Source organism: Serratia sp. M24T3 (assembly GCF_000257645.1).
Taxonomy (GTDB): Bacteria; Pseudomonadota; Gammaproteobacteria; order Enterobacterales; family Enterobacteriaceae; genus Rouxiella.
Map to the genome: position 1 here is coordinate 57,672 of NZ_AJHJ01000007.1, position 57,671 is coordinate 115,342.

Genomic DNA, 57,671 nt, shown 5'->3' on the forward strand with positions numbered 1-57,671 from the left:
CCCGGCGCAGGACCCCAACCTGCTCACGCTTATCTGTCTTGGCCTGCTGCTGTTCGTGATATTTCGCACCGGCATCAGTATTCTGAAATCCTGGACTCAGCTGGTAATGACGACTCTGATAGACGTGCAATGGAAAGCGCGCCTGTTTGATCACCTGCTTGCCCTGCCGCTGGCCTATTTTGAGAAACGTAAACTCGGCGACATTCAATCGCGCTTTGTTTCACTCGACACTTTGCGCACCACGCTGACCTCCAACGTCGTCAATAGCCTGATGGACGGCATTATGTCGGTCGGGCTGTTGGTGATGATGATTCTGTACGGCGGCTGGCTGGTGTGGGTTATCCTTGGTTTCACTACCCTTTACTGTTTATTCCGCCTGGCAACCTATCCAACTTATCGCCAGATAGCCGAGGAGCAGTTGGTGAAAAATGCCCGTGCCAGCTCGCACTTTATGGAAACGCTGTACGGCATGGGCACCTTAAAAGCGCTGGGGCTTTCCTCAAACCGCGCACAGCGTTGGCTGAATATGAATATTGATACCGCCAACGCCACTGTGCGAAAAACGCGTTACGAGATGCTGTTTCAGGGCGGCAATACCTTGATTGCGACTCTCGACCAGATTGCTCTGCTGTGGCTCGGCGCGAGTCAGGTGATTGACGGCCATATGACGCTGGGTATGTTTGTGGCGTTTAACACCTATCGCGGGCAGTTTTCAGACCGCGCCGCCAACCTGCTGGATATGGTGCTACAGCTGCGCATGCTGTCGCTGCATTCCGAGCGTATTGCAGACATTGCTCTCACCGAGGAAGAGCATTATATCCCTGAGCGCCCGCTGCTGCGCGTGGGTGAAGCCGCGGGTCTGGAGGTGCAAAATGTATCCTTCCAGTACGATGTGCTGTCCGCCCCGCTGATTAACAATCTCAACCTTAGCGTGACGGCAGGCGAAAGCGTGGCGATAACCGGCCCGTCGGGGACGGGGAAAACCACCTTGATGAAGCTGTTGTCGGGTCTGTTGTTGCCCACCGCCGGAGAAGTCAAACTCAACGGAATGGATATCAGCAAAGTTGGCGTAAACAATTACCGCGCCTGTATTGCCTGTGTGTTGCAGGAAGATACGCTGTTTGCCGGTTCAATTGCCGAAAACATTGCCAGCTTTGAGGAACAGAACGAGCCTGAGCACCTGCTGGAATGCGCCCGCCGCGCGAATATTCATGACGATATTTTAGCCATGCCAATGGGCTATGAAACGTTGATAAGCGAGCTGGGCGGCAGCCTGTCCGGTGGGCAAAAACAGCGTTTGCTTATTGCCCGGGCACTGTATCGCCGTCCGAGCATTTTGTTCCTCGATGAAGCTACCAGCCATCTTGATGTCGAAAACTAGGCTCATATCAATGCTTCGATTGCGGCGCTAAAAGTGACTCGCATAATCATTGCTCACCGCCCTTCAACGATTGCCTCAGCCGATCGCGTGATTGTGCTGGGGAGCTGATTCAGCCAGCATTTCATCTACCACATCGCCGACGATAGCTATGCCGTCGGCGATGTCTTCCACTTTGATTGATGAAAAACCAATACGCATGTAGTGAGTTGGCCGCGAGGTTAATTTATTGGCAGACTGTAAGAAATAGCTTTCACCGGGCTGGATATAAACGTCTCTCTGGTAAGCTCGTTGCGAAAGCTCACGAGTATTGATCTCCTCGGGAAAGCGCAGCCACACCGAACTGCCACCTTCAGAACTTGCCACCTCGGCCAGCGGAATATACTGCCTGAGTGCCTGTTGCAGGGTATGCCAGCGCAGTTCGTATTCTTCGTGAAAGCGCTTGAGAAGCGACTCGTAATAGCCCCCTTTCAGAAACAGCGCGACGGTGCGCTGGTTATTTGCCGCCGGGTGACGAATGCTCATCCTGCGCAGCGCGCGGGCCTGTCGAATAAACGGCAGCGGACCGACTAAAAATCCAACTCGCAGGCCGGGCGACAGCAGCTTTGACAGGCTAGTGACATACACCACGCGGCCATCTGTATCGATCGATTTCAACGCGCTGGAAGGAAAACGGCCAAATCGCGATTCCGTGTCGTAATCATCCTCAATGATAATAAAGTCGTGATCTTTAGCCATTTGCAGCAGCTCACGACGTCGTGAATGTGACAACGTCACGGTTGTCGGTGACTGGTGACTTGGGGTGACGTAAAGAATATCGCAACCCACCAGCGCATCGCCGATAATCAGCCCGTCTTCATCGACTGGCAGCGGTTTAAGCACCGCACCGTGGAAAATCATCAGGTTACGTACATCGGGGTACGACGGGTCCTCAATGCCAACCACCATTCCCGGGCGGATTAAACACTGGATTGCCAAAAATAGTGCATGCTGGGCGCCCACGGTAACCAGCACTTCCTGGGTATGGGCCGTAAATCCGCGCCTTGGCAAAACGCGACGGCGAAACGCATCCAACAATACAGGGTCATCTTCGTCGACATAATCCACGGTCCAGTCATACATATCATGCAGTGACAGCGAATCGCGGCTGCATTTTCGCCAGCTGGAGATTGGAAAGATCCAGCGGTCATGCTGGCCGTACATAAAGGTATATTTTTTGCTCCGCCAATCCTGTGGATGAGTAATGTGCTCCATCGCGGCAGGATTGATAACCAGCTTGCTGTCCCAGTCAACCGACGGCGAAACCTGCTCCACTGGCCGACTTTGCGGCAACCTCGCGATGGCATCTGGCGCAACGTAAAAACCGCGCCGGTGTTCGGAAATCAAGACGCCTTCCGCCGCCAGCTCTTCGTAGACCAGCGTCACGGTATTGCGAGATATCTTCAGCTGCTCGGCCATAATGCGAGTGGATGGCAGAGTTTGCCCCTGCTCGTAATCCCCTTTAGCTATCGCCTCAGAAATTTTTTCGCGCAGTTTTGACTGTAATGAACCCTGCGACTTGCGATCTATTGCGTTGGCAACCGATAAGTTAAGCATCCGCGCCCGTCCTCACTTGAATAACTTGCAGCGACTATTACGCGGGTCGTTGGCCGCCAATAGCCGGAAATTTATTCACTAATCCATGCAATATTTCGGCCATCTGTTGAGTCATCGCCTGTTCATCGGCAGGTTTGTCCTGCGCGGCAACGGCTGCGAACACCTGATGCTTAAGGAAGTGTCGCCACACCACGGGCATTGCGGCTAAAAACTCGGTCAGCAAACTGTAGCGCTGGCGAGTCCAGACCTGTTCAAATTCGCGCCGCGCCGTGCCGTAATCGAAATGCTCACTGCCGGCTACGGCCATGGTGCTGCGGGTGATTTCAGTTTCAAAGGCATCGATTGCGCCATTGTGGATAACCACGCCGTAATCACGGCGCGCGCCTTCCAGACTCACGAAACCGCATTGCACGTCGCGCAGTACGCTTTGTGGTGAACGCTCGCGCGCCGGGCCGTACCCGCCGGCACCGGGGCCAATCAGCCTAACGATGTCACCCGGCCCGCATTTAATGACGTCAATATTGCCGTGCTCCACTTCCCCAGCGCTGCCGGGATTGGTCTGGAAGCTCGAGTTTTTACCGGCATTACCGCCCGCCGCGCCAGCCGAGGCAAACACTGAGCGATTACGGTTCCGCGCGGTGACGACGGTATTTGGCGCGGTGATTTCAAACTCCATCACGGTCGCCATGCCGCCGCGATAGCGCCCTGCGCCGCCGCTGTCAGGCTGCAAGCCGTAACGGCGCACCAGAATCGGCACCTCGGCTTCGTTGATTTCGACTGGAGTATTTTTGAGGAAGGCGGAGAGCCCGCCCGAGCCGTCCGGGCCGTCGTGACGCGGGGTGCCACCTGCGCCACCGCCGACGGGGCCAATCGAGGCCACCACGGTCCGGCTTTGGGCGTCCACGGTTCTAATATTCACAATCGAGTTACCGCCAGGAGAGTTGGCCGGTAATCGATCAGGTACTGCCAGTGAAAACGCCCCCAGCGTGGCAATTTGCGACACCGCGCAGGTCAGCGAACGCATGCCAACCGCCGCCGGTTCTTCACAGTTCATCACCGTGCCGCTGGGTAGAATAGCTCGCGTCGGGCGCAGCGTTCCGGCATTGAGCAGCAGGCGACTGTCCAGCGTCGACAGCACGTAAGTCACGCCCACCAGCGCCAGCGGATGCCTTTCACGCCCGCCGGTTGGCATATTCAGTGAGGACGTGAGCTGCGGATCGCTGCCAGTGTAGTCCAGTTCAAGGGTTTCGCCCGTAACGCGCAGCGTAACCGCAATGCGGCAGGGATAACCGCCATCAGTATCTTCGTCAGCGTAATCGGCATAGAAATATTCTCCGTCGGGAATAGTCGCGATGATATTGCGCGCCTGCTGCTCGGCATAGTCGAGAATACCCTCGACCCCCTGCAAGAAATCTTCAATGCCAAAGCGGGCAATAATCTCCTGAACCTTGCGTTCGCCGATATTAACCGAGGCGATCTGGGCATTAAAATCCCCCCAGTTTTGATCCGGCGCGCGAACGTTAAGGCGCATAATCCGTGCCACATCTTCATTCAACTTGCCGCCAGAGATAATTTTTAACGGCGGTATGCGCAATCCTTCCTGCACTATCTCGGTCAGCGATCGCGACAAAGAAGCAGGCACCGCACCACCAACGTCGGTGTTATGGATATGTCCGACCACAAAACAGGCAATCTGCCCCTGATAAAATACCGGCTTCCAGATATGAATATCAGGCGAATGCGTGGCCACATTGCCAGCATAAGAGTCATTGGTAATGCAAATATCGCCCTCTTGATAATCGTCGATCAGTTCTAAAACCGGCGCATAATCAATACCGCTGTACCAAGGTGCACCAAAACTGCGCGGAGAAGCGAAAGCCAGCCCCTCGCGACTGACAATTTGGCAGGAAAAATCCTCGGTTTCTTTAACGAATGTTGAATGCGCGGTGCGCATCAGCGTAAAGGCCATGGCATCGGCGGCAGCAGCGCAGTAGTTGGCCAATATTTGCAGATTGCGTCCATCAATTGCCATGCTGGAAGTCCTCAAATGGGGTAATAATCAAATTGCCAAAACTATCGACGTTGACCTGCATCGCGGTTGGCACACAGGTAGTACAGTCGTCCTGAGCAATAATCGCCGGTCCGTTAAACTGTTGACCCGCCCGTAATTGGTCACGGCGCACGACCATGACGTCGCGTCGAGCCCCGTCCACCCAGGCACTGACCACCGATTGCGCAACCACCGGAGCGTCACTGTGAGCCAGTTTTTGCAGGTCAGGTCGCGCGGTGGGTGAAGTGATAACCAGACGCAGGTTGATTATTTGCATCGCGGCCTGCGCGTCGCTGTGGCCAAAGATTTTCAGATGCTGCTGGTTAAACGCCTCGCCGATGGCGGCAAGGCTCTCGGCCTGGCATAATCCCGCCGCCAGCCAGCCGTTTTCCAGCGCCACTTCAATTTCAAATGATTGACCGCGATAGCGCATATCGGCCGAAAATTGCAGGCGATAAGGTAAATCGGCACCGTGTTCGCGCCGCAACCAGCCCTCGGCATCCTGCTGCAGCGCCGTTGCAGCGAGCGCGATTTCCTGTAGGCAGTCGAGAGTTAAATCGCGGTACAGAGTGCGGATAAAATCATTTTTCAGGTCCGCCACCAGCCCGCCCAGTGCCGAGAGCACGCCCGGCGTCGGTGGCACCACCACGCCTTTCATATTCAGTTCGCGGGCCAGATAGCAGCCCATCATCGGACCCGCACCGCCAAATGCCAGGAAGTAGAATTCGCGCGGATCAATGCCAAAGCGCGACACTAAACCGCTGGTATCGGTATACATACTGGATATCGCCAGCTGAATAATGGTTTCGGCGGTCTCTTCAATGGAAATTCCCAACGGCCGAGCCAGTAAACTCACTGCGTCACGCGCGGCTGCAACGTCAACACTCACCGCACTGTAGCCCAACGCGCCGTGGCCTAATAATCCGCAGGCGGCAAAGGCATCAGTCACCGTGGCCTGCTTGCCGCCGCGCCCGTAACACACCGGGCCAGGCAACGATCCGGCGCTGTCAGGCCCGACCTGCAATACGCCAAGCCGGTCTATCCACGCCAGCGAACCGCCGCCCTGTCCCACTGAGGTGACTGAAACGGAAGGAATAAAAATTTGAAACTCGCCGATCACTTCACCGCTGCCGTATTCCGGCCTGCCGTCAACGATCACTGCCACGTCGGCGCTGGTGCCGCCGATATCTAAACTCAGCAGCTTGCCGAAACCGCATTGGTCGGCGATATATCCGGCACCAATCACTCCAGAGGCAGTGCCAGAGAGGATCATCTGCACACATTCGGCCTTGGCTTGAGTCACGCTCATCACGCCGCCGTTGGATTTGGTGATCCTTGGTGGCACCGGCACGCCCATCTCCGCCAGCGCCTTTTCAAAAGCGCCAAGGTAATTAATCACCTTTGGCTGGACGTAGGCGTTGATGGTGGCAGTGATGGTGCGTTCGTATTCGCGAATAATCGGCCAGATTTCAGCAGAGCAGGAGGTCAACATTTCCGGCGCCAGCTCGGCAACCATCTCACGAACGCGCGCCTCGTTGCTGCCATTGCGATAAGAGTGCAGAAACGCGACCACAATGCCTTCACAGCCCAGCGCTCGCGCCTGTTCGACGGCGGCAATCACTGAATCGGCATCTACGGCTTGCAGAATACGCCCCTGACTGTCGGTACGTTCTTTAATGGCAAACACCCGATCGCGGCTAATCAACGGGTCGGGACGACGAGAAAACAGGTCATGAATGTGCGGAATTTTTAAACGTGCCAGTTCAAGCACGTCCTCAAAGGCCTGCGTGGTAAACAGCGCCAGCTTGACCCCTTTGCGCTGAATCACCGCATTGACCCCGACAGTGGTGCCGTGAGTAAAATAATGAACTTCCTGCGGCGCAATGCCGAAGCTGTCACGCAGCTGGCTCAGTCCGGTAGTAATTTCACTGCCGGGGCTATCGGGCCGAGACAGCACTTTCAGGGTTCGAATACTGTTATCGCGCTCGTCCAGCACGGCGAAATCGGTGAACGACCCGCCGATGTCTACGCCAATTCGGTAAGTCATTGCGTGCGTTCCTTTACCGTCAGGGGATTAACGGTGATAAGCGTTTCGTTAAGAGATATTGAGATTGGGCCTGCCGGGTTGGCGCGAGTAATCTCCATGATGCTTTCAGGTTGTTTAACCAGATTCCAGCCAGCGCGCTGATATACCGGCTGAGCATCACGGGTGGTCAGCATCCATTTCGACACATTGACAAGGTCCGGATGGCTACGCACCACCGCCGATAACCAGGTGCCGAGACCGCGCCCGCGAAAATCGGCATCAATGAAAATATCCATCACATAGGCCAGGCGGCAAAAATCGGTGACAACGCGAGCAAAGCCAATCTGCTGCCCTTGATAATAAAGTCCCAACGCCATTGAATTGGCTATCGACCGCTCGATAATTTCTCGCGGCAGGCCTCTGGCCCAGTCGGATTGAACGGAAATAAAATCGAAAACTTTATCGAAATCTAGCCGCTGGCGGTCGGTGCTGAGTTCATAACCCTCACGCGACCACTGCACAATTTTATTGTCATTGACCCAAGCCATGCCGTTACCTGTCTGGTTACTGTGAAGTTTCTGCTATCAGTTAAACCACACAACGACACGCGGTGTTAGCGCCAGCGGGCAAAATCTATGGTGCCAGAGAGAGGTTTATGGCAGCGATTTACTTTTGCAATGACGATTTACTTTTGCAATGAATAGGCATAGAGCCGGTCACGGGCGAGATTCTTCATTTTGACTTCGCACATAATGTCAAAATCGACAAACGACAGCGCCCAGTCATTTAAAGTGTCGTTAAAATAATAATCGGCATGCGCCCTGAGTTTTGACTTGGAAACGCCTAAGGTTTGCTGATCCGGATAGCCTTGTTCAGGGATCAATCCTTCCTGAGAGATTGAGTAATGCATTACCGGCCGCACGCCGCGCCATGACGTTTTGATCGCCGCCATGCGCGGATCGTCGGGCTGGATAAAGGCGTTCTCTTTAACCCAGTGATGATGAATATCCAGCACTATCGGGCACAGCTCACGCGCTTGCAGCACGTCGTCAAGTGAACAGGAAATCTCGTCGTTTTCCACCGTCAGCATTTGCTTTGATTCGTTACTGAGCTGCATAAAAGCGTCTTTAAATCCGCTGAACCCGGCTCTGCCATTCATATGAATGTTGATTTTAAAATCTTGAAAGGTCTTGCCGTAGCCCATCAGCCTGGCGCACAGAGTATGATATTCCACGTCTTCAATGGCCCGCTCGACCACCGCCGGGTTATCCGAGGCCAGTACGGTATATTGCCCGGGATGAAACGACAGCCGAATGTCGTTTTCACGCGCCACTTCACCACAGCGGGCAAATAACGGGTAAAGATCAGCCAGGAAAGACTGATATAAAGGCTTGGCCTCGGGCACGGTATATAAAGGAAGCAAATCGCTGCCGATTCTCATCATCCTCAACGCCGGTAATTCTGTCGCCAGATGTTTGAGATTCAGATACAGGTTATTTAAATTGGTTGCCGAAATTTCAAAAATCAGCTTTATTCTTTGCTCATTATCCAGACTCAAAAATCTTTTACGCGTGGTCGCCCGAAACGGGAAAGGTTGATGCTGCTGCGCATCAAAATATTTACAGGCAAATCCTAACTTCATGCTGCCTCCGGCATAGTTTTTTGCTGATTACTGCCAGCGAACGCTAATGGCGCGCCATTTATCAGGCGATTATTAATCCAGCTTGACGAGTTTAGTCATCAGCAGGCGGAAAAGTTTTAATCGTAAGCGCATAAAACGCGCCTCGACCTTGAGCTCAGCCTGGCCTTCATTACCAAAGCGCAACGTTTTATCTTTACGCGGACGCCAGACCGGCCAGTGTATATCGCCCTCGATATGGGTGCTTTTGCCTGCAACGTGACGGGCAAAATTCAGCCAGTATTCACTGACCTTTTCGGCAAAGGCTTGATCACCCGAGGTAAACCCGCCCCCGATAACCTGTGATTTCTCGATTAAATGCATATTGTTCATCACGTAAGGAATTTCACTGCCGTGCCAGGTGCCATTCGGGCACTGCACGCGCGCGTTTTCCGAAACATAGTCAAAATAGTAGCGCCAGCCCGGCGCTCCGGCTTTGTGCTGGCCCAGCATCGCCACATATCCCATGGTGGTAAACGCCATGTCGCGGCTAATCTGTCGCCCCAGTTCCTTGTCATTTTTGACTCCCGGATAAAGGCATTTAATCAGCCTTAATCCCAGCGGGTGCTGCTGTTTAACCCTTCTCACGACCCCCGCCACATTAATATCAAAGTAACTCAACACGCTGGCCTCATCGCTGTTGCTACCGATAATCAATGGCAAAGGATGCTGTTTGCCGGCGGTGAACACCGCGATCATCGGCTCTGGCAGCACGCTGTCACCGGCAATAGGAACTGGCGCGACGCCAAGTTTGCCGCTGAGCGGCCAAAAGCTGTCCTGTGGCAGTGCGCGAAGTTGCTCCGCCGTGGCCTGTTGCAGGCCAAAATGCTCGGCCAGCGCTTTACCGCGACGTAACGCCTTCGAGCGACTGGTGTCAGGTAAGGTATAGGCGCTTTGTACGATGCCTTTATGAAAAAAACCTTTGGCGCGTGGTGATGAAAACAGTGACAACACACTACGAGCCCCGGAGGATTCGCCAAAAATAGTGACATTTTCGGCGTCACCGCCAAAGGCCGAAATATTATTTTGCACCCATTGCAGCGCCGCTATCTGATCCAGCAAGGCAAAATTATTTACCGCCTCACCAGGCGGGTACTCTTCATCCAGTGCAGGATGGGCGAAGAATCCCAGATGTCCAAGGCGGTAATTCAATGTCACCAATACCACGCCGCGTGACGCCAGCGGACCGCCAATATAAGGAGAAAGTCCACCAGAACCAATGGTATAGCCACCGCCATGAATCCACACCATAACGGGCCGTTTTTCCCCCACGAAAGGCGAAGCAGTCCAGACATTGAGATAAAGACAGTCTTCGCTGAACACGCCGGGATCGCCACCGCCTACCGCCATGCAGTAATCTCGGTTTTGCCAGCTAGATTGCCCCCAGCGATTAGTTTGTTTGATACCGTGCCATTTTTCCGGCGGTTGGGGTGGCCGCCAGCGCAGTTTACCTATCGGCGGTGCTGCAAAAGGGATCCCTCTGAAAGATGCAATTCCGTTTTCCCAATCTCCCGCTACGGTACCGGCGTCCGTTACTACATGGGGAGCGTGCTGATTCGGCATGCTGGATCCTTTTAATTAAGGCTTTATTTGGGATGCCACTTGTCATCATCCCCTTTTTTATAAGAGTGCTTTACTGCAGCCCAGGCAACTTTATGCGCCGTTTCTTCGCGGCTTTCTTCACCCCGACGATCGCTGGAATCCTTATATTCATCCCATGCGCTGTTATACACCTCCTTGTAAATATCCTGCGCGTGAGCAGGAAGCACATGTTTGACCGAGTCTGGCAGGGATGAGCGATTTTGATAAGGCATCAGAGTTTCTCCATGTTCTGGTTTTGCAGTTTACCCTCAACTCTAAGTCTAGCTGCTACGCTTGAAGATAGCCGGATTTAGGAAGATTCAGGCTTTTGCAGTTAATGTGGTTTTTGACATTTAATAAGTAGATTAACAAGCAAGTAAATTTACTTACTTTTTAAAACCAGTAAACTTCACCCTGACAACAGGTAATTTACTGTAAATAAATGACATTAATTTTACTGCCACTAAACCACTTATGTTATTAAACCTGAGAAATCCCTGATTAAGTTATAAAAACACGCGCTATGCTGTAAAAACCCCACCAATACCATTTTTCCTATACTCTGTATGTTTTATCTGCTATAATGTAACCAGAAATTACCGTTATATTTTATAGAGGTATTGCGCACTCTACAGGATCCACACCCTGCTTTTGTGAGGGCCATTTTCACTTTTTGCCTCCACGCCGAGCATCTTTTATAAGGAAAATCCGCATCATGGTGTCAGCCCAGGAACAACAAAAGCAAAAATCCCGTCATAAAGAGTATTCATTGGTCTTTCCCATTATTGCCCTGATTGTTTTGATGCTATGGGGCAACAGCAGCAATTTCGGCTTTGTGGTCGGCATTAATCTGATTGCGCTACTGGGTATTCTCGCCAGTGCATTCAGCGTTGTGCGCCATGCAGACGTACTGGCGCATCGACTGGGCGAACCTTACGGCTCACTGATTTTAAGTCTGTCGGTGGTTATTCTCGAAGTCAGTCTTATTTCCGCGCTGATGGCAACCGGTGATGCTGCCCCCGCGCTGATGCGCGATACGCTGTTTTCAATCATTATGATTGTGACATCCGGTTTGGTAGGCTTTGCCCTGTTGCTCGGCGGTCAGAAATTCGCGACTCAGTATGTCAATCTTGGTGGTATCAAGCAGTATCTGATGGCGATTTTCCCGCTGGCAATCATTGTACTGGTGCTCCCTGCCGCGCTGCCTGGCGGTAACTTTACGACTTTGCAGGCACTGTTTGTGGCCGCAATTTCAGCCGCCATGTACGGGGTTTTCCTGCTGATTCAGACCAAAACGCACCAGAGCCTGTTTGTCTACGAACATGAAGATGAAGACGAAAACACGCCGCACGGCAAGCCGTCATCCCATAAAAGCCTGACCCATGCGCTGTGGTTGGTGGTGCATCTGGTGCTGGTCATTGCAGTGACCAAATTCAACGCCAACCCGCTGGAAACCTTGCTGACCGAGCTTAATGCTCCGGCACAGTTTACCGGCTTCCTGGTGGCGCTGTTAATCCTGTCACCCGAGGGCCTTGGTGCGCTGAAAGCCGTGCTGAAAAATCAGGTGCAGCGTGCCATGAACCTGTTTTTTGGTTCGGTACTGGCAACGATTTCTCTTACCGTCCCTGCGGTGACAATTATTGCAACATTAACAGGCCAGCAGCTGATGTTTAGCCTGGATCCGGCCAACATTGTCGTCATGTTGGCGGTGCTTATCCTGTGCCAGATTTCTTTCTCGACTGGCCGCACCAATGTGCTTAATGGTACTGCTCACCTGGCACTGTTCTGCGCTTATATGATGATTATCATGCTTTAATTTAACGGCTATGGGGAAAACACCCGCCTGCAGAAACAACAAAGGCCGCCATAATTGGCGGCCTTGCTTATTTACCGAGACCAGTTAGGTACTCGATGGGTTAAGTTACGGTTCAGGAATAGGCATTCAGCGCATGTTGGCACAAATCTGAACGCACACAGTCCTCTTTGTTAAAGCGAATGATGCCGACCATCTCGTCTTCTTCGAAGCGAGATAATGCATCGCTAAGCCCTGATACCACACCGCGCGGTAAGTCACACTGGGTGATATCCCCGTTAACAATGACCGTCACGTTTTCACCAAGACGGGTCAAAAACATTTTCATCTGAGAGGCGGTGACGTTCTGGGCTTCATCCAGAATAACCACTGCATTTTCAAAAGTACGCCCTCGCATGTAGGCGAATGGCGCAATTTCTACTTTACCTATTTCCGGTCGCAGACAGTACTGCATGAACGATGAACCCAGGCGACGAACAAGAATGTCGTAAACTGGCCGGAAGTAAGGGGCAAACTTCTCAGAGATATCACCAGGCAGGAAACCGAGATCTTCATCGGCCTGCAATACCGGGCGAGTAACAATAATCCTATCTATTTCTTTGTGAATTAACGCCTCTGCCGCTTTCGCAGCGCTGATAAACGTCTTGCCGCAGCCAGCTTCACCTGTGGCAAAAATCAACTGCTTATTCTCTATGGCTAATAAGTAATGACCTTGAGCTTCCGTACGCGCTTCGATAGCGGAAGTATCGCGAGAATCGCGAGCCATTCCGATAGATTCCAAACCGCCCATTTGTACTAATGAGGTCACAGATTCTTCCTCACGTTGGCGGTGACTGCGTGAGTCACGTCTAATAACACGTTTAGCTTCACGACGAGCCTGGATCACTGCTTTTTGTCTTCCCATAGTGGCACCTTACAGTTTGTTTCACTTAACGCTATAGGCCCGAGGCCCGCACGATTATGTTTCACATACAGATTAGGTTTGGTCTCCTTTTAGACCAAGTTGAGCCAATGAATAACGTGAAGAGGTAAATAAAGTCCCAGGGTTATCAAATAACCTGTTTCTCCATTTATTTTCACGAGGAGGCATTGTCGATATCGACAAACCACTGACCATGACAGTCAATAAGCCAGTAAAAAAACCAATGGAGGAGTTGGGTTCATTCAGTGAGAGTTTTAGGTCAGTTAAAGAACGTGGTCGCTGAGAAGTCTTGGAAAGTGAGAAAAATTTAAAACTAACATCGGTAGATAAAAGAGAGTCGGAGGTCTGACCCTCGCCTGCTGATAAATCAGGACAACGAGTGGAGAATGATGAAGCGTTATTTTTACAGCCTAGCCCAAACATGGACTTTACCATTCGCTATCCCCGCAGTTGCTGCTAGTTAATTTCAGTATAACGATATCTGGAAACTTCGCTAGCGGTCTATCTCGAATGTAAAAAAAATATTTGCGGGAGTCAATAGGATCAAGGATCCTTTTTTTGATCGAACTATCCGGCAATTTTCCGGATAGTTTTCAGAAAGCTATTGAACGCTTTTTATACAAGCAACTTTCGACGATCGCCAGGATCGATCTAGGCGATCAAATTCTCTTTACGTTCTTCGATTAAATAACCATGGATACCGCTCGCTAATGCTTTAGCCATTTTTAGCTGAAAGCCAGGGGTTTGCAGCAGTTTTTCTTCCTGATGATTAGTAATAAACGAGGTCTCGACCAGCACTGAAGGAATACGCGGCGATTTAAGCACCACAAAGCCCGCCTGCTCGATATGCTGGTTGTGCATGTGATGAACGGTTGCAATATTAGTGGCTAAATGTTTGCCAAAATCCAGGCTGCGATTGATGGTTTCAGTCTGATCGAGGTCAAACAGCGTTTGTTTCAGATAAGCATCATTAGTTTGTACATCATTGTCATAGATGGCGTCGACACTGTTTTCGCTTTGCGAAAGATAGCGCGCCATTGCACTGCCAGCGCCGTGTTCAGAAAGCGCAAACACCGAGGCTCCCGACACCTGATCGTTGGTAAAACCATCGGCGTGAATAGAAACAAATAGATCGGCCTCATGCTGATGAGCCAAATTAACCCGATGGTAAAGCGGAATAAATACATCATCCTGGCGCGTTAACACCGCATGTATTTTATATTCCCTATGTAGCTGCCGCTGCAAATTCTTGGCAATATCTAATACTACGTGTTTTTCATAGGTGCCTTTGCCGCCAATTGCGCCTGGGTCTTTACCTCCGTGGCCAGGATCAATCATCACCAGCAACGGTTTTTCAGCTAATTTTTTTACCACTAATGGCGTTTCTTGGTGTGAATCCGCCTCAGTCACCGCAGGAGCAGCCACTGCCCCATGAGCCACGGTAATATTAAATTGTTTTAAGCCATTAGTGTTTTGGTGGCTTATTTGCGCAGCCTGGTTCAGCTCAAAAACTACACGAGCGGTTTGTGGCGTGAAATGCGCAATTTTAGCACTGGCGATCCACTGAAACTTTTGTTTAACCACTACCAGTGCATGGGTCAGCGAACTGGGAAAAGCCGTCATCGATACATCAATAACCACTCGATCGGGATGTTGCAGAGTAAATACTCGCGCGTGGGGATCATTGGCAGGCAGCGTAATATGTAAGCTGTCGCTGTTAGATTTAAAATCCAGCAGCGACATTTTTTGTGCAGCAAATATCTTTGGCGATGCTAATGTCATGCCCATTCCAAAGATCAGCAATTTTCTGCGTGATTGATTAACGGTCATAAGTTACTCACTCTCCACCGAGCACATTTACGAGACAAGTTTGTACAGCGATTTTGGCGCAAGTGATTTTTTCAGACCAGTAACAATCTAATAATATTCAGTTTATTTAATCTCTGTTTATGTCAATTCTTGCGTATTTTCATTGATTCTGCCCATTGGTATTATCTTCTTGCAACTTGAAGCAATTAATAACAACTATTCTACGGCCAGGGCTACATCAGAATGCAGAAGATGTTGTTGATAAAGTGCTGAAAATAGCAGCGACATAAAATGAATGCCCTCATTTTTCAATTCACTTCCTGTTGTATCCCGACGCCTGCGAATTGCAATCTCATCCCCTGGCAGTGCTTGAGTACTTTCAAAAATTGAATTAAATAGCCCGCAAAAGAGATCGGGGTTATAGTAAGCAATATTGAGTTGAATGTTGGGTTGGGAAAATAAGTAATCAACCAGTGGCACCATTTCTCTTTTTCTTAAAACCAGATCGTTTTGATAAATTGACCCCATACTTTTGCGATCAAGAAACAGTGAATAATAGTTACGCAAAGCGCTTTTGTGTTTACTGTTTCGTGAATGGGCATAGAAATGATAATAGAAGGCGGTCGCAAAATTAGTGTGTTTGGCAATATATTCGAGGAAAAACATTTTATCTGACATTAAATGCTTTGCAAATTTGGCAGCGCCTGAAAGATTAAAATTCTTGAGAATAGTATCAGACTTAAGATAAATCTCTTCCTGGAATGCGAAATCGATGTCATTAAAGGCTAAATGACCAAGCTCGTGAGCCAAAGAGTATTCGATAAATTCTTGATTAGATAAATAATCAAGCAAATAGATTCTCTTATCTTTGCCGCTATTATAAACAAAGCTGTAAGCTCCATCCCCATAAATCAGTTTCTCAATCGGAGTTTCGAAACAGCCTGAACCTAATTTCCCCTCGGCCAACCTATCAGCGACAACTACCACGTCATCAATACTAAAATCACTGATCTTATCCAGGAAAATTGCCAGATTTGAACTGAAATCCTTGACCTGCAAAGGAGTAAAGGTGGCGTTAAAGAATTGCTTCAAATTATCGGCCAGGAACTGTGTTGAGGCAGGATCGGCAAGCCGCGCAGAAATTTCACTGCTCATTGCTTGAAGCCTTGTTATTGCGCCTGTTATCCCTTCAAATAAAAAACCATAGTTTTTCCTTATTTTCTCTGGCGTCTCGGCTTTTATTATGTAATCTCCTGTCACTTTCCCCAATCCTTGGGCGCGAGTAAACAGTCTGTTAAGCCAATTATTAGCCTTTAGGTTTCTCACGATATAAGTTTTGTAGTAATCTGTTTTAGTGACGCGAAATTCCTCTTTAAGCCTTTTACTTTCAATAACCTTTTCTTTGAGCTCTCGATAAGATTGAATTAAACTTAAAACCCTGCGTATAAATCTATTTCTGAGTAGTTTATCAGCTTCAGGTAATATGTGAGAGCTATTCAATGCGAAGGAATAATCAGACAGTTTGTTAGTCACTGTTTCTAAATCGTTGAACTCCCTTACATCAATGTTCCAATCACGAAGATGGGTTATAAAATTGCGTACCGATTGGGGAACTGTCTCTAAAACAACCGAAAATTCATCAATTACTTTGCGGGCTAAATCTGCACAATCAATTTTTTCCAGCATCACCGGATTGCCTAAGCTATTAAATTTTACTATCAGGGCATTTAATGCAGCCGCCTTTTCTGGGCTGGTAATTCTTGGAACGTTGAGGTACCCGCAATGTTCTGGTGAGAAAAATTCGGTGCTTAAGGATTGGTTGGGAATATCATTCCTTTTGGGCCGCGTCAGGTGTTGGCAAAAAATTCCACGGTTCCTGCTGCTCCAGGGTAACCATTTGCCCTGTTTGTCTGGGTGACGGTAGTGCCAGTTTCCCTCAGTATCTCGCCATGAAGCAACCAAACGATTGCCCGAGCCTTGTTCAATCCAAAGGTTATCCAGCGTCCATCCTGCCGGAATATTAGTCAGTGAATTCAGTAAATTATTATAAGCATCCTCTGTTCCTGCAAGAGGGTCTATCTTAAAACCTGGCTTGAAACAGATTACGTTATCGCGCCAATAATGCATTCTGCCATTTCTTAGGTCGATAACCAGTTGCTGATCATCCGCGAGATTTTCCGGCACCAGCAAATACAGGCTATCCGACCCTTCTTGTTTTATTCCAGGATAGTAACGTGTTTCTCCTTCACTGCTGTCCGCAATAACCGAATAATGTTGAGGAATTTCATTTCTGTTTTTTACCGCATAATTTTCAAGCTGTTGCATTCTTCCATGTTGATAAATTTCCATTCTCAACTGTTGCGTATTACCCGTGTTCAGAGTTTCTTTAAGTAATTTGGGATCAACAATAGGGTGCTGATGCTCAGTAAACATCATTAATGAAGGGGCCGTATTTGGCAGTAATAATTGATTGTGTTCATCAAATCGATAGGCGACCTTTTCACCGGTATGCAAGGTAAAGGTAAAATACAGCACATCATGCAGCGGATCTCGCCAGGCGCTAGCAGGTTGATAGTCATGAGGTAATTGCTTGACAGGGATTGCCTGAAAGCAAGCCGGCAAGGTTAATAATGAAGTCAATTTGGCATTGGCCGTGCGATGATAGCTCACTGGATGTAAAGCATAGGAATTGGGTTCAATAAGTGCTTCAACCTCTTTAATGCTATGATCCAAATTTGCAAGCACCGGCTTACCTTCATCGGCAATAATATCTTCTTTAAGCGATTTTTTGAGTGTGTTTTTTATTATATTGGCGACACTTTTAATCCCCTGCTCCTCTTCACTCCCCGCAGGCGCAAAAGCGTAAAGGCAAAAAGCGCCATCCAGAAGCAGCGGTGCAATATGCGCCTGTACAATATCATCAACTGCATCTTTGCAGCTGCCTAACGGTGTCAGATAAATAATCTGTTTAATCAGATGCCTAAACCACGTATATACACGCCCGCTGCTTGCTTCGCTATGTGAAACCGTGGTGCTTTTTATCCCCAATCGCGGGGCCGTTATGGTGGAAAATTGTCTGCTGATAATAACCCCTGCCAGCGTATTGGCAACCTGTGGCCAATTAGTCGATGGTAACGCTACATGCAACTGGCCCTCGCTTTTCACATGTAGATAATAACGGGAAGAGTCCTGCAGCATACTTTCGCTTAATCGAGCGATAAAAGCCTCTTTACCCTCAGTATTTATATAGTCCTCTCGAGCGGTAATTTCATCAGGCAAGAGATCTTCAAGTTTAAAGAACAAAGGCTTTGTAGTATCACTTTGTACCGGCATGAGTGAAAAAAAGTAATTCCTCTTATATAAATCAGGTGAAGCATTGTAGGCATTTCCTGCCGAAGATAATATAAAACCAATATAGGGGCGGGCATCCGCAGCACTGCGATAAGTATCTGACAAGCGAATAAACTGCAGGTCGACACCCTTCATTCTTTGTAAATTCAGTAGAAATAAGCCTTTATCTTCTTCGGGTATACTTTCCAGCGCCAATGCGTAAAGCTGCTGTTTTAAATGCCGAAAGTTTTGAAAAGCCAGAGCACTGCCTTCATCATGACCCGCTGCATCTGCCAAGGCAGTAGCAAGGTTTCTTTTTGCTTCGCTAAACTGGATAAGCAACACGCCCAGCCGTTTGAATTGATTTGCCGCATAGATAATGCCGCGAGGTTCTTTAACTGATAACTGAGTAAATAATGCATCTAATGGTGAAAAATCTATAACCAATGTTTCGGGTGAGTTATTTAATAACAGATCCTGCCCTAAAGCGATAAAATCCCTACGGCTGATTGTCGCAATTTTTTCTCTATCAATCACTCTCCTGACACCCATATTCAGCAGTAACCCCTGGTCTGAAAGACAAATATCCTCCTCAAGGTCCTGCCGATGTCGCAATAACATAAAAGGGTAATCAAATTCAATTTGGCATTTATGCCAATAGGCAATTCTAAGAATTTTTTGCGCCGTCAATAAATCTGGTAAAATGCCAATCGGCCCTTTAAACGACGCGGCCAGTCTGGATATAAATGAATCCTGCAAGGTCTTGAAATATCCCTCTAAACGACCATAAGTCACAGGCTGAGTTTGATTCATCAACATCCTTAAATGCTGATTACTGGTGGCTATCAGCTGAGCGCTAGCCGGAAGAAAGTGGTCTAACTGTTTCATTAATAACTTAGCTAATATGGCCTCACCGGTAGAAGAGGCGATTAGGGCAATCTTTAGCTCTTCGTTATGATCAAAAGGCGAATCGGCGAACAATCCAGTAAGGAAAGTTTCAGCCTCTCGGGTCGAAATACTCAAAGTTTGGTTGAGCGGGTGTTGGCTTGAGAGCCATTCACAGGCGGCTATAATATTGCCTAAACTTGAGGACTTCCCTGAAGTTAACACGCTGAATAAATAACGTTTTCCCGCCATATAGCGGTCAATTACCTGTTGCGTATCCTGAAATGACAGGCTTTCTGCCCACCTGAATGCCTTTTCGAACATTTCAGTCATACTGCCAGCCTTTACCGGTGCCGCGGGGGTTGGCAAACAGCTTAAACAGTCTACCGTGCTGCCTGACGGGGCAAAGAGTGGCTGCAGTAACCCATCAATATCAAGAATATTCATCCTGTGTAACTGCTCCTCCACCGTGACTGAAGACGGAATTGTCAGCCTGCTTTTTAACCTTGGAAGAGGGTTTTCTGCCAAGGGTGTGTTTTTATCCTTATACATCAAGGCGAGGGCCCCATCCTGCACCACGCCTCTGCTTTGTCGGCTTTGAGCCGTAGACCAAGGAGCCGTTTTGACAGCTAATACCGTCGATGCAGCCATCGGAAATATCAGAGGGTCTTTAAAACTAATATTGGGCAAAGCCAATGCAGGCGGCGCGTCGCGATGGGTGCTGACGTTAAGTGCAGTTTTATGTGTACTCAGCGCGTAAGTAGTTTGACCTGGAATAACATCAACATGCACATCTAAGGCCTGAACAGGCCGAATAGAGACATCCTGCGTGGCGTTATTAACTGTTTGCGGTAGACAAAAAGCCATTGGCGTATGGATGTCATCGCCAATAAATATTGCAGAGGAATCCGCTGCAATATGATAAAGAGAGTCATGGCTGGCGGTACTATATAAAGGTCGCGTTCCGGGCAGTCCAAAAGGAATCGGATTATTAAACTCTGCCAGCTGTCCGGCGTCATTTTCCAGAATGACGTCCGCATCTATTGGCTGGCTCTGCCAGGCTAATGAACTCCTCTCGAAATGAGGCTCAAGCTGTTCAAATGAAACCTCACAGGCACCTGCTAAATAGGTAGCCAAACTTTGCGTTAGCGGCTTTAAATCAGCTTCGGGGATTTGATGCTTAAAAAATCGCGCGACCACGGGATAAAGAGCATAAAAAACTGAGGCTGGCCCCAGAAGTTGCAATGTCGGCAGCGATTTTCCTTGTTCCTTTAACGCATGATTAATGCAGCCGATAATCGGATCGTGTAAAGCAGGGTACTCGCTCAATCGATAGTTTTCATATTGCCTCTGTGCCTGGCGGATAAAAGCAGCGCTTAGCTGAAAAGCGCGATCTCCGACTCGCCATAAACAAGCCGTGACAGGCGCGGTCACCACTAATGAAGCGGGTGATAGGTAAACGTTGCCCAATCGCGCAATAAAGGCCCGTGAAGCTGCTACAAACTCGTTATCGCCTTCATTACGCTCAATATTTACTCTGGCGGCTTCATTTGAAATAATGCTATTAGTCAATGGCATAGCTTTTCCATCGCAAAAAGTTTGTTTTTTTATAGCAGACTCAAGCAGCCATATACTCTAACGATTCGCTTAACCTGTATCGTTTTTATCAAACACTGCGCTATGCTGAGCGCACTAAATTTTTCAGAGAAATCAGCGTGCAGATAGAACCTTTACCGCCGTTAAATACCCTGGTCTCTTTCGAATGCGTGGCGCGCTATTGCAGTTTTTCCCGCGCGGCGGACGAGCTAAACCTAACGCAAAGCGCAATCAGCAGGCAGATACTGCAACTCGAAGAGATGCTGGGTTGCAAACTGTTTACCCGCACGCAGCGGCAAGTCACTTTAACGCCGCGTGGGGAAGCCTTTGCTGCTGACGTTCGTAAATCTCTGGCAGAGATTTCACACTCCACCGCCGAGGTGATGGGCTGGAGCGGGCTTCCGCAGGTGACACTCGCCTGTACCAGTGCCATGGGTTCGCTGTGGCTGTCATCGCGGCTTTCAGCGTTGCGGCAAATGCTGCCTGATTTACAAATTCGCCTGAAAATTTCCGACAGCTTTTCCGCACTGAAAACGTCAGAATTTGATTTGGCTATTTTCTATCTGCGCGAAGCACCGGAAGGATTCCACGCCCAGCCGCTGTTTGATGAAATTTGCTATCCGATGTGTTCGCCTGCCTTTGCCAAAAGCTTGCCCGCAACGTTAACGGCTGAAGAAATGCTTAACCAACGGCTACTGATTCAGGATGACCCGCAGCGAGAGTGGACCGGATGGCGCGATTGGTTTAATTCACAGGGGGTCAATCACTTTGCGCCAAGGCTGACCTGGCGGGCTAATAACTATCCTTTTCTGGTTCAAGCCGCGGTGCAGGGTGACGGAATATTATTAGGCTGGGAGGGGCTGGTGCAGGACTATATTAACTCAGGGCAACTGGTTGCAGCGCATCAGGGGAAATTGGCCGCTGCCGGAAAATGTTATCTGCTGGTGCCGCAGGATAGATATCTGCGGCCGGTTATCCGTAAAGTGAGCGAGTGGCTAAAACAAAATGCGGAATAAAGATAAATATCAGCCGTCACGCTGTTTAATTATTGCTCAACACGGTCATTAATGGGCAATAAAGTATAAAACAACGCGCATAGACAATTTCATGGGGTATTTGACCTTTTAAATAATTATTATTTCTTCGACTTAACTCACAATTTAATAATAAGCATCGGCTTGCTTATACTCTTAATTTAATTAAGATCTGCAGGAGGTAGCTTGGTTTTAGCGATAAACCGACGTTTTCTCGCCGATTTCATGCCAATCAAGGTAAATATTAGCCACATTGACTGTGAGATGCATGAAGCCAAATTAAAGTCATGGCTTAAAGAATACAGTCCGAACACGCCACCGATTATATTAAGATAAGCATAAAGATCAGCATCAACCGCTAGTTTACGCATTTGAACCAGCGCATAAGCCAATAGATAGCAAAACACCCCAATTAAGCCGACTGCCGTGTGCAATTCCATGCCCTACTCCGTTTTTCTTGCCATTCATTGCTGGCAAATTAAATCTTTTTAGGCTGTCTTGCTGCGCATTTTTCGCATACTCTCATGATAAATTCTCATACATGATTTCGTATCGACTTTGATATAACTCATTCAGGCAGATAATAAAATTGACTATGCCGCTTACTTAACCGGGAGATGATAATGACTGATAAGCACCTGTCCCAATTAATTCATAATGCTCAAATTAGCCGTCGTGGCTTTATTACCAGCGCTGCCGCCGTGGGAATTACCACCGCCTATGGTTTTGCACCATTAAATGCATTTGCTGCACCTAAAAAGGGCGGCGTATTAAAACTTGGCATGTCTGGCGGAAGCACCAGTGATACCATGAGTCCGTTGATACTTAGTGATTGGGTTCCAATGAATCAGGCATATATGTTGATGAATGGCCTGATTGAAATTGATGAAAATAATAAAGCTGTGCCAGAACTTTTCTCAGCCTGGGAGGCAAAACCCGGTGCAACCGAATGGCTATTTACTGTCAGAGACGGCGTGACATTCCATAATGGCAAGAAGCTGGCGGTTGAAGATATTATTTACTCGATTAACCTGCATCGTGGCGATAAATCGACCAGCGCAATCAAGACCCAGCTTGCTTCCATTACTGACATTAAAAAGCAGGGTGATAATCAGGTTCTGGTTACCCTTGCAAGCGGCAATGCCGACCTGCCTTATTTGATGGCCGATTATCATTTACTGGTGGTACCGGAGGGCTTCACCGACTGGTTGCATCCGATTGGCACTGGCGGCTTTATCTTCGACCAATATCAGCCGGGCGTGCGCTCCTATTTCAAACGTAATCCGAACTACTGGAAGCCGGACCGCGCTTTCGTAGATGCCGTCGAAGTGTTGGTGATTAATGACCCGACCGCGCGCACCAATGCGCTGATTTCGGGTCAGGTTCATGCGATTAATCGCATTGATTTCAAAACCGTCGATTTCCTTAAACGCAGCCCGATGCTCAACATTATTCGCTCATCCGGCGGCCAGCACTTTACCTTCCTGATGGACTGCAGTGTCGCCCCTTTCAACGACAATAATATTCGTATGGCGATTAAAGAAGGTATCGATCGTCAGAAGATCCTCGACACAGTGCTGCGCGGCTACGGCCAACTGGGCAACGACCATCCGATCCCAAAAACCGATCGCTTCTTCAACCATCAGCTTGAGCAACGGACATTTGATCCGGACAAGTCAAAGTTCTACCTGAAAAAAGCCGGTCTTACTGAGCTAAAACTGGAACTGTCTTCCTCAGATGCCGCCTTTGCCGGTGCATTGGATGCGGCTGCGCTTTACCAGCAGGAAGCACAACAAGGTGGCGTACAAATTAGTATCAAACGCCAGCCAGCCGACAGCTACTGGGAAGATGTCTGGATGAAGGCACCCTTTAGCATGGGTTACTGGGGTGGCCGCCCTACTGCCGACCAGATGTTTTCCACCGCTTATCAATCCACAGCGAAATGGAACGATACGCATTGGAAAAATGAAAAGTTCGATACCTTGCTGGTTCAGGCCCGCTCATTGCTCGATGAGAGCAAACGCGCCGAGATTTACGGTGAACTGCAAAGCATTGTCCGTGACGACGGCGGCGCGATGATCCCGCTATTTGGCGACTATCTCGACGCCAGCAACAAAAAAGTCGGCGGCTTCTTGCCTCATCCAATGTTTAACTTTATGGGTGGGCGACTGGCTGAGCGCGTCTGGCTGGAGGCGTAATGACCCAACGTATTTTTTATCGCGTACTGCTGGGAATTATCACACTGTGGTTGGTGTCGGTGCTGATTTTTATTGGCACCGAGATGCTACCGGGCGATGTTGCCACTGCTATCCTCGGTCAAAGCGCCACGCCAGACAATGTGGCGGCATTACGCCAACAGTTAGGGCTGGATCAGGCACCCGTGCTGCGTTATCTGCACTGGCTTTGGTCACTGATGCACGGTGATTTAGGGCATTCTCTGGCCAACGGTCAGCCGATTGGCGACGAACTGCTGCCGCGTCTGGGTAATACACTGTTCCTGGCTGCCTATGCCGCGCTTGTGGCGATTCCCCTGGCGGTCGGACTTGGTATTGCGGCAGCTATCTGGCGCGATTCAATCTTTGACCGCATTGCCAACACCCTCACTTTGCTGAGTATTTCGGTGCCAGAGTTTTTTGTCGGCTACGTGCTGGTGATCCTGTTTGCCATTCGCCTGACCTGGTTCCCGAGTCTGGCGATGGTTGACCCGAGCACCACCTTCTTACAGCGGTTATACGTTTGTACCCTGCCCATGCTGACGCTGACTTTAGTGGTGCTGGCGCACATGTTGCGCATGACCCGCGCCTCGGTAACGGCGGTAATGTCCAGTCCGTACATCGAGAGCGCCGTGTTGAAAGGCGTGTCGCGCTGGCGAATCGTGGTTCAACATGCGTTACCCAACGCATTGGCACCGATTATCAACGTCGTGGCGTTCAACCTGGCGTATCTGGTGGTAGGGGTGATTTTGGTGGAAGTGGTGTTTGTTTATCCGGGCATTGGCCAGTACATGGTAGATGCGGTAACCAAGCGTGACTTACCCGTGGTACAGGCCTGTGGATTGCTGTTTGGTGGCACTTACATCCTGCTCAATACCACCGCCGACCTGCTGGCCATCTGGTGTAACCCGCGCCTGCGCCACGCCCGCTAATGTTGAAAGGAACGGCTAATTCATGAATAAAAAACTTTCTTTTAGCGCCATACCGATTTCTGCCTGGATAGGCATTGTCATTATCGCTATCAACCTGATTGGCGCACTCTTTGCTCCCTGGCTGGCTCCCCACACGGAAACCGAGCAGGTCGGCGATATCTGGCTGCTGCCTTCTATGCATACGCCATTGGGTACCGACAGTCTTGGGCGCGATATGCTGTCGCGGATTTTGTATGGCGCGCGTACCACGATTTCCATCGCCCTGGTAATCACTTTCAGCGCCTTTATTATCGGCATCATCACTGGCTTTGCGGCGGCGATTTATGGCAAATGGGTTGACGTAATCCTGTCGCGCATTGTGGATACAGTGATGTCGATTCCGGTGCTGATTTTCGCGCTGATGGTGTTATCGGTGATGGGCACCTCGGTGCCGGTGCTGGTAATGACTATCGCCCTGCTCGATGCCACCCGCGTATTTCGTCTGGCGCGTCTGGTGGCGCAGGCGATCGTTTGTCAGGAGTATGTCGAGGCCGCTCGCCTGCGCGGTGAAGGCCTGGTTTGGGTATTAAGGAAAGAAATCCTGCCCAACGCCATTCCTCCGCTGCTGGCCGAATTTGGTATGCGTTTTTGCTTTACCTTCCTATTTATCGCTGGCCTGAGCTTTCTGGGGCTGGGCATTCAACCGCCGTATGCCGACTGGGGCAGCATGGTGCGCGACAATGCACAGGCGATTAACTTTGGACAATTTGCGCCTCTTTATCCTGCGGCGGCGATTGCCCTGCTGACGATTGGCGTCAATCTGGTCGTTGACTGGCTGCTGGCCCGTAACAGCCTGCCACATGGAGATCAGGTATGACCACTAAAACTCTCGACATTCGCGGCCTGTGCGTCGATACCCTCGATGGCTCGCCGCTGGTTAAATCGGTGTCACTACAGCTTGCGCCCGGTGAAGTTCTGGGGCTGATTGGCGAATCTGGAGCCGGGAAATCGACTATTGGACTGGCGGCGCTGGGCTATGCGCGTCAAGGCTGCCGCATCAGCAGCGGTGAAGTGTGGCTCAACGGCACTAATCTGCTGGCTCTGTCCTCGGACGAAAAGAGAAAATGGCGTGGTCGTCGGGTGGCCTACGTGGCGCAGAGTGCTGCGGCGGCATTTAATCCGGCGCTGACCATTGAACGCCAGGTTTGTGAAGGTCCGATTCGCCACGGCCTGATGAACAAACAAGAAAGCCGCGCATGGGCAATCACCCTGTTTCGCGCGCTAGACCTGCCGGATCCGGAAAATATTGGCCAACGCTATCCGCATCAGCTGTCCGGCGGGCAGTTGCAACGGGCAATGGCGGCGATGGCGATGTCATGCAAGCCCGACTTGCTGGTGATGGACGAACCCACCACCGCACTGGACGTCACCACGCAAATTGAAGTCTTGGTCATGCTGCGAAAACTGGTGCGCGAATTCAACACTGCCGCGCTGTATATCACCCATGACTTGGCAGTGGTCGCTCAGCTGGCCGATAGAATCATGGTGCTACGTCACGGCAGCGAAGTCGAAACCGGCACCACTGAGGCGATTTTGCACCAGCCGCAGCAGGAATATACCCAGCGACTGGTGTCTGAGCGGGTTCACGGTATGACCGGAGAGGTCGCGAAAACGGTTACCGAATCCGCTGCGCCGCTGTTGACCATTGAACAGCTCAGCACCGGTTACAATGGTAAAACTGTGGTCGAGAATATCAATCTTTCACTTGCGCGTGGTAAAACGCTGGCGGTCATTGGCGAGTCCGGCAGCGGCAAGAGTACTCTGGCTCGAGCCTTGGTTGGGCTTCTTGCCGACACTGCCGGAAAAGTGACCTTTGATGGCGTGACCCTGTCACATAAGTATGCGCAGAGAAATAAAGAGACGCTGCGCCGCATACAGATGATCTACCAGTTACCTGACGTTGCGCTGAATCCTCGGCAGACTATTCTGGAAATTATTGGCCGGCCAGTCGCCTTTTATTTCGGGCTGAATAAACGCCAGGTCAGAGCGCGAGTCGAGGAGTTGCTGAAGGTTACCGAATTACCTCTCAAACTGATTGACCGCTATCCGGGCGAGCTATCCGGCGGACAAAAGCAGCGGGTTTGTATTGCACGGGCGCTGGCGGCCAATCCAGATTTGATCATCTGCGACGAAGCCACTTCGGCGCTGGACCCGCTGGTTGCTGAAGAAGTATTGAATCTACTGCGCAAGTTGCAGTCTCAGCTTGGCCTTTCTTACCTGTTTATCACTCACGATCTCGGCACGGTGAAGCGCATCGCCCACCAGGTTACGGTGATGTATCGCGGTAATATTGTTGCCAGCGGTGATACTCACAAAGTCTTCAGCCCGCCGATGCATGAATACACCGAGAAGCTGCTGACGTCGGTGCCGGAGTTGCGCACGGGCTGGCTGGACGAAGTCCTCGATTTACGTCAGGTGACGACAAAAAACGTCGCCTAAGATACGGAAAACAGTATACCGGAGCAGTATGAAACAGATAATTACCGACTTCCCACACAGCGTGACGCAAATAGAACACCTGTGGTTGAAACTCAGCGACGGCACTCGCCTCGCGGTGCGTTTGTGGTTACCCGACAGCGCCGCGCAGCAGCCGGTGCCTGCGATCCTCGAATACATCCCCTATCGCAAACGCGACGGCACGCGGACTCGCGATGAGCCGATGCACGGCTATTTTTCCGGTCACGGCTATGCTGTGGTGCGGGTGGATATGCGCGGCAGCGGTGAATCGGATGGCCTGCTGGCCGACGAATACTTGCAGCTCGAACAAGACGACGCGCTGGAAGTGATCGACTGGATCGCCTCTCAGCCTTGGTGCAGCGGCAAAGTTGGCATGATGGGCAAATCCTGGGGCGGTTTTAACTCGCTGCAAGTTGCCGCCCGTCGCCCTGATGCGTTGAAAGCGATTATCACTGTCTGCTCGACCGACGACCGCTACAACGACGACATCCACTATAAAGGTGGCTGCCTGCTCAACGACAATCTGTGGTGGGGCGGCATTATGCTGGCCTATCAGAGCCGCCCGGCCGATCCGGCGCTGGTCGGCGACGGCTGGTACAACGAGTGGTTGCACAGGCTGGAAAACATGCCGTTCTTTCCGGCGCTGTGGATGGAGCATCCGCTGCGCGACCGCTACTGGCAACACGGATCGGTATGCGAAGACTGGTCAGCCATCCAGTGCCCGGTCATGGCTATTGGCGGCTGGGCCGACTCTTACAGCAACGCAATATTCCGCCTGATGGACAACCTCAACGTGCCGCGCCGGGCGATTATCGGCCCGTGGGCACATATTTATCCTCAGGACGGCACGCCGGAACCGGCGATCGGTTTCCTGCAGGAAGCGCTGCGCTGGTGGGATCATTGGCTGAAAGAGCAAGAAAATGATGTGCTTGAAGGGCCGATGATCCAGGCCTGGTTGCAGGACAGCCAGCCACCGTCGGCTCAACGCCCAACCAGTAAAGGTCAATGGGTTGGTTTTGACGCCGGTACTGCCAGTAATGTCAGCGCCGAAAACTGGTGGCTTTCCCGCGGGCAGCTTAATCAACAATCCGCCACAGAGCCGGCTCAAATGTCGATTTGTTCGCCACAAAGTCACGGGCTGATGGCCGGTGAATGGATGGGCGCGGGCGTGCTGGGCGAGACACCGCCAGATCAACGGGTAGACGACGGGCAGGCAGAAATCTTTGATAGCGCCCCGCTGGCCGAGCCGCTTTCAATCTTTGGATTTACCGAATTCAGCGTTGAGCTAAGCTCCGACAAACCGGCCGCCATGCTTTACGTGCGCCTGTCAGACGTCGCCCCTGATGGCGCAGTGAATCGCGTCACTCACGGCTGGATGAACCTCAGTCATCTGCAGGGCCAGCATAAATCCGTGCCGCTGGTTGCCGGTGAAAAAGTGCAAGTTAACGTGCAGCTCGATGGCATTGCGCACCGTTTTGCCAGCGGCCACCGCCTGCGTATTTCCCTCGCTACCACCTACTGGCCAATGGTATGGCCGATGGCCGAGGCGGCTACACTGACGCTGGATCTGCAAACGGCGAAATTGTCGCTGCCGGTTTGTGCGCAACCTTTGGCAATCGACGGGCCGAATCCGCATCCGCAAACGGCGGCACCGACTCCGCAAACGGTGCTTTCGGCAGGCCGCGTTGACCGCACGCTGGACTATGACTTCCTGCAAGACAGCTGGACTTCAGTCACCAACGGCGTCGGCGGCGTATTTGGCGAAGGGGTTTATCGCTTTGATGACATTGACACCACGGTTGACCACAATCTGCGACGCGAGCTGACGATCACCAATGCAGATCCGCTATCGGCGCGCTATTTACTGACACAAACCATGAAGATGGGCCGTGAAGGATGGTGGATCGAGGCAGAAATCACCCTGGAAATGCGCAGCGATTTGACCCATTTTATCGTCAGTGGCGATATGGTTGTGAGTCTGAACGGTGAAGAGGAATTTACCAAGTACTGGCACGAAAGGATTGAACGTTAACTAACTTGCCTCCTCCACGGCGGAGGAGGCAATTTTTACAGTGTTTTAAATTTGCTTAAACGGTACGGTAAACCGCTTCAGCTTCATTGAAACGTTTTTCAATCGATGCCGAAGGTTTGCGGCCCATCAGGCTTACCACCACAATGGCGATCGCTGCGAATGCAAATCCAGGGATGATTTCATACAGATTAAACCAGGCAAACTGTTTCCACACCAGCACGGTAACTGCGCCAACGATCATACCAGCCAGCGCACCATTGCGGGTCATACGCGACCAGATCAGTGAAATCAGGATAACAGGACCAAATGCCGCACCAAATCCTGCCCATGCATAGCTCACCAGACCCAGTACTTTGTTATTTGGATTAGCAGCCAAAGCAACGGCAATCACGGCAATCAACAGCACCATCAAACGACCAACCCATACCAATTCTTTCTGGCTTGCCCCTTTGCGCAGGAAAGCTTTGTAAAAATCTTCTGTAAGTGCGCTTGAACAGACCAACAGCTGGCAGCTCAGCGTACTCATGACTGCGGCAAGAATGGCTGAAAGCAGAATACCCGCAATCCATGGATTAAACAGAATCTTGGCCAACTCGATAAATACGCGCTCGCTGTTCTGGCTCACGTTGCCGGCTTCGCCAGGATTGGAAGAGAAATAGGCAATACCGAAGAAGCCCACCGCCATGGTGCCAACCAGGCAAAGGATCATCCAGGTCATGCTGATACGACGAGCATTCTTGATGGTGTGATGGGAATCGGCCGCCATAAAGCGCGCCAGGATGTGTGGTTGCCCAAAGTAACCCAGGCCCCAGCCCAACAGAGAAATAATCGCCACAAAGTCCAGATTTTTGAACACATCGGTGTATTCAGGATTTTTGGCATGAATCACCATCATTGAGGTATGTACGCCACCCACGGCCAGAATAACGATAACCGGAGTAAGGATTAGCGCAAAAATCATCAACGAAGCCTGAACGGTATCGGTCCAGCTAATCGCCAGGAACCCGCCGATAAAGGTATAGAGAATGGTTGCTGCAGCACCGGCCCACAGCGCAGTGTCATAGCTCAGTCCAAAGGTGCTTTCAAACAGGCGGGCACCCGCCACCACGCCGGAAGCACAGTAAATGGTGAAGAAGATAAGGATAACCACCGCCGAAATGATTCGCAGCAGTTTGCTTTTGTCTTCAAAACGATGAGTGAAGTAGTCTGGTAACGTTAGCGCATTGTTATTCGCCTCGGTATGCACGCGCAGGCGTCCGGCGACCAGTTTCCAGTTGAAATAGGCACCGACTATCAGGCCGACGGCAATCCAGCCCTCTGAAATCCCGGAGGCGAAAATGGCACCCGGCAAGCCCATCAGCAACCAGCCGCTCATGTCCGAAGCCCCTGCTGAAAGCGCAGTCACTACGCTGCCCAGGCTGCGGCCTCCGAGGATGTAATCGTCAAAGTTTTTCGTGCGCAAATAGGCGATCAGCCCTATTAAAATCATGCCAAAGATATAGACACAAAATGTCACCAACATTGGTGTGTTCATCGTCATGCAAGTTCTCCATGTATGTAGCTTTAATTATTTGATATCACCTTAAAACGCAAAGTTACCCTGTCCGCATTTTTTGGGTTGCCGTGCAAATCTTCGAGCGCCTGTTCCCTTTTGCGTCCCCACGCTGATTCCGGCCTGGGGATACTAGTGGAGCATTTGTTATAGGCCAAGACTTTTAACGTCTTGTATACATCCTGCCAACTCTTTCATTCAAAAGTTGTGACGCCGGGTTGCATCTTTTTTGCCTACCACCTCCAACAAAGTTACACCTAGTGCAACCAACGAATTGATTAAGCAATATCCATGCCGTTATTAAAATGTTAATTAGATCACTAATTTTAAAGTCGGCACATTTCCTGCATTCAACTAGGTTGCACAAAGTTGCAACATCGCAGATAGTATCGAAAATATAAAAGGTTCTACTGACTAATGGAGTTCTTGGGAATGGCAACAACAACGATGGGCGTGAAGCTCGATGAAGCAACACGTGACAGAATTAAAATCGCCGCACAAGGCATTGATCGCACGCCGCACTGGCTAATCAAACAGGCTATCTATTCCTATCTGGAGCAGCTGGAAACGGGGGCTGGTCTGGGTGAGATAGCCGCTAACAATGGCGCGGACAACGAAGACGCGGCGCTGCCATTAGTCGTAGAACATCAGCCGTTTTTGGACTTTGCCGAGCATATCCACCCACAGTCAGTAAGCCGCGCAGCTATCACGGCGGCCTATCGCCGACCAGAGCCAGAATCTGTGGCCATGCTGCTGGAGCAGGCACGCCTTAGCGCCCCTGCCGACAGCGCTGCTCACAAGCTGGCCTACGACCTTGCCAACGCACTAAGGCACCAGAAAGGTGCAAATGGCCGCGCTGGAATGGTGCAAAGCCTGCTGCAAGAGTTCTCGCTTTCTTCACAAGAAGGTGTGGCGTTGATGTGCCTGGCGGAAGCGCTGTTGCGTATTCCTGACAAACCAACTCGCGACGCGTTAATCCGCGACAAAATCAGCAACGGTAACTGGCAGTCACATTTAGGCCGCAGCCCTTCTCTGTTTGTCAACGCTGCGACCTGGGGTCTGCTGTTTACCGGCCGTCTGGTATCGACCCACAATGAAGCCAAGCTCTCCAGCTCGTTGAGCCGTGTGATCGGTAAGGGCGGCGAACCGCTGATCCGCAAGGGCGTAGACATGGCAATGCGCCTGATGGGCGAGCAATTTGTAACCGGTGAGACTATCGCGCAGGCGCTGGCCAATGCCCGCAAGCACGAAGACAAAGGCTTCCGCTACTCCTACGACATGCTGGGCGAAGCGGCTTTGACTGAAAAAGATGCTCAGGCTTATCTGGTGTCTTATCAGCAGGCTATCCATGCCATTGGCAAGGCGTCCAACGGCCGTGGTATTTATGAAGGGCCGGGAATTTCAATCAAACTTTCCGCCCTGCACCCGCGCTATAGCCGCGCCCAGTACGACCGTGTAATGGAAGAACTTTACCCACGCCTGTTGTCCCTCACCCTGCAAGCGCGCCAGTACGATATCGGGATCAATATTGATGCTGAAGAGGCCGATCGTCTGGAAATTTCCCTCGATCTGCTGGAAAAACTGTGTTTTGAGCCGGAACTGGCTGGTTGGAACGGCATTGGCTTCGTGATTCAGGCTTACCAAAAACGTTGCCCGATGGTGATCGACTATCTGACCGAGCTGGCACAGCGCAGCCGTCGCCGCCTGATGATCCGCCTGGTGAAAGGCGCTTACTGGGACAGCGAAATCAAACGCGCTCAGGTGGAAGGTCTGGAGGATTACCCGGTCTATACTCGCAAGGTCTATACCGACGTCTCTTATCTGGCCTGCGCCCGCAAACTGCTGGCGGTGCCGAACCTGATTTATCCGCAGTTTGCGACCCACAACGCCCACACTTTAGCGGCAATTTATCAGCTGGCCGGTAATAACTATTATCCAGGTCAGTATGAGTTCCAGTGCCTGCACGGCATGGGTGAACCTCTTTACGAACAAGTTGTTGGTAAAGTAGCTGAAGGCAAACTGAACCGCCCTTGCCGTATTTATGCGCCGGTGGGTACTCACGAGACATTGCTGGCGTATCTGGTGCGTCGTTTGTTGGAAAACGGTGCCAACACCTCCTTTGTTAACCGCATTGCCGACGCTACCCTGCCGCTGGACGAGTTGGTTGCCGACCCGGTTAAAGCGGTTGAACAACTGGCCGCCGAGGAGGGTCAGGTTGGGTTGCCGCATCCGCGAATCGCCCTGCCGCGCAATCTGTATGGCGCCAAACGCGCCAACTCCGCCGGTATCGATATGTCTAACGAACATCGCCTGGCCTCACTTTCCAGCGCACTGCTAATGACCGCCGCACAGCCGCTGCGTGCAGAGCCAATGCTGGCTGAAAAGCTGGCCGAAGCCGTTGAGGGTGTGTTCGAAAACGTGATAAACCCGGCAGAGCCTGCCGATATTGTCGGTCAGGTCCGTGAAACCAGCGAAGCTGAAATCAGCGTTGCTCTGGACTGCGCCACTCACGCCGGAGCTATCTGGTTTGCGACTCCTCCCGAAGAGCGTGCTGCAATCTTGCAACGTGCGGGCGAATTAATGGAATCGCAGATGCAAAACCTGCTTGGCGTGCTGGTACGCGAAGCCGGTAAGACCTTTAATAACGCCATCGCCGAAGTGCGCGAGGCGGTAGACTTCCTGCACTATTATGCCGGTCAAATTGAAACCGATTTCAGCAACGACAGTCATCGCCCGCTGGGGCCGGTGGTCTGTATTAGTCCATGGAACTTCCCGCTGGCCATTTTCACGGGTCAGATTGCTGCTGCACTGGCCGCAGGCAACAGCGTGCTGGCAAAACCTGCCGAGCAGACTCCATTAGTGGCTGCCAAAGCCGTTCGTATTCTGCTGGAAGCGGGCGTGCCTGCGGGCGTATTGCAGCTGTTGCCGGGTCGCGGTGAAACCGTGGGTGCGCGCTTGGTCAATGACGAGCGCGTACATGGCGTACTGTTTACGGGTTCGACAGATGTCGCGGGTATCTTGCAGCGTAATATTGCCGGTCGCCTTGATGCGCAGGGTCGTCCTACGCCGCTGATTGCCGAAACCGGCGGTCTTAACGCGATGATCGTCGACTCATCGGCGCTGACTGAACAGGTGGTTACCGACGTGGTAGCCTCGGCGTTTGACAGTGCGGGCCAGCGTTGCTCGGCGCTGCGAGTGTTGTGCATACAAGACGACGTTGCTGAACATACGTTGCAGATGCTGCGCGGTGCAATGGCCGAGTGCCGCATGGGTAACCCGGAACGTCTGTCGACCGATATCGGTCCGGTTATCGATGCCGAAGCGAAAGCGAATATCGAGAACCATATCGAAGCACTGCGCGCCAAGGGTCGCAAGGTTTACCAGGCTGCTCAGCACAATGCCAATGACAGTAAAGAGTGGTTGCGCGGCACTTTTATCAAACCCACGCTTATCGAGCTGGACAGCTTTGACGAGATGAAGAAAGAGATCTTTGGCCCGGTGCTGCACGTTGTGCGCTATAACCGCCAGAATCTTGACGCGTTAATCGATCAGATCAACGAAGCCGGTTACGGCCTGACACTGGGTATCCACACCCGTATCGACGAGACCATTCAACGCGTTACCTCACGTGCCAAGGTCGGTAACCTGTACGTGAACCGTAACATGGTCGGTGCCGTGGTTGGCGTTCAGCCGTTTGGCGGTGAAGGCCTGTCAGGAACGGGTCCGAAAGCCGGAGGGCCGCTGTATCTCTATCGCCTGCTGGCCAGTCGTCCGGATCAGGCAGTCAATGCCCTGCTTAATGGCAGCCATAATCCGATGCCGTTGGATGCCAGCGTTCGTGAAGCTTTACTGACGCCACACAACGCACTGACCGAGTGGGCAATTAAAGAAGACCAGGATATTGCCGGAGTTTGTCAACAATACGCCGAATGGAGCCAGGGTGGCACGCTGCGTACCTTGCCTGGCCCAACGGGCGAGCGCAACACTTATGCCCTGCTGCCGCGTGAACGCGTATTGGCGCTGGCAGATAACGCGCATGACGCCTTGATTCAGCTGGCTGCGGCAACCTCTACCGGCTGTCGCGTGCTGTGGCCGGAATCTGCCGCCCAGCGAGAGCTGTTCAAGCGCTTGCCGAAAGCAGTACAGGAGCGCATCGATTTTGCCGCCGACTGGCAGACCAGCAGTCTGGAATTTGACGCGGTGATTTATCACGGCGATGCCGACCAGCTGCGTGACCTGTGTCAGACGATGGCAAAACGCTCTGGCCCGATTGTTTCGGTGCAAGGTTTTGCCCGTGGCGAAACGGCTATTCTGCTCGAGCGCCTGCTTATCGAACGTTCATTAAGCGTTAATACCGCGGCTGCCGGAGGCAATGCCAGCCTGATGACTATCGGTTAATAATATTCTTAAACCTATCGTCGATAACACGAGAGTTTACGCGCGGGTATTAATTAATTCGGGTTCTATCTTTTTGGGATAGAGCCCGTTTTTTTTAACATTAGTATGCTAGAAGTTTAATCCACACTCATTTTGTGGCAAAGGGCAAACAATGACGACCCTTATCAATATGTTGATACTGGGGCAAAAGGCTATCAAATCCATAGAGTAATTCAGGTATGACTTATCAACGCCCGCGTATAGGGTAGTGATGCGAATTAATAAAAGGAGAATACCTATGAGCAGTCCTATTGATGATGCAGATAAACCTGCAAAACCCATTGTTGAAGCAGACAGAGAAGCAGATGTCGGGAAATGTCCCTTTCATGCGGGCAATAAGAATGAAACTGCAGGCGGCGGGACAAATAATCGAGACTGGTGGCCTAACCAGCTCAGAGTTGACCTGCTGAATCAACACTCCAATCGCTCTAACCCGTTGGGCGAAGATTTCGACTATCGTCATGAATTCTCAAAACTCGATTATCGCGCGCTCAAGTCCGACCTGAGAGCGTTACTGACCGAGTCGCAGCCGTGGTGGCCTGCCGACTGGGGTAGTTATATTGGGCTTTTCATCCGTATGGCCTGGCACAGCGCAGGCACCTACCGTTCTGTAGATGGCCGGGGCGGCTCAGGCCGTGGTCAACAACGTTTCGCGCCATTGAACTCGTGGCCTGATAACGTCAGTCTCGATAAGGCGCGTCGTCTTTTATGGCCGGTAAAACAAAAATACGGTCAAAAAATTTCATGGGCCGACCTGTATATCCTCGCCGGTAACGTTGCTCTGGAAAACTCGGGTTTCCGCACCTTTGGCTTTGGTGCCGGGCGCGAGGACGTTTGGGAACCAGATCTTGACGTTAACTGGGGTGACGAAAAAACCTGGCTTGAGCACCGCCATCCGGAAGCGCTGGCAAAATCACCGCTGGGTGCTACGGAAATGGGGCTTATCTACGTCAACCCTGAAGGCCCTGAACACAGCGGCGATCCGCTCTCTGCTGCTCCGGCCATCCGTGCCACCTTCGGCAATATGGGCATGAACGATGAAGAGATCGTGGCCTTGATTGCCGGTGGTCATACGTTGGGTAAAACGCACGGTGCCGGTTCTGCCGATCACGTGGGCGATGACCCGGAAGCCGCTGGTATTGAATCTCAAGGTTTGGGTTGGGCAAGCAGCTATGCTTCCGGCGCGGGTGCCGATGCCATTACTTCCGGTCTGGAAGTCATCTGGTCACAAACGCCAACGCAGTGGAGCCACTATTTCTTTGAAAACCTGTTCAAATACGAGTGGGTTCAGACCCGCAGCCCGGCCGGTGCCATTCAGTTTGAAGCCGCCGATGCGGGAGATATCATCCCTGACCCGTTTGATCATACCAAAAAACGCAAACCTACCATGCTGGTTACCGATCTTACCCTGCGTTTCGACCCGGAGTTTGAGAAAATATCCCGTGGTTTCCTAAACGATCCGCAGTCATTTAATGAAGCCTTTGCCAGAGCCTGGTACAAGCTGACCCACAGAGATATGGGGCCAAAAGCGCGTTATATCGGACCAGAAGTGCCAGGCGAAGATTTGATTTGGCAAGATCCACTGCCGCAGGCAATCCATAACCCGACAAGCGCAGACACCGCCTATCTTAAAGAAAAGATTGCTGCTTCGGGACTCAGTGTCAGTGAACTGGTTTCTGTTGCATGGGCCTCGGCTTCTACCTTCCGCGGTGGTGATAAACGTGGTGGTGCCAACGGTGCAAGACTGGCGCTGCTGCCGCAAAGGGAATGGGAAGTTAACGCCATTGCCTCGCTCGTATTGCCAACTCTGGAAGCGATTCAGAAAGAATATAACAAGGCTTCTCTGGCCGATGTTATCGTTCTGGCAGGTATTGTTGGCGTTGAGCAAGCGGCTAAAGCAGCGGGTGTCAGCGTGGACGTACCATTCACGCCGGGCCGTGTGGATGCGCGTCAGGATCAGACAGATATTGACTCTTTTGAATGGCTACAGCCTAAAGCTGATGGTTTCCGTAACTATCGCGGCGTTGAAAGCAGCACACCGACTGAAAATCTGCTGATCGACAAGGCGCAACAGCTCACTCTGACTGTGCCTGAGTTAACGGTTTTAGTGGGTGGATTAAGGGCGTTGGGGGCAAATTACGACGGCAGCCAGCACGGCGTGTTCACGGATAAAGTCGGCGAATTTACCACTGATTTCTTCTCTAACCTGCTGGATATGCGCAATGAGTGGAAAGCAACTGATGGCTCGGGGGAAATCTTCGAAGGCCGTGACCGTTCAAATGGATCGGTGAAATTCACCGCAACTCGCGCTGACCTGGTATTTGGCTCAAACGCAATATTACGCGCCAACGCCGAAGTTTATGCCAGCAGCGATGCCAAAGAGAAGTTTGTTAAAGACTTCGTGGCGGCATGGACCAAAGTGATGAATCTGGACAGGTTTGATATCTAAGCTGAATAAGTCTAAAACAGTTTCTTAAAGCTCAGGGAACTGGAAAATAACGGGTTCTTTCTACTGGAGAGAACCCGTTTTTATTTCATTTAAAACTGGCTTGCTGGGCAATCGAGGATGAAGCCTGTGCTAGCTGCTGGTTTACCTGTTTTCTTAATTCCAGCAGGAACTCTGCCTGACGCGGATACTGCTTGAAGGTGATGCGCATCCCCGCCAGGCCTGCAATCAGCGCCTCGACCTGGTCGCGGCTGGTTAGCGCCTCCAACAGCTGTAACGCACGTAAATCCTGCAGCGCCTCACGCAGCACCATCAGTCGCAAAGACTCGATCGGCTGGTAGTCCTGGCCGGGATAGACGACAAAAAGATCGCCAGAGGGGAAAGCTCCCTGCCCATCGGTAATGGCAAACGGGTCCAGATGCTCCCGCGAGTGGCCGCTGTTATAGAAATTAAATCCCCAATGCAGAAAGCCGGTAATCGAATACAGGTAGAGCTGCACGCCAATAATCCGGTTGCGATAAGAAGGCAAGGCAAAGAAACGGTTAGAAACCTCGAGCTTCTGTACGCAGCAGTAATAGGTCCACAGACCGGGAACCTGATTTTCCAGAAACGGCTCCAGATGATCGCTGGCGGTGACAGGATTTTGCACCAGTCCCTGCTGATAAAACTCGTAATCCGACAAAGCGTCCAGCACTGGAAAACCTTCAATCAGCGGGCGGATAAGTTCACTGGCGCGGCGATAGGCATCAATATCCGCCATTTTTGGCTCGTCCGAAACGTGGAACCAAGTCTGTTTTTCCAGCCCTTTATTTCGCAGCCAGGCACAAAGCTGTGGCAAGAATGCATGCAAAAAATCTCGATATTCAGGACCGTGCGCATCCGTTTGCCAGCCGAACGCCTTTACCAGACTCCCCTCTTTTTCAACCATGATTTTGGGTGCATGATTAGCGCCCCACTGGGTAAACAGGTGCGATATTTCAAAAGTACTGATGCCCTCATGCAGGCACATTTCTACCCATTGCCCGAGCTTTGAAAAGTCAAAATGGTAACGACCTGCGGCACTTTGCGTGACGCCCACCAGCTGAACCGTGGTGCGTTCGCCGCCAATTGCCGTATCCAACGGCGGGGTGAAAACTGGCGTAAGAATCATATTCACGCCATTTTTGACCGCGCAACGCACAAAATTACCTACCGCACGCCACCACTGCTCGCTGAATACTTCAATGTGATAAACGTCGGCCAGACAATCTGTATGTAGCCACTCAGTATGCAGCAAGCGCTGTGTCGGTAATGCCTGAGGTATTACCGTAATATCAAGGCTCACTTCGCCAAGTAAACTTTCACTTTCGACATCATAAATTCGCAAAGTCAGAGAGGTATTTCCAGCGGGTAAACTTTCTTTTTCGGGGGACAATGTTAACCACAGGCTGCCGTAATAATTGCCGTTAACGAAAAAAGAATTATTGGGCAAAGGCATTAGCGGGTCTGGGAATAATCCTGGTTCGGTGGTCAGATAATCTTTATCAGTAGTGTTATAGCAAGGGAAAAGACTGGGCACATGACGAACCTGACGCACTGAAAGATATTCTGATAATTTACCCTCCAGCGCATAGCGTAATTGCCTGCGCGGTTCATCATCCATTCTATGCAAACAATATACACATTGAAAGGAGAGGGTTTCATTGTTTAACAATGAAAGATGATTTATTGGTGCAAAGACAGGCAATAACCTCTGATGAAATATCTTTTCTAAACTATGAGTAAAAGACAATGACAGAACCATAATAGTCAGACTCGCAGTAGCGGCTAAAGAATATGAATATTTAGCCTGACACCTTTTTATTAAACACTCAAGGATTAAGATGCTAAATTAACAGGCGCGAGAATGAGATCAGATCTCATTGATAATCGAAGATGGCAATGTCACAGGTGCTTAAGGCGACAAAATTTCTTTTTTTTGTTTATTTGCATCACAAAAATGAAAGATTTATCAGGCTGCACAATAAAAGCTTTTTTATTCCCTATTGTAGTGCAGGGTTTCAGCCACCATAAGCCTGTAAATCTGCCCTTGAAACCCCTTGTTCTCTGGGGCTACTACAGAATCCATTATCGGTAAGTAACAAATAAATCTGCTTTCAACTTTCACTTTAACCCTTTCACTCTTAACAACATCGAAAGGTGCTCGCACTGATTTAGGGCAAAAGCAGCCATATTGACACACCGAAATTTAGAAGATAGAAAGAATGTACGTTACGTAAGTGTTTATTTTTCGAACGACTCAGGGGATATCAATGTCACGAACAAAATGCACTGCCTTCTTATTTGCTCCGACCTTTATTAGCCGAAGCCTTATTGCGTCAGCGTTATTATTACCTGCCCTATTTTCTTTATCTTCGCAGGCAGCGCAGCAGGTGACTTTACGCTATGCGGTATGGGATCGAAACCAATTATCAGCGGAGCAGCAGATTGCTAAAAACTTCGAAAAAGAAAATCCCGATATAAAAATTGATATTGAGCTCACCCCCGCCGCGCAATACTTTGTGAAATTAGATGCCGCAGCCGCGGGGAATGTTGCACCGGATATATTCTGGATAAACATGCCTTATTTTATCCAGTATGCGAAAAACGGTTTATTAGAACCTTTAAACAGTGATATTGAGAAAAGTAAACTGGATGTGAATAATATCGTCGCCAGTTCAGTTAAAGCTTATCAATATAACGGGCAGCAGCTGGCAATTCCTCGTGATGTCGATTCAATAGCCGTGTGGTATAACAAAAAACTCTTCGACCAAGCCAAGGTGAGTTACCCGACCAACGACTGGAATTGGGACCAGCTCAAAGCCAAAGCGACCCAGCTTAAAGTCGGTCTAAAAGGTGACGAGTTCCCTCTCGTGATGAATCTCAGCACCGACGGTCAGGAAAGTTATCTTAACTTGCTCTATCAGGCCGGTAATAACGTGGTGCCCACCGACGGTAAACCTACCGACATTGATAATGCCAAGTCAATCTGGGTCTATCAGCAGCTGCAGGAAATGATGAAATCTGGCCTGCTGCCAACGGCTCAACAGATGAGTGAAGTGAATATCGAAAATGTCTTCCAGTCCAATCGCGCGGCAATGGCCTACGCCGGTTCATGGCTCGCTGCGCCATTTGCCAACAATCCACTGATCAACGACCACATTGGCGTGGTGATTATGCCGAAGATTGATCGCCAGTCAGGTGTTGCCCACAGCCTCGGTTTTGCAATCTCTGCCAAGAGTGCGCACAAGGCCGAAGCCTGGCGCTATATCCAGTTTATGAGCTCGGTGCCATCCCAGGAAATTCTTGCCAAGGCAGTGATACCCGCCAATAAAACTGCCGCCAAAGCCTGGGCCGCCAACATCAAGAATGTAGATGTCACGCCTTATATCGATACGCTCAATTTCACCAAGGCCTACCCTACGGCCGGAACCAACACGCCTAAATGGCAGAATATTTGGACGGCCAGTTTAAAACGCATCTTTATGGGGGCCGATGCCAAGCAGGAAATGGATAAATCAGTCAAGAAAATTACCCGCGTGATGAATGAGTAGTAATGAATGAGTAGTAATGACTGACCCGCGATAAAAAGCTGTTTTGAATGAAAAATTTGTAGCTGTATCGCCAAAATCTCCTCTCCAGCCTGAACAGGCTATCTGGCTGGAGAAGATCTTTGCACACGAACCTGAGGTATTCACCATGTCGCTTGCAGAATCAGTTTCCGTTACGGTAGAACGGCAAAAGCCCGTTAGCGCCAATGTTAACGCTGTCTCCACCGGCAGTTCCCGCAAAACGCTGACTCGTCTGGAGCGCGCCGAACGATTCTGGGGATGGCTGATGGTGCTGCCATTGCTGATTGGGCTGCTGGTGTTTTACTTCATTCCATTTCTACAAAATATCTTTTACAGCTTTACCGACCTCGACCAGTTCATGCACTGGACCACCTTTAATCTCGATAATTATCGTGATCTGATTAGTGATGATGACTTTTATTCGGCCATTTTCAATACGCTGTTCTATGTGCTGATTTGCGTGCCGATCAGTCTGACACTTTCACTACTGCTGGCCATAGGTCTTAATCAGAATATTCGCGGCAAGGCGGTATTTCGCACCCTGCTGTTTTTACCCGCCGTCACCATGCCCGCCGCAGTGGCCATGGTCTGGCAGTGGTTGTTTAACAAAGACTTTGGCCTGATCAATTATCTTCTGCACTTCTTTCACGTATCGCCAATTGGCTGGTTATCTGACCCTGACGTGGTGCGAATCAGCGTATCGGTGATTATCATCTGGTCATCTCTGGCGCTAAAAATCATCATTTTGCTCGCTGGCCTGCAAAATATTCCGAAATCCATTTATGAAGCCGCCGATATTGACGGTATCAGCACCCTGCGCCGTTTTTTCAGCCTGACATTGCCAATGATGGTGCCGACACTATTCTTTGTATCCGTCATGAGTTTTATCGAAGTGCTGCAAATCTTTGACGTCATTTTCCTGATGTTCGACCGCTCGATGGTCGAAAGCGACACCATGACCATTACTTATCTTTTCTATAAAAACGCCTTTTATTTGCAGGAAAAAGGCTATGCCTCCGCCATCACCGTGGTGCTGTTTGTGGTCACCATGTTGATAACTCTTGTCCAGATGGCCATTGGCAAACGCTTGAAAGTGGCGTAAAGGAGCCTCCCGTGACGATATTCTCATCCACATCTCAGGACTTGCCGGGCATCTCGCAGGCGGCAAAAAAAATTGATACTCAGAAAATTGCGGTGTACGCCTTTATGGTGCTCGCCAGCTTCGCCTCAGTGATGCCGTTTATCTGGATGCTGATTACTTCACTGAAAACTCAGGCCGAAAGCATTCAGATCCCACTTCAAATGCTGCCGGCGCATCCTGATTTTTCAGCCTATTCGCGCATTTTGCATGAAATCCCTTTTATGCAGTTTTATCTGAACTCGATCCTGTCGACATTTTTTACCGTCACACTGCAAATGGTGGTGGCAACGATGGCGGCCTACAGTTTTGCCCGTTTGCATTTTCGCGGACGCAATGTGGTTTTCATCCTGTGTATCTCGATTCTGATGGTGCCGGGGCAAGCGTTTTTGATTCCACAGTTTTTAGTCGTCGAGAAACTGGGTCTGATTAATACCCTCACCGGCATGATCCTGCCGGGAATTTTCAGCATTTACGCCACTTTCCTGCTGCGTCAATTTTTCATGGCCGTGCCAAAAGAGATGGAAGAGGCCGCGTTGATGGACGGATACAGTCATTTCGCTATTTTCTGGCGCATCATGCTGCCGCTGGTCCGCCCTGGCATTATCGCCTGCGTCATTATTAATGGCCTGTGGAGCTGGAACAACCTGATGTGGCCGCTGATCGTCAACACCAGCAATGACAAGCTCACGCTGCCGGTAGGTCTGGCTTCGCTTTCAAGCCGTGCGGGAGTGGAATACCCGATGCTGATGGCCGGTGCGCTGATGGCGATTATTCCGATGCTGATGCTGTTTATTCTGTTTCAGCGCTACTTCATTCAGGGCATCGCCAGTTCAGGCGTAAAAGGCTGACCCTGCGTTTCACACCCGGATTAAGGAACTTAGTATGAGCGGAATCCAACTGCACAGCGTCGAGAAAGTCTACCCCAACGGATTCAAGGCGCTGCACGGCATTGATCTTGAGATTCGTGATGGTGAATTCATGGTGTTTGTCGGGCCGTCCGGCTGCGCTAAATCTACCTTGCTGCGCATGATTGCCGGGCTGGAAAGCGTCAGCGAAGGGCAAATTGTTATCCACAATGAGTGCGTGAATGACACCATGCCGAAGGACCGAGGCATCGCGATGGTATTTCAAAACTACGCGCTTTATCCGCACATGACAGTCTACAAAAATATGGCTTTCAGCCTGATAGGCAAAGAAAGCAAGCAGGAAATTGACCGCCGCGTGCGCGAAGCGGCTGAAAAGCTTGAAATAACTAATTTATTGCAGCGTAAACCCGGCCAGCTTTCTGGCGGCCAGTGCCAGCGCGTCGCCGTGGGTCGGGCAATTGTTCGCAAACCTAAAGTGTTCCTGTTTGACGAGCCGCTTTCCAACCTTGATGCCAAGCTGCGCGTTTCGATGCGCGTGCAGTTGATCAACCTGCACAACCAACTCAAGCAGGAAGGCGTCGGGGCCACCATGATTTACGTCACCCACGATCAGGTTGAAGCAATGACCATGGGCGACCGTATTTGCGTGCTCAACCGTGGGCAGATTATGCAGGTTGATAAACCGGTCAATCTGTATCATTCACCGGCTAACCGTTTTGTCGCCGAATTTATCGGCAGCCCGTCAATGAACCTGCACGACTTGCCCATCAGTCGCCAGGGTTCAATGACCGGCCTGCGGCTTGGCGAACATACCATACTGAATTTGCCGCCGCTGCTCCAAGACCTGCTGAACGGCTATCACGCCAATGAAGTCTGTCTGGGTATCCGCCCTGAATACTTGCGCCTGGTCGATGCAAGCCATCAAAACGCTATCGCAGCCACCATCGTCACCGTTGAGCGGATGGGCAATGAAGAGTTATTACACTGCGACATCGGCAGCTACCGTTTTATTACCCGTGTTGCCACCCGCCACGATTGGGACCCGCTGCTGGGTGAAAAAATCTGGCTCGACTTTGACCTTGGCCGTGCGCATCTGTTCGACAAAGAAACCGGGCTAAATCTAAAACAACATCACTAAAAAGCCTGCCCTTTTGATTGCCTGCAATGTGGAGAACCACTATGTCGTTTACATCTGTACCTGCTTCATCGTGCGCAAAACCTGTTAGCGTGTTGGTCGTCGGGGCCGGTGCGCGAGGGGAGATCTACTCCCGCTATGCTCTGGCTCACCCGGAATTAATGCGCGTGGTGGCGGTGGCCGAGCCACGCGATGCTTACCGTCAACAGTTTGTCGAACAGCATCACATTGCGCCAGAAGGGATATTCAACGATTGGCGTGACGCCGCCGCGGCCAGCAAAATGGCCGACGCCGTGCTGATTTGCACCCAGGACAGTATGCACCTTGAACCGGCGCTGGCTTTCGCTGCGCAGGGCTACCACATGCTGCTGGAGAAACCGCTGTCACCAGACAGCCAGGAGTGCAAAGAGATTATTGCGGCGGTTCAGCGCGCCGGCGTTATTTTCTCGGTCGGACACGTTTTGCGCTATACCCGCTATACCCAAAAACTTAAACAGCTGCTGCGCGATAACGTGATTGGTGATGTCGTCAGCATGCAGCATCTTGAACCCGTAGGGTATTGGCATCAGGCGCACTCCTTCGTGCGCGGCAACTGGCGCAATGACCAGCAGTCGGCTTCAATGCTGTTGCAGAAGTCCTGCCATGATATTGACTGGATCCGCTACATCATGGATACGCCCTGCGAGCAGGTGAGTTCATTTGGCGGCCTGCGGCATTTTCGCGCCGAAAACCAACCGGCTGGCGCAGCCGATAACTGCCTCGACTGTGGCGTTGAGTCCCAATGCCCCTATTCTGCCAAAAAAATCTATCTTGGCGACCAGCACAAATCTACCCAGGGCTTTCTGCGCGTACTGACCCCGGAAGTCAGCCAGGAGAATTTGCTCGCTGCCCTGCGCAACGGTCAATATGGCCGCTGCGTTTATCGCTGTGACAATAATGTGGTCGATCATCAAGTCGTCAACATTCAGTTTAGCGGTGGCAAAACCGCCTCATTTACCATGACGGCCTTTACCCGCCATGAAGACCGCAAGACCCAACTGTTTGGCAGTCACGGTACGCTTGAAGGCGACGGGCGTTTTATTCGCATCACCTCATTTATCGACGACAGTGAAACAGTCTATGACGTCGATGACCTGAAAACGGTCGATCCTGCCCAAAGTAGCACCATGAGTGGCCACGGCGGCGGCGATTACTACCTGATGGCGCACTTTATCGACGCCATACGGCGTAACGATGCCAGCCAAATCCTCTCTGGCCCTAAAGAAACGCTGGAAAGTCATTTAATGGTATTCGCGGCCGAGCGTGCCCGTCGCGAAGGCGCAGTCATTGCCGTTCACTCGGCGTAATCCCCGTCTGAGAGAGATAAATCATGCGCTACGGATTTGATATTGGCGGTACAAAAATTGAGATGGCGGCCTATGACGACGGGCTTAATCAGGTTTTATGCCAACGGGTCAACACCCCTACCGCTGACTACCAGCAGTTTCTTGGCTGCGTAAAAAAGCTGGTGACGCAGGCAGATTTGAGCCTGCACACCCGCGGCAGCATTGGCATCGGTCTGCCCGGCGTAACTGACCCGGTCAGCCATAGGCAGCTGTCGGTGAATGTGCCCTGCCTGTCGGGACACTGCCTCGAAGACGATCTGGTGCAAACGCTTGACCGGCCGGTTGCCATTGAAAACGACTGTCGCTGCTTTGCCCTTTCCGAAGCCAGCACCGAACAAACCCGTTCGCATGACATCGTTTTTGGCGTGATCCTTGGCACCGGCGCAGGCGGCGGGCTGGTGTTAAACAGACATTTACACAAGGGCAAAAACGGACTGGCGGGCGAATGGGGACACATGCCGATTTCAGCCCAGTTGGTGCAACGTTATGATCTGCCGTTGTTTAGCTGTAGCTGCGGGCTGACCGGTTGTTTCGAACGCTACGTTTCTGGCCGTGGACTGCTGGCGCTGAGCCAGCATTTCAAACATCAGGCCACCAGCGTGCCTGACCTGTTGCTGCACTACCGGCAAGGTTGCCCGCTGGCCAAAAAATTGATGCAGATGTATATCGATATTCTCGCCAGTGCCTTGGCGGGTCTGCAACTGATGCTTGACGTTGACGCTTTCGTATTTGGCGGCGGCTTATCAAATATGCCAGAGCTGTATCAACTGTTGCCTCAGGCCATGCGCCGATGGCTTTTTGCACACAGCCAGCCGGCGGCTATTTTATCGCCGGTGTTTGGCGACAGCAGCGGCGTTCGCGGTGCGGCCTTGCTCCAGCATTGACACCCCCTTTCCGGCAAGGTCTCGCCAAGGTTAAAGGTCACAAAAAAAATTCGTCGCAATAAATGAAAGATAAAAAGCCAGAGGTTATTTGCCGCCTTTCATTGTTGAAAGAAAGCCCGATAGCAGAAGCCAAAAGAATGGCTGATAAATAACAACTTTGAAGATTCAGACGCTTTCCATCGACCTTTCGGTTTAACGCGAACCGAAAGAAGAAGTTAAATTAACTACATGATATTAAAGGTTTTATTTAAAAAATAACGTTGATTTTCGATGTTCCGTTTGCTGTAATCAAGGCGAAACACCGAAAGCAGCCAGGTAAATACCAGCGGAATGCACCCGCTGCCTCGGGAGAGTAAACGCCAATGATTAATACGCTTAAACGTCGAGAATTAATTATCGACCAGCTTTGTCGTGAAGGTTCTGTGCGGGTTGAAGATCTCAGCGGGCAATACGACGTTTCGAGCGTGACTATTCGTAACGATTTGCGTTATCTGGAAAAAAGCGGCTGTGCGGTACGCGCTTACGGTGGTGCCAAACTTAACAAACAGTTCGTATTTGACCGCCCGTTACAGGACAAAGGCCGTATCAATCGCGATGTGAAATACACCATAGCCTGTGCGGCAGCGGCCCTGGTTAACGACGGTGACTCGATCATTCTGGATTCGGGTTCCACCATCAGCCAGATGGTGCCGCAGCTGCAAGGCAAACAGGAACTGGTGGTCATGACCAATGCTTTAAATATTGCGTTTGAGCTGGCCAGCAATGAACAGGTGGATTTGATGGTGATTGGCGGCAGCGTCAGGCGTAAATCCTGGTCTCTCTATGGCCCCTCGGCGGAACAGCACATCCGTCAGTATCGTTTCGACAAACTGTTTTTAGGCGTTGATGGATTTGATTTGGTCAGCGGTATTACCACCCCGAATCCGGGAGAAGCCCAGTTAAATCGCGCAATGTGCGATGTCGCGCGTGAAGTGATTGCCGTGGCCGATGCCAGTAAGTTTGGGCGTACCAGCTTTTGCATGATTAGGGAAATTGGCCAGATCCACAAATTGGTCACCGACAGCGGAATTCCTCATCAATATCGCCGGTCATTAGAGGATTTCGGGGTCGAGGTCATTATCGCCGACCGATAAACGTATCAAGCCAGGCGCATCTGAACATGCTGTCTATTGAATAACCTGCTAAGGAGTTTTCATGCAACAACTACTTTCGCTGATCCAACGCCACAAGTCCGGTGAACCGGTGGGCGTATTTTCTGTCTGCTCGGCGCATCCCTGGGTCATTGAGGCCGCGCTTCGTCAGGCAATTCAGCGGGATACCTCGGTGTTGATTGAGGCGACATCCAATCAGGTTAATCAGTTTGGCGGTTATACCGGCATGCAGCCCCATGAGTTTCGCGATAAGGTCTGGCAGCAGGCAGATGCGTTGGGCTTACCACGGGAACGGGTGTGGTTAGGAGGCGATCACCTCGGCCCCAATGCCTGGCAGGATAAAACCGCCGAGCAGGCCATGGTGCTGGCAGAAACGCTGATTGCCGATTATGTCGCCGCGGGTTTTCGTAAAATCCATCTCGATTGTTCCATGTCCTGTGCCGATGACCCCTCGCCACTCGGCGACGAAGAAGTGGCAAAACGCGCGGCCCGTCTGTGTGCCATCGCCGAGAAAAGCTGGCAACAGCACGGCGGTGAGGCTCCAGTGTATGTCATTGGTACTGAAGTTCCGGTGCCGGGCGGCGCACAGGGCGAGCTGGAAGAAGGCATGCACGTGACGACACAGGATGCCGTAGAAACCACGTTGGGCGTGCATCGCAGCGCCTGGATGGCGCAGGGGCTGGCGGCAGTCTGGCCAAGAGTGATCGCCGTGGTTGTTCAGCCGGGCGTCGAGTTTGACAATCACTGCGTCGAGCATTATCAGCCCGAACGCGCGCAACAGCTGACCCGCTTTATCGAAAACTGGCCCACGCTGGTCTATGAAGCACATTCAACCGATTATCAGCCTCCGCTGGCCTATCGTCAGTTGGTTCGTGACCATTTTGCCATCTTAAAAGTGGGGCCTGCATTGACCTTCGCCCTGCGTGAAGCGCTGTTTGCCCTCGACTTCATTGAGCGCGAATGGCTGGGGGAGCATCAGGCTTCGCATCTGTGTTCGACGCTGGAACAGGTGATGTGCGAACGCCCCGAGCAATGGCGTCGCTATTATCCCGGCAAGCCACATCAGCAACATCTGCATCGTCAGTACAGCCTCAGTGACCGGGTGCGCTATTACTGGCCGCTGCCAGAGGTGGCGGCAACGGTCGAACGCATGCTTGATAATCTGCGCCAAAATCCAGTGCCTCTGGCGCTGCTCAGTCAATTCTTGCCTGAACAGGCGCGCGCGATTAATGCCGGCAAACTTTCTTCCGATCCACAGGATTGGGTTATACACAAAATCAGTGAAGTGCTGACGGACTATGCCGATGCCTGCCAGCCCGCTGCCAAGGAGCATGTATCATGAGCCACTACTTTTCCTATAGCACCGACTGGCTGGAACAGCACAACGCCCTGCACACCGCGCGCGAGATTTGGCAACAGCCTGACTTGTGGCGGCGGTTGCATCAGCAGTTAACTGACACCAGCGCACAGTGGCAACCGTTTCTACAACCGCTGCTGGACAACCCGCGCCTGCAAATTGTGCTTTGCGGTGCAGGCAGCTCGGCATTCGCCGGTCGCGCGCTGGCTCCGTGGCTGCGCCAGCAAACCGGCCGTGACGTAGTCGCTTATGGCACGACCGATATTGTCGCCAATCCGCACCAGTATCTCGACCGATCGCGCCCTACTTTGCTGGTGTCGTTCGCCCGCTCCGGTAATAGCCCTGAAAGCGTAGCCAGTGTTGCCTTGGCCGATCAGCTCTTACCCGAATGCTATCACCTGATGCTGGTCTGCAACCCTGACAGCCAATTGGCGAACTATGCGGCAGGACGCGACAACGTGTTCGCGCTGGTGATGCCTCAAGGGTCCAACGATCAAAGCTTTGCCATGACCTCAAGCTTTAGCTGCATGATGCTTTCCGCCGCACTGCTGCTGGGCCCGCAATCACTGGCAGAAGCCTATCCCCAGCTTAATCGCATGGTCGAGCGCTGCATCCAGCTGCGTGAAAGCCTGCAAACTCAGGTCAAGTCGCTGGCGAGCAGTGGTTTTACCCGTTATATCACTCTCGGAGGTAGCTGCTTTACCGGTCTTGCCGAAGAGGCTTCGCTAAAAATGCTTGAGCTTACCGCCGGGCGCATCGTTACGCGATTCGACTCCCCGCTGGGACTGCGCCACGGGCCGAAATTTATGGTCGACAACCAGACGTTGGTACTGCTGATGTTCTCTGGCGACAGTTACGCGCGGCAATACGATGCAGACCTGTGGCATGAACTTAAACGCGACGGGCTGGTGCAAAAAATGGTCGGTCTGAGTGGCGAGCCCAATGATTTTAATGAAGTGCAGACCGTGCACGATGACCACGATGACGTGTGGATGATGTTCCCCTATTTGCTTTTTTCACAGATGCTGGCAATGGAAACCTCACTGGCCCACGGCCTGACACCGGACAATCCTTGCCCCACCGGAGAGGTTAATCGCGTCGTAAAAGGGGTAACTATTTATCATTACTCCAAACCTGTTGCCTCAGCTAATGCCTCTGCGCTCTAGCTGGCGTTGGACTTTATTATTTTGCCGACAGTGCGCGACAGCCAATAACTGCACTGCCAGCATCAGGGGGTTCTATGTATTTGGTTTCTAACCGCGAAATGTTGCAAAAAGCACAGCGGGAAGGCTACGCAGTTCCTGCGTTCAACGTTCATAACCTTGAAACAGTGCAAGTTATTGCCGAAACTGCTGCCGAGATGTCTTCGCCAGTGATCATGGCCGGTACGCCGGGAACCTTCAGTTATGCAGGCACTGATTATCTGGTGGGAATATGTCAGGCAGCCGCGCGTCGTTACAACCTGCCGCTGGCGCTGCATCTGGATCATCATGAAGAAATGGATGACATTGAAAGCAAGGCACACAGGGGATTCGCTCAGTGATGATCGACGGCTCGCACCTGCCTTTTCATCAAAACATCAGTCTTGTCCGCAAGGCGGTAAAGCTCTGTCATCGCTATGGTGCGAGCGTTGAGGCAGAGCTGGGGCGGCTCGGGGGACAGGAGGATGACCTTATAGTGGATTCTACCGACAGTTTCTTCACCGATCCTCTGGCCGCCAGAGAGTTTGTCGAAGTCACGGGGATCGACTCGCTGGCAGTGGCGATTGGCAGCGCGCACGGTTTGTATCAAGGCGAGCCAAAGCTGGACTTTGAGCGCCTGGAGAAAATCCGCAATCAGGTGGATATTCCGCTGGTATTACACGGTGCATCTGGCATTCCCGAGGCGATGATAACCCGCGCCATTGCGCTGGGCGTATGCAAGGTTAACGTGGCTACAGAGTTGAAAATAGCCTTTGCCGACGCAGTAAAAGGCTATTTTAATCAACAACCTGATGCCAACGACCCGCGAAAATACATCACTCCCGGTAAACTGGCGATGAAAGCCGTGGTCGCCGACAAGATCCGTATTTGCGGCAGCGCCGGAAAACTGTAGGCCACCGGGATTGCGCGAGCGCCCTATATCAAAAGCAGAGTTGAAACATTCTCTCCCCAACCCTCACCCACCAAGGGGCGAGGGAATAAAGCCAGAAATTTCAGTGATGTTGATGGCGCGCGTCGCACTATGAGCAGGAACTAGTTTTGCAGGAATTTTTCCAGGAACTGCCTGGTGCGCTCCTGTTGCGGCGCAGAGAACAGCTCCCTGGCCGGCCCCTGTTCGACAATTTTGCCCTGATCCATAAATATGGCGCGATCGGCGACATCACGGGCGAAACTCATCTCGTGAGTAACGATGACCATAGTCCGATGCTCTTGCGCCAATGCTTTGATAGTGCTCAAGACTTCGCCCACCAGCTCAGGGTCCAGCGCTGATGTCGGCTCATCGAAAAGAATCACTTCCGGGTTCATCGCCAACGCGCGAGCAATGGCGACACGCTGCTGCTGCCCTCCGGACAGGCGACGAGGGTACGCACTCTCCTTGCCAGCCAATCCAACCTTTGCCAACAGCTTGCGAGCATTCGCCTCGGCGTCGACGCGCCGCTCACCCTTCACAATCACCGGGCCTTCAATGATATTTTCCAGCACCGAGCGATGTGGAAACAGGTTGAAATTCTGGAATACGAAACCGACCTGTTGACGCAGTTGGCGAACCTTGTCTTTCTGTTTGCTGATAGGCACGCTGGCATCAATTTCAATCTTGCCGACGGTAATGGTGCCGGAGTCAGGGATTTCCAGCAGATTGATGCTGCGCAATAACGTGGTTTTACCCGAGCCGCTAGGCCCGATAATCGCCACCACTTCCCCCGCATTCACCTGCAGATCGATACCATGCAGCACCGTCTGACCATGAAATTTTTTAACCAGCTTTTTCACGTCAATGGTACTCATGTTGGCTCCTGATCCTGACGGTTAACACGGTCTTCCAGTCGATTTTGCAAGAATGAAAGCACGGTAGCCAGCACCCAGTAAATTACCGAGGCGGCCAGATACATGGTGAACACTTCCAGAGTACGGGAAGTCACCAGTTGCGCCTGACGGAACAGTTCCGGCACCTGAATAGTCGCCGCAAGCGAGGTGTCTTTCACCAAACCAATAAAGCTATTGCCCAGCGGCGGCAGCGCGGTGCGAGCGGCCTGAGGCAGGATCACCCGACGCAGCGTCTGCCAGGAATTCATGCCGATACTGGCGGCTGCTTCCCATTGCCCTTTTTCGATTGAGGAAATGGCGGCGCGCAGCGTCTCGGAGGTGTAAGCCGCCGTATTAAGCGACAGGCCAATCATTGCCGATGGGATCGGGTCGAGCTCGATGCCGAACTGTGGCAGGCCGTAATAAATCATAAACAGCTGCGCAATCAGTGGCGTACCACGAAAGATAGAGACGTAGAAACGCGAGAACCAAGACAGCGGCCAGAAATGCGACAACCGCATCATTGCCAGCAGGAAGCCGAGCAGTAAACCAAACACCATCCCCCCGAGACTCAGCTCGAGGGTAAACACGGTGCCTTTCAATAAAAATGGTGCTGAATCCAGCACCAGTTGGAGACTTTCTTGCATCAGGTTTAAACCTTACTTGGTAACATCTGCGCCAAACCACTTATCGGAAATCTTGGCCAGTGAACCATCTTTCTGCATATCGGCAATGGCCTTGTTAATCGCAGCCAGCAGTTCTGGGTTGTTTTTACGCAACGCGACGCCTGATTCCTGACGAGAGAAAGGTTTACCGGCAACGGCCATGGTATCACCGGTTTTTTTAACCAGATCCAGCGCTGCCAGACGATCAACCAGAATAGCATCGAGACGGCCTACGCGCAGATCCTGATACTTGGTTGGATCATCATCATAAGTGCGAATATCAACACCAGGTTCGTTTTGACGCAGCCACTGCTCGTAATTACTGCCCAGACCCACGCCGACTTTTTTACCTTTCAGGTCATCAGGAGACGAGAATTTGCCTTCATTGCCTTTTTTGGTCAGCACTTGAATACCGGAAACAGTATAAGGAGTGGAGAAATCATATTTTTTCTCGCGCTCAGGCGAGATAGTCACCTGATTGATCACCACATCGATGCGTTTTGACTGCAGCGCGGCCAGCATGCCGTCCCATTTGGTCGGGGCCAGTTTGGCCTTCACGCCCATATGCTGGGCCAGCGAGTCAGCAAATTCGACCTCAAAACCGGTCAGCTTGCCATCATCGCCCTGAAAACTAAACGGCGGATAGGTCCCTTCCAGGCCGACAATCATCGTCCCGCGCTCTTTTATTTTAGCCAGAACGTTTTCAGAAGCTGCGAAGGCGTGAGTCGCCATACCCGCAGACAGTGAAACCGCCACCGCACCCAGCACCAGGCGACGACGCAAATTTGAAAAAGCCATACTCACCTCATTGTTCATTTTGTTGGCAACTATTTTATTAGAGTAAATTATTCATTATGAAAACGGCAAAATCTTATCATTATAAGATATTTAATCTTATCAGATTATAGCAACATCAGGTGTTGCGCTACGGTTGTAAGCAGGTAATCGTGCTTGATAGTCAATGGCGCTCATGGCTGTCAAATGAAAGTACAAAGGATTGGAATAATGGGGAAGTTTTTGGATATATACATTTAGATATACAAATGAAAGCTGCCCGCAGGCAGCTTTGACTTTAGTTTGGAAGTTCGGAAACTTCTTTAACTTCGGCTTTATTGATTTGCTGTTTTTTACCCCATGCATCGGTATAACCCAGCATACCAGTATCAGTGTCTTTCGGTTTGCCGTCACTGATGATGGTTCGAGCATCATTAGTGTGAATCGCATAACTTGTTCGCGTGCATCCTGTCAAAGCAGCAACAGACAGCAAAGCGGTCAGTGATATAACAAATGCCTTTTTCATACACAACTCCTTGGTTTGGTCAGTTATTCAGTTCACACAGGTTGCCGATCTCATTACTTTTTAGCTGTGACATTACTTTTTAGCTGTGACATTAAAAGTGTAGATGGTTTTTCAACTTTGTTTTTTCTTGAACCTTTGCTGCGTGATGACTAACACAGTATTGGGAGAAATTAAGCCACTCAAATGGCGCGCTCTCTATTACCGCCGCCCCTAACAGTTCGCTCTTGGTCCTACCAATAGTATTTAAAAGCCAATTAAGATCGCAGAAACCGAATCCACTCCGGCTATCACCTTGCATAATAAGAACAACTCCTTAACAATTTCAGTTAATCAAGCTATTTCACTTAATCAAACTACTTCAGTTAACCAAGCTACGCCGCCTGCTTTGGTCTGACCAAACAGTAACAAAATTCCCAGGAGTCATTGATGTCCGCCCCCCAAGTGCATCACACAGCCAAGCTAGCCGAACGTTTGAATTTATTTATTGCCCGGCAGCAGCTTTTACCCGGTGCGCGCTTGCCTGCCGAACGCCAGCTGGCAACTTTGCTCGGGGTATCAAGATCCTCACTGCGGGAGGCTATTTCACAACTTAGCAGTGAGGGCCTGTTATTACGTCGGCCGGGAGGCGGAACTTTTTTACGCGAGCAGCCGCCTCTCTGGGCGCAAACACAAATCGTCGAGCCGTTGCGTAATCTGGTCAATCAGGACCCCGAGTATCGTTACGACATTCTCGAAGCCAGACATTCAATTGAGGCCAGTACCGCATGGCATGCTGCTCTTCGTGCCACCGAGGCCGACAAAGAACTATTGCAGTCCGCTTTTGATGCCACCTTGATGCTAAACGAAAACGAAAATCCTCAATGGGCTGCTCAGGCAGATGTCCGTTTTCATTTGGCCATTGCTGCCGCTTCTCACAACGTGGTGCTGTTACAGACAATGCGCGGATTTTTCGAATTGCTGCAATCCTCGGTAAGACAAAGCCGCCAACGCATGTACAGCCAGCAAACTATTTTTGCCCGATTAACCGAACAGCATCGCGCCTTGCTTGAGGCCATTCTGGATGGTGATGCGGTGCGCGCCCGCGAGGCAGCCATGGAACACATCAGTTTTGTTCATTCGACGTTAAAAACGCTTGATGAAGACGAGGCCAGACAGGCCCGCATTACCCGCCTGCCCGGCCAGGAAAAATAGAGAAAATGGAAATTAAAGGAATTCTGCAATGATTATTTCAGCCTCCAGTGACTATCGCCCTGCGGCACAGCGTATTCTGCCCCCGTTTCTTTTTCACTATATTGACGGCGGTTCTTACACCGAATCGACACTCAGGCATAACGTTGAGGATCTCTCGCAGATTGCCCTGCGCCAGCGCGTACTGAAAAATATGTCGGATCTCAATCTCGAAACCAAACTGTTTAATGAAACGCTGTCGATGCCGATTGCCTTGGCGCCAGTTGGCCTGTGTGGCATGTACGCCAGACGAGGTGAGGTCCAGGCGGCGCGTGCGGCAGCCAACAAAGGTATTCCCTTTACCCTTTCCACCGTATCGGTGTGCCCGATTGAGGAAGTTACCCCGGAAATTAACCGCCCGATGTGGTTTCAGCTTTATGTGCTGCGCGATCGTGGCTTTATGCGCAATGCGTTAGAACGCGCCAAGGCTGCGGGCTGCTCGACGCTGGTATTTACCGTCGATATGCCAACGCCCGGAGCGCGCTATCGTGATGCCCACTCTGGAATGAGCGGCCCCAACGCGGCAATGCGTCGCTACTGGCAATCGGTAACCCATCCACAGTGGGCATGGGATGTCGGCGTGAACGGTCGGCCACACGATCTCGGCAACATCTCCACTTATCTTGGTAAACCCACCGGACTGGAAGATTACATTGGCTGGCTTGCCAGCAACTTTGACCCTTCGATCTCCTGGAAAGACCTCGAATGGATCCGCGAGTTTTGGGATGGGCCTATGGTTATCAAAGGAATTCTTGACGAAGAAGATGCACGCGATGCCGTGCGTTTTGGGGCCGACGGTATTGTGGTTTCCAACCACGGTGGCCGGCAGCTCGATGGCGTTCCTTCTACTGCGCGGGCGTTACCGGCGATCGCCGACGCGGTAAAGGGAGACATTACTATTCTGGCCGACAGCGGCGTGCGAAACGGACTAGACGTGGTACGCATGATAGCTTTGGGAGCGGACACCGTATTGCTTGGTCGCGCCTATCTCTACGCGCTGGCAACGCACGGTCAGCGTGGAGTCGAAAACCTGCTAACGCTGATTGAAAAAGAAATGAAAGTGGCGATGACGCTGACCGGGGCAAAGACTATCGGAGAAATTAGCGCAGATATGTTGGTACAGGAAAGCAAAGCTTTATTAAAGGGGTAATTCAGCGGCTTAGGGCAAAAGTGTAAACGGGCAGTCTCATCGACTGACCGTTTTTTAAGCGAGCGGGGCAATTTTCAATCAATAATGTAACAAGGCTAGTCATTCAAATAATTTGAACAGTAAAATCAATGAATTTGAACAGCACGACCCATGAATTTGAAAAGAGCCGAATACTTTGTCTCTCTAATTCATTGATCTTAGTTTCAAAGATAAGCAAACAATGCCGGTGAGCCACCCGTATGCACAAATAAAATCGGACCATCTCCAGGAATTATTTGGCGTTCGAGGGCATCTAGCAGCCCTGCCATCGCTTTGCCGGTATAAACCGGATCAAGCAACATCGCCTCCATTTCGGCCAGCAGCTTGATAGCCGCCAGACCTTCCTTGTTAGGCTCGCCGTAGCGCGGTGCAAAATAGTCATCCCAAAGATTGACGGTGGGGACATCTCCTTCAATCTCAAGCAAAGCCATGAGTTCTTTCGAAAGCAATTCAACTTTGGGGCGCTGATCGTCGGCTTTACGTGACACCGTCACGCCTATTAATTGCGTGGTTGGCATCAGCTCACGCATTGCCACGGCCAAGCCCGCGTGGGTTCCCGCACTACCAGAGGCGACGACTACCGCACTGAAATCCACGAAGCCAGCAGAACTTTGCTCGGCAATCTCAATGGCGCACTGAACGTAACCCAATGCCCCAAGCGCATTTGAACCGCCCACCGGAATAATGTACGGACGGAATCCCTGAGCTTCGAGCAGCGTTGCCTGTTCGGCCATTTGTGCCATGGGATCATAGAGGCCATCGCACATCACCACTTCGGTATTAAACAAGTCCAGAAGCAGGCGGTTGCCGTTGTTGAGATAGTTTTCAGCATCGGTGCCGATTGGATTTTCCAGTAAAGCCAGGCACTTAAGGCCCAGCTTTGCCGCGACTGCCGCCGTTTGGCGCACGTGGTTTGACTGAATAGCTCCAGCAGTGATCAGTGTATCCGCCCCTTCTTCAATGGCAGCTG

Annotated in this window: 39 protein-coding genes and 2 pseudogenes (2 of these 41 cut by a window edge); 22 read left to right on the forward strand and 19 right to left on the reverse strand. The window is 51.1% G+C overall.

From position 1 onward, the window contains the following. Positions 1–1,489, forward strand: a pseudogene (locus SPM24T3_RS08095) (peptidase domain-containing ABC transporter) (it extends 614 nt beyond the left edge of the window). Here the strand turns inward: SPM24T3_RS08095 and SPM24T3_RS08100 are convergent. The 7 genes from SPM24T3_RS08100 to chaB all read right to left on the reverse strand — a co-directional run bounded on the left by SPM24T3_RS08100 (position 1,457) and on the right by chaB (position 10,542). Further along, on the reverse strand, positions 1,457–2,974 hold the full coding sequence (locus SPM24T3_RS08100) for a PLP-dependent aminotransferase family protein (RefSeq protein WP_009636248.1): 1,518 nt from the start codon (positions 2,972–2,974) through the stop codon (positions 1,457–1,459). The pseudogene SPM24T3_RS08095 and the gene SPM24T3_RS08100 sit on opposite strands and share 33 nt — an antisense overlap. 37 nt (positions 2,975–3,011) lie before the next feature. Then, positions 3,012–5,006 (reverse strand): hydantoinase B/oxoprolinase family protein, encoded by a 1,995-nt coding sequence (locus SPM24T3_RS08105; protein WP_009636249.1) that lies wholly within the window; start codon positions 5,004–5,006, stop codon positions 3,012–3,014. Further along, the gene (locus tag SPM24T3_RS08110) at positions 4,996–7,071 is read right to left on the reverse strand and encodes a hydantoinase/oxoprolinase family protein (protein WP_009636250.1); all 2,076 of its coding nucleotides are present in this window, start codon (positions 7,069–7,071) and stop codon (positions 4,996–4,998) included. The genes SPM24T3_RS08105 and SPM24T3_RS08110 overlap by 11 nt, the downstream gene beginning before the upstream one ends. After that, a complete protein-coding gene (locus tag SPM24T3_RS08115; protein ID WP_009636251.1) occupies positions 7,068–7,598 on the reverse strand; it encodes a GNAT family N-acetyltransferase in 531 nt (176 codons plus the stop codon). Before SPM24T3_RS08115 ends, SPM24T3_RS08110 begins: the two co-directional genes overlap by 4 nt. Positions 7,599–7,735: 137 nt before the next feature. Next, positions 7,736–8,692 carry a UV DNA damage repair endonuclease UvsE gene (uvsE, locus tag SPM24T3_RS08120; protein WP_009636252.1) on the reverse strand — a complete coding sequence of 319 codons (957 nt, stop codon included), beginning with the start codon at positions 8,690–8,692 and terminating at the stop codon, positions 7,736–7,738. A 72-nt stretch (positions 8,693–8,764) separates the two neighbouring features. Continuing rightward, positions 8,765–10,291, reverse strand: coding sequence for a carboxylesterase/lipase family protein (locus tag SPM24T3_RS08125; RefSeq protein ID WP_009636253.1), 1,527 nt, complete (start codon positions 10,289–10,291; stop codon positions 8,765–8,767). Positions 10,292–10,314: 23 nt separating this feature from the next. Further along, a complete protein-coding gene (gene chaB, locus SPM24T3_RS08130; protein WP_009636254.1) occupies positions 10,315–10,542 on the reverse strand; it encodes a putative cation transport regulator ChaB in 228 nt (75 codons plus the stop codon). Between the two features lie 482 nt (positions 10,543–11,024). Between chaB and chaA the strand changes: the two genes are divergently transcribed. Then, a complete protein-coding gene (chaA, locus tag SPM24T3_RS08135) occupies positions 11,025–12,125 on the forward strand; it encodes a sodium-potassium/proton antiporter ChaA (protein WP_009636255.1) in 1,101 nt (366 codons plus the stop codon). A 112-nt stretch (positions 12,126–12,237) separates the two neighbouring features. Here chaA and phoH read toward each other — a convergent pair whose 3' ends face one another. From phoH to SPM24T3_RS08150, 4 genes are all read right to left on the reverse strand, one after another. Continuing rightward, positions 12,238–13,026: a phosphate starvation-inducible protein PhoH gene (phoH, locus tag SPM24T3_RS08140; RefSeq protein WP_009636256.1), complete on the reverse strand. Its 789-nt coding sequence runs from the start codon at positions 13,024–13,026 to the stop codon at positions 12,238–12,240. 72 nt (positions 13,027–13,098) lie between these two features. Then, positions 13,099–13,479 (reverse strand): hypothetical protein, encoded by a 381-nt coding sequence (locus SPM24T3_RS24600; protein ID WP_071988418.1) that lies wholly within the window; start codon positions 13,477–13,479, stop codon positions 13,099–13,101. 216 nt (positions 13,480–13,695) lie between these two features. After that, positions 13,696–14,826 (reverse strand): N-acetylmuramoyl-L-alanine amidase, encoded by a 1,131-nt coding sequence (locus SPM24T3_RS08145; protein ID WP_237713011.1) that lies wholly within the window; start codon positions 14,824–14,826, stop codon positions 13,696–13,698. Between the two features lie 243 nt (positions 14,827–15,069). Further along, positions 15,070–20,646, reverse strand: coding sequence for a hypothetical protein (locus SPM24T3_RS08150; RefSeq protein ID WP_009636258.1), 5,577 nt, complete (start codon positions 20,644–20,646; stop codon positions 15,070–15,072). Positions 20,647–20,783: 137 nt separating this feature from the next. On the opposite strand from SPM24T3_RS08150, the gene SPM24T3_RS08155 reads away from it, so the two are divergent. Continuing rightward, the gene (locus SPM24T3_RS08155; protein ID WP_009636259.1) at positions 20,784–21,680 is read left to right on the forward strand and encodes a LysR substrate-binding domain-containing protein; all 897 of its coding nucleotides are present in this window, start codon (positions 20,784–20,786) and stop codon (positions 21,678–21,680) included. Positions 21,681–21,859: 179 nt separating this feature from the next. Here the strand turns inward: SPM24T3_RS08155 and SPM24T3_RS08160 are convergent, their stop codons facing one another. After that, positions 21,860–22,138 carry a hypothetical protein gene (locus SPM24T3_RS08160; RefSeq protein WP_009636260.1) on the reverse strand — a complete coding sequence of 93 codons (279 nt, stop codon included), beginning with the start codon at positions 22,136–22,138 and terminating at the stop codon, positions 21,860–21,862. A 183-nt stretch (positions 22,139–22,321) separates the two neighbouring features. On the opposite strand from SPM24T3_RS08160, the gene SPM24T3_RS08165 reads away from it, so the two are divergent. The 5 genes from SPM24T3_RS08165 to SPM24T3_RS08185 are packed head-to-tail and all read left to right on the forward strand — an operon-like array spanning position 22,322 to position 29,371. After that, complete coding sequence (locus tag SPM24T3_RS08165) at positions 22,322–23,896, forward strand: ABC transporter substrate-binding protein (RefSeq protein WP_009636261.1); 1,575 nt, start codon at positions 22,322–22,324, stop codon at positions 23,894–23,896. Continuing rightward, a complete protein-coding gene (locus SPM24T3_RS08170) occupies positions 23,896–24,843 on the forward strand; it encodes an ABC transporter permease (protein ID WP_009636262.1) in 948 nt (315 codons plus the stop codon). The genes SPM24T3_RS08165 and SPM24T3_RS08170 overlap by 1 nt, the downstream gene beginning before the upstream one ends. 22 nt (positions 24,844–24,865) lie before the next feature. Then, complete coding sequence (locus tag SPM24T3_RS08175; protein WP_009636263.1) at positions 24,866–25,699, forward strand: ABC transporter permease; 834 nt, start codon at positions 24,866–24,868, stop codon at positions 25,697–25,699. Next, entirely contained in the window at positions 25,696–27,321 is a 1,626-nt protein-coding gene (locus tag SPM24T3_RS08180; RefSeq protein WP_009636264.1) for an ABC transporter ATP-binding protein, read from the forward strand. The genes SPM24T3_RS08175 and SPM24T3_RS08180 overlap by 4 nt, the downstream gene beginning before the upstream one ends. 28 nt (positions 27,322–27,349) lie before the next feature. Beyond that, positions 27,350–29,371, forward strand: coding sequence for a CocE/NonD family hydrolase (locus tag SPM24T3_RS08185; protein ID WP_009636265.1), 2,022 nt, complete (start codon positions 27,350–27,352; stop codon positions 29,369–29,371). A 55-nt stretch (positions 29,372–29,426) separates the two neighbouring features. On the opposite strand, the gene putP is transcribed toward SPM24T3_RS08185, so the two are convergent. Further along, positions 29,427–30,911: a sodium/proline symporter PutP gene (gene putP, locus SPM24T3_RS08190; protein WP_009636266.1), complete on the reverse strand. Its 1,485-nt coding sequence runs from the start codon at positions 30,909–30,911 to the stop codon at positions 29,427–29,429. 444 nt (positions 30,912–31,355) lie between these two features. Here putP and putA point away from each other — a divergent pair, with 444 nt between their 5' ends. Next, positions 31,356–35,321 carry a trifunctional transcriptional regulator/proline dehydrogenase/L-glutamate gamma-semialdehyde dehydrogenase gene (gene putA, locus SPM24T3_RS08195; protein WP_009636267.1) on the forward strand — a complete coding sequence of 1,322 codons (3,966 nt, stop codon included), beginning with the start codon at positions 31,356–31,358 and terminating at the stop codon, positions 35,319–35,321. 277 nt (positions 35,322–35,598) lie between these two features. Further along, positions 35,599–37,809: a catalase/peroxidase HPI gene (gene katG, locus SPM24T3_RS08200; protein WP_009636268.1), complete on the forward strand. Its 2,211-nt coding sequence runs from the start codon at positions 35,599–35,601 to the stop codon at positions 37,807–37,809. Positions 37,810–37,894: 85 nt separating this feature from the next. Here the strand turns inward: katG and SPM24T3_RS08205 are convergent, their stop codons facing one another. Beyond that, positions 37,895–39,448 carry a DUF4091 domain-containing protein gene (locus tag SPM24T3_RS08205; protein ID WP_009636269.1) on the reverse strand — a complete coding sequence of 518 codons (1,554 nt, stop codon included), beginning with the start codon at positions 39,446–39,448 and terminating at the stop codon, positions 37,895–37,897. 649 nt (positions 39,449–40,097) lie between these two features. Here SPM24T3_RS08205 and SPM24T3_RS08210 point away from each other — a divergent pair. The 10 genes and pseudogenes from SPM24T3_RS08210 (at position 40,098) to SPM24T3_RS08255 (ending at position 51,409) form a co-directional block, all read left to right on the forward strand. Then, on the forward strand, positions 40,098–41,378 hold the full coding sequence (locus SPM24T3_RS08210) for a sugar ABC transporter substrate-binding protein (RefSeq protein ID WP_009636270.1): 1,281 nt from the start codon (positions 40,098–40,100) through the stop codon (positions 41,376–41,378). Positions 41,379–41,523: 145 nt separating this feature from the next. Then, the gene (locus tag SPM24T3_RS08215) at positions 41,524–42,498 is read left to right on the forward strand and encodes a carbohydrate ABC transporter permease (protein WP_009636271.1); all 975 of its coding nucleotides are present in this window, start codon (positions 41,524–41,526) and stop codon (positions 42,496–42,498) included. Positions 42,499–42,602: 104 nt separating this feature from the next. Beyond that, on the forward strand, positions 42,603–43,385 hold the full coding sequence (locus tag SPM24T3_RS08220) for a carbohydrate ABC transporter permease (RefSeq protein WP_050956150.1): 783 nt from the start codon (positions 42,603–42,605) through the stop codon (positions 43,383–43,385). Between the two features lie 34 nt (positions 43,386–43,419). Continuing rightward, positions 43,420–44,541 carry an ABC transporter ATP-binding protein gene (locus tag SPM24T3_RS08225; protein WP_009636273.1) on the forward strand — a complete coding sequence of 374 codons (1,122 nt, stop codon included), beginning with the start codon at positions 43,420–43,422 and terminating at the stop codon, positions 44,539–44,541. A 41-nt stretch (positions 44,542–44,582) separates the two neighbouring features. Next, the gene (locus tag SPM24T3_RS08230; protein ID WP_037377959.1) at positions 44,583–45,884 is read left to right on the forward strand and encodes a Gfo/Idh/MocA family protein; all 1,302 of its coding nucleotides are present in this window, start codon (positions 44,583–44,585) and stop codon (positions 45,882–45,884) included. Positions 45,885–45,907: 23 nt separating this feature from the next. After that, the gene (locus SPM24T3_RS08235; RefSeq protein WP_009636275.1) at positions 45,908–46,807 is read left to right on the forward strand and encodes an ROK family protein; all 900 of its coding nucleotides are present in this window, start codon (positions 45,908–45,910) and stop codon (positions 46,805–46,807) included. Between the two features lie 362 nt (positions 46,808–47,169). Beyond that, positions 47,170–47,940 carry a transcriptional repressor AgaR gene (gene agaR / locus SPM24T3_RS08240; protein WP_009636276.1) on the forward strand — a complete coding sequence of 257 codons (771 nt, stop codon included), beginning with the start codon at positions 47,170–47,172 and terminating at the stop codon, positions 47,938–47,940. A gap of 61 nt (positions 47,941–48,001) precedes the next feature. Continuing rightward, a complete protein-coding gene (locus tag SPM24T3_RS08245; protein ID WP_009636277.1) occupies positions 48,002–49,300 on the forward strand; it encodes a D-tagatose-bisphosphate aldolase, class II, non-catalytic subunit in 1,299 nt (432 codons plus the stop codon). Further along, positions 49,297–50,481: an SIS domain-containing protein gene (locus tag SPM24T3_RS08250; RefSeq protein WP_009636278.1), complete on the forward strand. Its 1,185-nt coding sequence runs from the start codon at positions 49,297–49,299 to the stop codon at positions 50,479–50,481. The genes SPM24T3_RS08245 and SPM24T3_RS08250 overlap by 4 nt, the downstream gene beginning before the upstream one ends. 74 nt (positions 50,482–50,555) lie before the next feature. Next, a pseudogene (locus tag SPM24T3_RS08255) lies at positions 50,556–51,409 on the forward strand (tagatose bisphosphate family class II aldolase). A 140-nt stretch (positions 51,410–51,549) separates the two neighbouring features. On the opposite strand, the gene tcyN reads toward SPM24T3_RS08255, so the two are convergent. The 4 genes from tcyN to SPM24T3_RS08275 all read right to left on the reverse strand — a co-directional run bounded on the left by tcyN (position 51,550) and on the right by SPM24T3_RS08275 (position 54,285). Further along, entirely contained in the window at positions 51,550–52,302 is a 753-nt protein-coding gene (gene tcyN / locus SPM24T3_RS08260; protein ID WP_009636279.1) for an L-cystine ABC transporter ATP-binding protein TcyN, read from the reverse strand. After that, complete coding sequence (tcyL, locus tag SPM24T3_RS08265; protein WP_009636280.1) at positions 52,299–52,967, reverse strand: cystine ABC transporter permease; 669 nt, start codon at positions 52,965–52,967, stop codon at positions 52,299–52,301. The genes tcyN and tcyL overlap by 4 nt, the downstream gene beginning before the upstream one ends. Before the next feature lie 12 nt (positions 52,968–52,979). Beyond that, positions 52,980–53,783: a cystine ABC transporter substrate-binding protein gene (tcyJ, locus tag SPM24T3_RS08270; protein ID WP_009636281.1), complete on the reverse strand. Its 804-nt coding sequence runs from the start codon at positions 53,781–53,783 to the stop codon at positions 52,980–52,982. Positions 53,784–54,057: 274 nt separating this feature from the next. Beyond that, a complete protein-coding gene (locus SPM24T3_RS08275) occupies positions 54,058–54,285 on the reverse strand; it encodes a YgdI/YgdR family lipoprotein (RefSeq protein WP_009636282.1) in 228 nt (75 codons plus the stop codon). 426 nt (positions 54,286–54,711) lie between these two features. Between SPM24T3_RS08275 and lldR the strand changes: the two genes are divergently transcribed. Continuing rightward, a complete protein-coding gene (lldR, locus tag SPM24T3_RS08285; protein ID WP_009636284.1) occupies positions 54,712–55,476 on the forward strand; it encodes a transcriptional regulator LldR in 765 nt (254 codons plus the stop codon). 28 nt (positions 55,477–55,504) lie between these two features. Then, positions 55,505–56,662 (forward strand): FMN-dependent L-lactate dehydrogenase LldD, encoded by a 1,158-nt coding sequence (gene lldD / locus SPM24T3_RS08290; protein WP_009636285.1) that lies wholly within the window; start codon positions 55,505–55,507, stop codon positions 56,660–56,662. Positions 56,663–56,865: 203 nt separating this feature from the next. Here the strand turns inward: lldD and SPM24T3_RS08295 are convergent, their stop codons facing one another. Continuing rightward, on the reverse strand, positions 56,866–57,671 hold the 3' portion of the coding sequence (locus SPM24T3_RS08295; protein ID WP_037378000.1) for a D-cysteine desulfhydrase. Its footprint extends 175 nt past the window's final position; the window shows 806 of its 981 coding nt (coding positions 176–981); the start codon falls outside the window, past its right edge — the gene reads right to left on this strand; its stop codon occupies positions 56,866–56,868.

Coding starts and splice junctions, on each gene's coding strand:
- SPM24T3_RS08180 (WP_009636264.1), top strand. CDS start 25,696: ATGACCACTAAAACTCTCGACATTCGCGGCCTGTGCGTCGATACCCTC.
- SPM24T3_RS08170 (WP_009636262.1), top strand. CDS start 23,896: ATGACCCAACGTATTTTTTATCGCGTACTGCTGGGAATTATCACACTG.
- SPM24T3_RS08210 (WP_009636270.1), top strand. CDS start 40,098: ATGTCACGAACAAAATGCACTGCCTTCTTATTTGCTCCGACCTTTATT.
- tcyJ (WP_009636281.1), bottom strand. CDS start 53,783: ATGGCTTTTTCAAATTTGCGTCGTCGCCTGGTGCTGGGTGCGGTGGCG.
- putA (WP_009636267.1), top strand. CDS start 31,356: ATGGCAACAACAACGATGGGCGTGAAGCTCGATGAAGCAACACGTGAC.
- SPM24T3_RS08185 (WP_009636265.1), top strand. CDS start 27,350: ATGAAACAGATAATTACCGACTTCCCACACAGCGTGACGCAAATAGAA.
- chaB (WP_009636254.1), bottom strand. CDS start 10,542: ATGCCTTATCAAAATCGCTCATCCCTGCCAGACTCGGTCAAACATGTG.
- SPM24T3_RS24600 (WP_071988418.1), bottom strand. CDS start 13,479: ATGGTAAAGTCCATGTTTGGGCTAGGCTGTAAAAATAACGCTTCATCA.
- uvsE (WP_009636252.1), bottom strand. CDS start 8,692: ATGAAGTTAGGATTTGCCTGTAAATATTTTGATGCGCAGCAGCATCAA.
- phoH (WP_009636256.1), bottom strand. CDS start 13,026: ATGGGAAGACAAAAAGCAGTGATCCAGGCTCGTCGTGAAGCTAAACGT.
- SPM24T3_RS08115 (WP_009636251.1), bottom strand. CDS start 7,598: ATGGCTTGGGTCAATGACAATAAAATTGTGCAGTGGTCGCGTGAGGGT.
- SPM24T3_RS08245 (WP_009636277.1), top strand. CDS start 48,002: ATGCAACAACTACTTTCGCTGATCCAACGCCACAAGTCCGGTGAACCG.
- SPM24T3_RS08235 (WP_009636275.1), top strand. CDS start 45,908: ATGCGCTACGGATTTGATATTGGCGGTACAAAAATTGAGATGGCGGCC.
- putP (WP_009636266.1), bottom strand. CDS start 30,911: ATGACGATGAACACACCAATGTTGGTGACATTTTGTGTCTATATCTTT.
- katG (WP_009636268.1), top strand. CDS start 35,599: ATGAGCAGTCCTATTGATGATGCAGATAAACCTGCAAAACCCATTGTT.
- SPM24T3_RS08125 (WP_009636253.1), bottom strand. CDS start 10,291: ATGCCGAATCAGCACGCTCCCCATGTAGTAACGGACGCCGGTACCGTA.
- SPM24T3_RS08230 (WP_037377959.1), top strand. CDS start 44,583: ATGTCGTTTACATCTGTACCTGCTTCATCGTGCGCAAAACCTGTTAGC.
- SPM24T3_RS08110 (WP_009636250.1), bottom strand. CDS start 7,071: ATGACTTACCGAATTGGCGTAGACATCGGCGGGTCGTTCACCGATTTC.
- agaR (WP_009636276.1), top strand. CDS start 47,170: ATGATTAATACGCTTAAACGTCGAGAATTAATTATCGACCAGCTTTGT.
- SPM24T3_RS08250 (WP_009636278.1), top strand. CDS start 49,297: ATGAGCCACTACTTTTCCTATAGCACCGACTGGCTGGAACAGCACAAC.
- SPM24T3_RS08165 (WP_009636261.1), top strand. CDS start 22,322: ATGACTGATAAGCACCTGTCCCAATTAATTCATAATGCTCAAATTAGC.
- SPM24T3_RS08220 (WP_050956150.1), top strand. CDS start 42,603: ATGGTGCTCGCCAGCTTCGCCTCAGTGATGCCGTTTATCTGGATGCTG.
- SPM24T3_RS08100 (WP_009636248.1), bottom strand. CDS start 2,974: ATGCTTAACTTATCGGTTGCCAACGCAATAGATCGCAAGTCGCAGGGT.
- lldR (WP_009636284.1), top strand. CDS start 54,712: ATGTCCGCCCCCCAAGTGCATCACACAGCCAAGCTAGCCGAACGTTTG.
- SPM24T3_RS08105 (WP_009636249.1), bottom strand. CDS start 5,006: ATGGCAATTGATGGACGCAATCTGCAAATATTGGCCAACTACTGCGCT.
- SPM24T3_RS08275 (WP_009636282.1), bottom strand. CDS start 54,285: ATGAAAAAGGCATTTGTTATATCACTGACCGCTTTGCTGTCTGTTGCT.
- SPM24T3_RS08160 (WP_009636260.1), bottom strand. CDS start 22,138: ATGGAATTGCACACGGCAGTCGGCTTAATTGGGGTGTTTTGCTATCTA.
- chaA (WP_009636255.1), top strand. CDS start 11,025: ATGGTGTCAGCCCAGGAACAACAAAAGCAAAAATCCCGTCATAAAGAG.
- SPM24T3_RS08215 (WP_009636271.1), top strand. CDS start 41,524: ATGTCGCTTGCAGAATCAGTTTCCGTTACGGTAGAACGGCAAAAGCCC.
- SPM24T3_RS08225 (WP_009636273.1), top strand. CDS start 43,420: ATGAGCGGAATCCAACTGCACAGCGTCGAGAAAGTCTACCCCAACGGA.
- SPM24T3_RS08175 (WP_009636263.1), top strand. CDS start 24,866: ATGAATAAAAAACTTTCTTTTAGCGCCATACCGATTTCTGCCTGGATA.
- tcyN (WP_009636279.1), bottom strand. CDS start 52,302: ATGAGTACCATTGACGTGAAAAAGCTGGTTAAAAAATTTCATGGTCAG.
- tcyL (WP_009636280.1), bottom strand. CDS start 52,967: ATGCAAGAAAGTCTCCAACTGGTGCTGGATTCAGCACCATTTTTATTG.
- SPM24T3_RS08205 (WP_009636269.1), bottom strand. CDS start 39,448: ATGGATGATGAACCGCGCAGGCAATTACGCTATGCGCTGGAGGGTAAA.
- SPM24T3_RS08150 (WP_009636258.1), bottom strand. CDS start 20,646: ATGCCATTGACTAATAGCATTATTTCAAATGAAGCCGCCAGAGTAAAT.
- lldD (WP_009636285.1), top strand. CDS start 55,505: ATGATTATTTCAGCCTCCAGTGACTATCGCCCTGCGGCACAGCGTATT.
- SPM24T3_RS08145 (WP_237713011.1), bottom strand. CDS start 14,826: ATGACATTAGCATCGCCAAAGATATTTGCTGCACAAAAAATGTCGCTG.